The sequence below is a fragment of the Stenotrophomonas sp. SRS1 genome, from assembly GCF_026130205.1.
GTDB classification, from domain to species: Bacteria; Pseudomonadota; Gammaproteobacteria; order Xanthomonadales; family Xanthomonadaceae; genus Stenotrophomonas; species Stenotrophomonas rhizophila_B.
Genome location: NZ_JAINFD010000004.1, coordinates 114,895 through 170,747, shown reverse-complemented (window position 1 = coordinate 170,747; position 55,853 = coordinate 114,895). Strand labels below are relative to the sequence as shown.

Annotated in this window: 51 protein-coding genes (2 of these 51 only partly in view); 16 read left to right on the top strand and 35 right to left on the bottom strand. The window is 67.8% G+C overall.

Annotated elements, in window-relative coordinates; translation table 11 throughout:
- Window positions 1-1,427, bottom strand: the 5' portion of a protein-coding gene (locus K4043_RS15850) for a M56 family metallopeptidase (RefSeq protein ID WP_321160152.1). 394 nt of this gene lie to the left of the window's left edge; only the first 1,427 of its 1,821 coding nucleotides appear in the window; the start codon lies at window positions 1,425-1,427; its stop codon lies beyond the left edge, outside the window.
- Between the two features lie 15 nt (window positions 1,428-1,442).
- On the bottom strand, window positions 1,443-1,829 hold the full coding sequence (locus tag K4043_RS15845) for a BlaI/MecI/CopY family transcriptional regulator (RefSeq protein ID WP_019184134.1): 387 nt from the start codon (window positions 1,827-1,829) through the stop codon (window positions 1,443-1,445).
- Between the two features lie 220 nt (window positions 1,830-2,049).
- Between K4043_RS15845 and K4043_RS15840 the strand changes: the two genes are divergently transcribed.
- On the top strand, window positions 2,050-3,195 hold the full coding sequence (locus K4043_RS15840) for a serine hydrolase domain-containing protein (RefSeq protein WP_265309895.1): 1,146 nt from the start codon (window positions 2,050-2,052) through the stop codon (window positions 3,193-3,195).
- Here K4043_RS15840 and K4043_RS15835 read toward each other — a convergent pair.
- On the bottom strand, window positions 3,152-4,273 hold the full coding sequence (locus K4043_RS15835; protein ID WP_265309894.1) for an SDR family oxidoreductase: 1,122 nt from the start codon (window positions 4,271-4,273) through the stop codon (window positions 3,152-3,154). The genes K4043_RS15840 and K4043_RS15835 overlap by 44 nt on opposite strands.
- A gap of 216 nt (window positions 4,274-4,489) precedes the next feature.
- On the opposite strand from K4043_RS15835, the gene K4043_RS15830 reads away from it, so the two are divergent.
- Window positions 4,490-4,831 carry a hypothetical protein gene (locus tag K4043_RS15830; protein WP_176990279.1) on the top strand — a complete coding sequence of 114 codons (342 nt, stop codon included), beginning with the start codon at window positions 4,490-4,492 and terminating at the stop codon, window positions 4,829-4,831.
- A 9-nt stretch (window positions 4,832-4,840) separates the two neighbouring features.
- Here K4043_RS15830 and K4043_RS15825 read toward each other — a convergent pair whose 3' ends face one another.
- A complete protein-coding gene (locus K4043_RS15825) occupies window positions 4,841-5,905 on the bottom strand; it encodes a DNA topoisomerase IB (protein ID WP_265309893.1) in 1,065 nt (354 codons plus the stop codon).
- A 135-nt stretch (window positions 5,906-6,040) separates the two neighbouring features.
- Between K4043_RS15825 and K4043_RS15820 the strand changes: the two genes are divergently transcribed.
- The 3 genes from K4043_RS15820 to K4043_RS15810 all read left to right on the top strand — a co-directional run bounded on the left by K4043_RS15820 (window position 6,041) and on the right by K4043_RS15810 (window position 12,640).
- Window positions 6,041-6,442, top strand: a complete 402-nt coding sequence (locus K4043_RS15820) for an I78 family peptidase inhibitor (protein WP_123731007.1) — start codon at window positions 6,041-6,043, stop codon at window positions 6,440-6,442.
- A gap of 171 nt (window positions 6,443-6,613) precedes the next feature.
- The gene (gene gltB, locus K4043_RS15815; RefSeq protein WP_265309892.1) at window positions 6,614-11,068 is read left to right on the top strand and encodes a glutamate synthase large subunit; all 4,455 of its coding nucleotides are present in this window, start codon (window positions 6,614-6,616) and stop codon (window positions 11,066-11,068) included.
- A 126-nt stretch (window positions 11,069-11,194) separates the two neighbouring features.
- Window positions 11,195-12,640 (top strand): FAD-dependent oxidoreductase, encoded by a 1,446-nt coding sequence (locus K4043_RS15810; protein WP_123731005.1) that lies wholly within the window; start codon window positions 11,195-11,197, stop codon window positions 12,638-12,640.
- A 26-nt stretch (window positions 12,641-12,666) separates the two neighbouring features.
- On the opposite strand, the gene K4043_RS15805 is transcribed toward K4043_RS15810, so the two are convergent.
- Window positions 12,667-12,963 (bottom strand): hypothetical protein, encoded by a 297-nt coding sequence (locus K4043_RS15805; RefSeq protein WP_265309891.1) that lies wholly within the window; start codon window positions 12,961-12,963, stop codon window positions 12,667-12,669.
- Between the two features lie 173 nt (window positions 12,964-13,136).
- On the opposite strand from K4043_RS15805, the gene K4043_RS15800 reads away from it, so the two are divergent.
- Complete coding sequence (locus tag K4043_RS15800; RefSeq protein WP_123731003.1) at window positions 13,137-14,009, top strand: methylglyoxal synthase; 873 nt, start codon at window positions 13,137-13,139, stop codon at window positions 14,007-14,009.
- A gap of 113 nt (window positions 14,010-14,122) precedes the next feature.
- Here K4043_RS15800 and K4043_RS15795 read toward each other — a convergent pair whose 3' ends face one another.
- Genes K4043_RS15795 through ttcA form a run of 3 tightly spaced genes read right to left on the bottom strand, consistent with a single transcriptional unit; the run spans window position 14,123 to window position 16,833 of the window.
- The gene (locus tag K4043_RS15795; protein ID WP_123731002.1) at window positions 14,123-14,911 is read right to left on the bottom strand and encodes a SprT family zinc-dependent metalloprotease; all 789 of its coding nucleotides are present in this window, start codon (window positions 14,909-14,911) and stop codon (window positions 14,123-14,125) included.
- Between the two features lie 57 nt (window positions 14,912-14,968).
- Entirely contained in the window at window positions 14,969-15,874 is a 906-nt protein-coding gene (locus K4043_RS15790; RefSeq protein WP_265309890.1) for a recombination-associated protein RdgC, read from the bottom strand.
- A gap of 50 nt (window positions 15,875-15,924) precedes the next feature.
- Entirely contained in the window at window positions 15,925-16,833 is a 909-nt protein-coding gene (ttcA, locus tag K4043_RS15785) for a tRNA 2-thiocytidine(32) synthetase TtcA (protein ID WP_241696581.1), read from the bottom strand.
- 97 nt (window positions 16,834-16,930) lie between these two features.
- On the opposite strand from ttcA, the gene K4043_RS15780 reads away from it, so the two are divergent.
- Window positions 16,931-17,134, top strand: a complete 204-nt coding sequence (locus K4043_RS15780; RefSeq protein ID WP_184997329.1) for a YdcH family protein — start codon at window positions 16,931-16,933, stop codon at window positions 17,132-17,134.
- A gap of 69 nt (window positions 17,135-17,203) precedes the next feature.
- On the opposite strand, the gene plsB is transcribed toward K4043_RS15780, so the two are convergent.
- Together plsB and K4043_RS15770 are read right to left on the bottom strand one after the other, a co-directional pair.
- Window positions 17,204-19,918, bottom strand: a complete 2,715-nt coding sequence (plsB, locus tag K4043_RS15775; protein ID WP_123731000.1) for a glycerol-3-phosphate 1-O-acyltransferase PlsB — start codon at window positions 19,916-19,918, stop codon at window positions 17,204-17,206.
- Window positions 19,918-20,886 (bottom strand): hypothetical protein, encoded by a 969-nt coding sequence (locus tag K4043_RS15770; protein ID WP_123730999.1) that lies wholly within the window; start codon window positions 20,884-20,886, stop codon window positions 19,918-19,920. Before K4043_RS15770 ends, plsB begins: the two co-directional genes overlap by 1 nt.
- On the opposite strand from K4043_RS15770, the gene K4043_RS15765 reads away from it, so the two are divergent.
- On the top strand, window positions 20,885-21,010 hold the full coding sequence (locus K4043_RS15765) for a hypothetical protein (RefSeq protein ID WP_260232289.1): 126 nt from the start codon (window positions 20,885-20,887) through the stop codon (window positions 21,008-21,010). The two genes, K4043_RS15770 and K4043_RS15765, sit on opposite strands and share 2 nt — an antisense overlap.
- A 25-nt stretch (window positions 21,011-21,035) precedes the next feature.
- Here the strand turns inward: K4043_RS15765 and pyrF are convergent, their stop codons facing one another.
- Window positions 21,036-21,761 (bottom strand): orotidine-5'-phosphate decarboxylase, encoded by a 726-nt coding sequence (pyrF, locus tag K4043_RS15760; protein ID WP_265309889.1) that lies wholly within the window; start codon window positions 21,759-21,761, stop codon window positions 21,036-21,038.
- Window positions 21,758-22,681, bottom strand: a complete 924-nt coding sequence (locus tag K4043_RS15755) for a 5'-nucleotidase, lipoprotein e(P4) family (protein WP_265309888.1) — start codon at window positions 22,679-22,681, stop codon at window positions 21,758-21,760. The genes pyrF and K4043_RS15755 overlap by 4 nt, the downstream gene beginning before the upstream one ends.
- Before the next feature lie 111 nt (window positions 22,682-22,792).
- Here K4043_RS15755 and K4043_RS15750 point away from each other — a divergent pair, with 111 nt between their 5' ends.
- Window positions 22,793-23,461 carry a DUF480 domain-containing protein gene (locus tag K4043_RS15750; RefSeq protein WP_265309887.1) on the top strand — a complete coding sequence of 223 codons (669 nt, stop codon included), beginning with the start codon at window positions 22,793-22,795 and terminating at the stop codon, window positions 23,459-23,461.
- A gap of 101 nt (window positions 23,462-23,562) precedes the next feature.
- Here the strand turns inward: K4043_RS15750 and K4043_RS15745 are convergent, their stop codons facing one another.
- Together K4043_RS15745 and K4043_RS15740 are read right to left on the bottom strand one after the other, a co-directional pair.
- Window positions 23,563-24,096 carry a GNAT family N-acetyltransferase gene (locus K4043_RS15745; protein WP_265309886.1) on the bottom strand — a complete coding sequence of 178 codons (534 nt, stop codon included), beginning with the start codon at window positions 24,094-24,096 and terminating at the stop codon, window positions 23,563-23,565.
- A 115-nt stretch (window positions 24,097-24,211) separates the two neighbouring features.
- The gene (locus K4043_RS15740) at window positions 24,212-26,188 is read right to left on the bottom strand and encodes a UvrD-helicase domain-containing protein (protein WP_123730995.1); all 1,977 of its coding nucleotides are present in this window, start codon (window positions 26,186-26,188) and stop codon (window positions 24,212-24,214) included.
- 125 nt (window positions 26,189-26,313) lie between these two features.
- Here K4043_RS15740 and K4043_RS15735 point away from each other — a divergent pair, with 125 nt between their 5' ends.
- Together K4043_RS15735 and K4043_RS15730 are read left to right on the top strand one after the other, a co-directional pair.
- Window positions 26,314-27,039 (top strand): hypothetical protein, encoded by a 726-nt coding sequence (locus K4043_RS15735; RefSeq protein WP_265309885.1) that lies wholly within the window; start codon window positions 26,314-26,316, stop codon window positions 27,037-27,039.
- Window positions 27,040-27,077: 38 nt separating this feature from the next.
- Window positions 27,078-27,698, top strand: a complete 621-nt coding sequence (locus K4043_RS15730; RefSeq protein ID WP_123730993.1) for a thymidine kinase — start codon at window positions 27,078-27,080, stop codon at window positions 27,696-27,698.
- Here K4043_RS15730 and K4043_RS15725 read toward each other — a convergent pair whose 3' ends face one another.
- The 5 genes from K4043_RS15725 to K4043_RS15705 form a co-directional block, all read right to left on the bottom strand.
- The gene (locus tag K4043_RS15725) at window positions 27,699-29,300 is read right to left on the bottom strand and encodes a glucan biosynthesis protein D (RefSeq protein WP_265309884.1); all 1,602 of its coding nucleotides are present in this window, start codon (window positions 29,298-29,300) and stop codon (window positions 27,699-27,701) included. It abuts the gene before it with no gap.
- Window positions 29,301-29,392: 92 nt separating this feature from the next.
- On the bottom strand, window positions 29,393-32,224 hold the full coding sequence (locus tag K4043_RS15720) for a serine/threonine-protein kinase (protein WP_265309883.1): 2,832 nt from the start codon (window positions 32,222-32,224) through the stop codon (window positions 29,393-29,395).
- 30 nt (window positions 32,225-32,254) lie between these two features.
- Window positions 32,255-32,818: an ECF-type sigma factor gene (locus tag K4043_RS15715; RefSeq protein ID WP_265309882.1), complete on the bottom strand. Its 564-nt coding sequence runs from the start codon at window positions 32,816-32,818 to the stop codon at window positions 32,255-32,257.
- 65 nt (window positions 32,819-32,883) lie between these two features.
- Window positions 32,884-33,696 (bottom strand): bifunctional DNA-formamidopyrimidine glycosylase/DNA-(apurinic or apyrimidinic site) lyase, encoded by an 813-nt coding sequence (gene mutM, locus K4043_RS15710; protein WP_265309881.1) that lies wholly within the window; start codon window positions 33,694-33,696, stop codon window positions 32,884-32,886.
- 67 nt (window positions 33,697-33,763) lie between these two features.
- Window positions 33,764-34,648, bottom strand: a complete 885-nt coding sequence (locus K4043_RS15705) for a hypothetical protein (RefSeq protein ID WP_265309880.1) — start codon at window positions 34,646-34,648, stop codon at window positions 33,764-33,766.
- A gap of 72 nt (window positions 34,649-34,720) precedes the next feature.
- Between K4043_RS15705 and K4043_RS15700 the strand changes: the two genes are divergently transcribed.
- A complete protein-coding gene (locus tag K4043_RS15700) occupies window positions 34,721-34,894 on the top strand; it encodes a hypothetical protein (RefSeq protein WP_265309879.1) in 174 nt (57 codons plus the stop codon).
- A gap of 50 nt (window positions 34,895-34,944) precedes the next feature.
- Here K4043_RS15700 and K4043_RS15695 read toward each other — a convergent pair whose 3' ends face one another.
- Together K4043_RS15695 and K4043_RS15690 are read right to left on the bottom strand one after the other, a co-directional pair.
- Entirely contained in the window at window positions 34,945-35,322 is a 378-nt protein-coding gene (locus K4043_RS15695; protein WP_123730987.1) for an EF-hand domain-containing protein, read from the bottom strand.
- Between the two features lie 3 nt (window positions 35,323-35,325).
- A complete protein-coding gene (locus tag K4043_RS15690; protein WP_123730986.1) occupies window positions 35,326-36,528 on the bottom strand; it encodes a fatty acid desaturase in 1,203 nt (400 codons plus the stop codon).
- Between the two features lie 150 nt (window positions 36,529-36,678).
- On the opposite strand from K4043_RS15690, the gene K4043_RS15685 reads away from it, so the two are divergent.
- Window positions 36,679-37,509: an ATP-binding cassette domain-containing protein gene (locus tag K4043_RS15685; RefSeq protein WP_123730985.1), complete on the top strand. Its 831-nt coding sequence runs from the start codon at window positions 36,679-36,681 to the stop codon at window positions 37,507-37,509.
- 10 nt (window positions 37,510-37,519) lie between these two features.
- Here K4043_RS15685 and K4043_RS15680 read toward each other — a convergent pair whose 3' ends face one another.
- Together K4043_RS15680 and K4043_RS15675 are read right to left on the bottom strand one after the other, a co-directional pair.
- A complete protein-coding gene (locus K4043_RS15680) occupies window positions 37,520-38,725 on the bottom strand; it encodes a DUF4785 family protein (protein WP_265309878.1) in 1,206 nt (401 codons plus the stop codon).
- A gap of 14 nt (window positions 38,726-38,739) precedes the next feature.
- Complete coding sequence (locus K4043_RS15675; RefSeq protein WP_265309877.1) at window positions 38,740-39,621, bottom strand: hypothetical protein; 882 nt, start codon at window positions 39,619-39,621, stop codon at window positions 38,740-38,742.
- 255 nt (window positions 39,622-39,876) lie between these two features.
- Here K4043_RS15675 and K4043_RS15670 point away from each other — a divergent pair, with 255 nt between their 5' ends.
- Window positions 39,877-40,725, top strand: a complete 849-nt coding sequence (locus tag K4043_RS15670; RefSeq protein ID WP_123730982.1) for a phosphatase PAP2 family protein — start codon at window positions 39,877-39,879, stop codon at window positions 40,723-40,725.
- Between the two features lie 216 nt (window positions 40,726-40,941).
- Here the strand turns inward: K4043_RS15670 and K4043_RS15665 are convergent, their stop codons facing one another.
- Window positions 40,942-43,209, bottom strand: a complete 2,268-nt coding sequence (locus K4043_RS15665; RefSeq protein ID WP_265309876.1) for a TonB-dependent receptor — start codon at window positions 43,207-43,209, stop codon at window positions 40,942-40,944.
- A 160-nt stretch (window positions 43,210-43,369) separates the two neighbouring features.
- On the opposite strand from K4043_RS15665, the gene K4043_RS15660 reads away from it, so the two are divergent.
- Window positions 43,370-44,368 (top strand): patatin-like phospholipase family protein, encoded by a 999-nt coding sequence (locus K4043_RS15660; RefSeq protein ID WP_265309875.1) that lies wholly within the window; start codon window positions 43,370-43,372, stop codon window positions 44,366-44,368.
- Window positions 44,369-44,475: 107 nt separating this feature from the next.
- On the opposite strand, the gene K4043_RS15655 is transcribed toward K4043_RS15660, so the two are convergent.
- Entirely contained in the window at window positions 44,476-44,958 is a 483-nt protein-coding gene (locus tag K4043_RS15655; RefSeq protein WP_123730980.1) for an Lrp/AsnC family transcriptional regulator, read from the bottom strand.
- 127 nt (window positions 44,959-45,085) lie between these two features.
- Here K4043_RS15655 and phhA point away from each other — a divergent pair, with 127 nt between their 5' ends.
- Window positions 45,086-45,982: a phenylalanine 4-monooxygenase gene (gene phhA, locus K4043_RS15650; RefSeq protein ID WP_265310026.1), complete on the top strand. Its 897-nt coding sequence runs from the start codon at window positions 45,086-45,088 to the stop codon at window positions 45,980-45,982.
- Between the two features lie 112 nt (window positions 45,983-46,094).
- Here phhA and K4043_RS15645 read toward each other — a convergent pair whose 3' ends face one another.
- The 10 genes from K4043_RS15645 to K4043_RS15600 all read right to left on the bottom strand — a co-directional run.
- Window positions 46,095-47,198 (bottom strand): GDSL-type esterase/lipase family protein, encoded by a 1,104-nt coding sequence (locus K4043_RS15645; protein ID WP_265309874.1) that lies wholly within the window; start codon window positions 47,196-47,198, stop codon window positions 46,095-46,097.
- Between the two features lie 101 nt (window positions 47,199-47,299).
- Window positions 47,300-48,055, bottom strand: coding sequence for a 2-dehydro-3-deoxy-D-gluconate 5-dehydrogenase KduD (gene kduD / locus K4043_RS15640; RefSeq protein WP_019184096.1), 756 nt, complete (start codon window positions 48,053-48,055; stop codon window positions 47,300-47,302).
- A gap of 66 nt (window positions 48,056-48,121) precedes the next feature.
- Window positions 48,122-48,970: a 5-dehydro-4-deoxy-D-glucuronate isomerase gene (gene kduI, locus K4043_RS15635; protein ID WP_265309873.1), complete on the bottom strand. Its 849-nt coding sequence runs from the start codon at window positions 48,968-48,970 to the stop codon at window positions 48,122-48,124.
- 140 nt (window positions 48,971-49,110) lie between these two features.
- The gene (locus K4043_RS15630) at window positions 49,111-50,169 is read right to left on the bottom strand and encodes a LacI family DNA-binding transcriptional regulator (RefSeq protein WP_123731196.1); all 1,059 of its coding nucleotides are present in this window, start codon (window positions 50,167-50,169) and stop codon (window positions 49,111-49,113) included.
- 43 nt (window positions 50,170-50,212) lie between these two features.
- Window positions 50,213-51,793: a family 43 glycosylhydrolase gene (locus K4043_RS15625; RefSeq protein ID WP_265309872.1), complete on the bottom strand. Its 1,581-nt coding sequence runs from the start codon at window positions 51,791-51,793 to the stop codon at window positions 50,213-50,215.
- Between the two features lie 38 nt (window positions 51,794-51,831).
- The gene (pelA, locus tag K4043_RS15620) at window positions 51,832-52,989 is read right to left on the bottom strand and encodes a pectate lyase (protein ID WP_265309871.1); all 1,158 of its coding nucleotides are present in this window, start codon (window positions 52,987-52,989) and stop codon (window positions 51,832-51,834) included.
- Complete coding sequence (locus tag K4043_RS15615) at window positions 52,962-54,245, bottom strand: TRAP transporter large permease (RefSeq protein WP_123730975.1); 1,284 nt, start codon at window positions 54,243-54,245, stop codon at window positions 52,962-52,964. The genes pelA and K4043_RS15615 overlap by 28 nt, the downstream gene beginning before the upstream one ends.
- Window positions 54,246-54,248: 3 nt before the next feature.
- Entirely contained in the window at window positions 54,249-54,779 is a 531-nt protein-coding gene (locus tag K4043_RS15610) for a TRAP transporter small permease (RefSeq protein WP_019184090.1), read from the bottom strand.
- Window positions 54,780-54,791: 12 nt separating this feature from the next.
- Window positions 54,792-55,796 carry a TRAP transporter substrate-binding protein gene (locus tag K4043_RS15605; protein WP_123730974.1) on the bottom strand — a complete coding sequence of 335 codons (1,005 nt, stop codon included), beginning with the start codon at window positions 55,794-55,796 and terminating at the stop codon, window positions 54,792-54,794.
- A 37-nt stretch (window positions 55,797-55,833) separates the two neighbouring features.
- Window positions 55,834-55,853, bottom strand: the 3' portion of a protein-coding gene (locus K4043_RS15600; protein ID WP_265309870.1) for a 2-keto-4-pentenoate hydratase. Its footprint extends 802 nt past the window's final position; the window shows 20 of its 822 coding nt (coding positions 803-822); the start codon falls outside the window, past its right edge — the gene reads right to left on this strand; its stop codon occupies window positions 55,834-55,836.

Genomic DNA, 55,853 nt, shown 5'->3' with positions numbered 1-55,853 from the left:
GCTTGGCGGTTGCCCAGTTCGGCCTGCGCGGTTCCCAGCGCGGCCACTTCCGTCTGGGCGTGTCCCAGCGCCTTGAGCACGGCGGGATCGCGGATCAGATAGCGGTCCTGGCCGCGGCGCACCCACAGCGCCGGTTGGTTGTTGCCGGCGTCGCGTCGGGCCTGTTTGAGATCGGCGACGGAGGCATCGACGAAATTGCTCTCGCCGCCGATCAGCACGAAGGCCTGCGCGGGTTGACGCGTGATGTTGAGTTGACCGTGGGTCACAAAGCTCACGTCGTCATCCAGGGCCTCGGGCGGTGCCGGTGCGCGCGGTGCAGCAGGGGGCTGCGGGGCGGATACCGGCGGTGGCGCCGGCAGCGGCTCGGGTAGCGAGGCCGGTGGCGTGGGTGGGGTGGGCGCGGTCGGCGCGACCGGTGCCTGGGGTGCGGCCGGCGGCGGCGGCGCAGCCACCAGACGCAACGGCGCAACGCCAATCACCACGAACAGCGCGGTGATCGCCAACGAGGCCACACGCGGCACGCTGCGGGTCTGCTGCAGCGTCAGCAGGCGACGCTTGAGGCTGCGCAGGTTCGGCGAGGCGCTGGCCACGCCGACGGCGGGACGAGGCGCCACACCCAACTGCACCAGCAGGCGACCGTAGTCATGGCGGCAGTGATCATGCCCGGCCACCACCGCACCATCGCAGGCCTCTTCGCGCGCCAACGCATATTCGCGGGCCGCCACGTGGACCAGCGGATGGAAGAAGAACAGATGCTGCGACAGCGCTGGCAGCAACCCCCACCACAGGTCACGGCGCTGCAGATGGATCAGTTCGTGGGTCAGCGCCATGTCCAGATCGTCCGCCGACATCATCGGCAGCTCGCGGGCCGGCAGCAGCAGCACCGGCCGCCACGGGCCGATCAACTGCGGCGACCGGATCTGCGCGGAGAGCTTCAGCTGCGGTGAGCGCCGCAGGCCATGCGCTTCGGCGGCCAACTGCAGCGCCTGCTGCAGGCCGGCGTCGGTGCACTCGGTGGCGCTGCGCACCAGCGCGCGGCTGGCGCGGTAACCGCGCAGGCTGTGCACCAGCATCAGCAGCACACCGGCAGCCCACACGGCCAGCAGCAGCAAGGGCCAGGAGGCTGTGATCGTCGCCGTCTCGACCGCATTGGCGGCGTACGTGACTGGCGCGGCCTGCACGGCAGCGTCGAACGCGGGCAGCGCCATCGCCGGTGCCGTCACTGCCGCCGGGGCCGGCAACACCGCCAGTTCCAGCGGGCTGCTCCAGAGCAGGCCCAGCACGGCCTGCGCGGCCACCAGCCACCACAGCCGGCAACGGGTGGCGGACGGCAGCTGCGGCAGCAGCCGGCACACGCCCCACACCAGCGCCACCAGCACCGCACTCTGCAGGCTGGTCCAGCCCAGCCGCATCACCACTTCACTCATCATCATGTCCATCACTCAGCCCTCCCGCTTGCGTGACTGCAACTGTGCGACCAGCGCTTCCAGCTCGGCCAGTTCCTGATCGCTGACGTCCACCTTGTGCGACATGAACGCCACGAACGGCGAGACCGAGCCCTGCAGTGTCTTCTCCACGAAGCTGGCCACGGCGCCCTGCACCACGCTGTCCTGACCGCTGGTGGTGGCGTAGCGGTAGACGCCGTCCACCTGCTTGCGGCTCAGATAGGACTTGGCGCGCAGGCGCTCCATCATGGTCAGCACGGTCGAGCGTGCCAGCCCGCGCGGCTCCCCGAAGCCGGTGGCGACTTCCCCGACACTGGGGCGGTCCTGTTCCGCGATGTACTGCAGCAGGGCCAGTTCCTGGTCCCCGATGGTCTTGCCGCGCATGGCGCACTCCCTATGACTACACGTGTCGCCACCGTGCCAGTGACTACAGGTGTCGTCAAGTGCCGGAGGATCCATGCCGACGAACGGTAGGCGGGACGCGCCGGCCACGTCGTGCATCTTGAACCTGTGCCTTAAACCTTTTCGCCCCGGCACGCATCCAAGCCTTTGACCTGCGGCATTCCGCCCTGGCATCGCGCCCTCTTCGCCAAGGACCCGCCGCATGCGTCCCACCCATCGCGTGATCATGATCGTTGCCCTGTTGTTTCCTCTGGGCGTGCACGCGCGAGCCGGCAACGTGGAGACCGCCAACCAGCAGACCCGGCAGCTGATCGGCCAGACCATGGAGGCCCTGCGCATTCCCGGCCTGCAGATCGCCGTGGTCAAGGACGGGAAGGTGGTGCTGTCCGAAAGCCGTGGGCTGGCCAATGTCGAGAACCAGTTGCCGGCCACGCGCACGACGCGGTTCCCGCTCAACTCGGCGACGAAGTCCTTTACCGCAGTGGCAATGATGCAACTGGCCGAGGAGGGCAAGATGGATCTTGATGCACCCATGTCGACCTACCTGGCTGATCTGCCCGAGGCATGGCGCAGCGTGCGTGTCCGTCAGTTGCTGGCGCATACGTCGGGGCTGCCTGACATACTGGATGCGCAGGGCCTGCTCGGCGGCGGGACCGAGGCGGCCGCCTGGACCGCCGTGACGCAACGCCCGGTAGACGCTGCTCCCGGCGCGCGCTTTACCTACAACCAGACCAACTACGTGCTGCTGGCACGAATCATCGCCGCACAGTCCGCGATGCCGTACGACCGGTACGTGGCCACGCGCCAGTTGGATGTGGCCGGGATGCCGTCATCCACGTTCGGCGACAGCTACGATCTGATCGCCAACAGCGCCACCATCTACAGCTGGTTTCCGCGCCGCACCGATGCGCCGGACGCCCCGCCACGGCTCTCGCACTGGTTCTACGACATGCCCCCCGGGCTGTGGGCTGGCGGCGGCATGCTGACCACTGCCGACGACGTCGCCAAGTGGCTGGTCGCGTTGACCGGCAACCGCTTGGTCAACGCCGCCAGCACCCACCGGATGTGGACCCCGGAACGACTCAATGACGGCAGCGACGGCGCATGGGGGGCCGGCTGGGCGTTGCTGCAACGTGCACCGCAGCGCCAGGTGGCCGGTATGGGCGGCGCACGCTCAGCGTTCATCGTGTACCCCGACCAGGGACTGGCCATCGTGGTGCTGACCAACCTGGTCGGGGCCAATCCGCAGACCTTCATTCCGCAGATCGCCGCGTTCTATGGTGCCGGCACGCCGGCGCCGTCTGTCAGCCGCGCGGGCCGCCCATCACCGGCAGGATCACGCCACTGATGTAACTGGCGGTGATCGGGGAAGCGAGGAAGACGTAGGCCGGCGACACTTCTTCCGGCTGGGCCGGACGCCCCATGTCGCTGTCCTGGCCGAACTCGGCTACATCCGGCGCCTTCTTGTCGGCCGGATTGAGCGGGGTCCAGACCGGACCCGGCGCAACCGCATTCACCCGGATGCCGCGTGGCAGCAGCTGGCTGGCCAGCGCCTTGGTGAAGGCATGAATCGCGCCTTTGGTCGCCGAGTAGTCCACCAGCGCCTTGCTGCCGAACAGGCCGGTTTCCGACCCCGTGTTGATGATGCTGGCACCTTCGCCCAGGTGTGGCAGCACCGCGCGCGCCATCTGGATGTAGCCGCCGATGTTGGTCTGCAGGGTTTCCTGCAGGTGCTCGTCCTCGAGGTCTTCCAAGCGGTCGCAATGCAGCTGGAAGGCCGCGTTGTTGACCAGGATGTCGACACCGCCAAATGCTTTGACGACCTGTTTGACGGCTTTGCTGCAGAACGCCGGGTCGCGCACGTCGCCCGCGATCACTACGCAGCGGCCGCCTTCCTTCTCGACGTGCTCGCGGGTGATCTTCGCGTCCTTCTTTTCATCCAGATGCAGGACGGCGACATCCGCCCCTTCGCGGGCGAACAGCACGGCCACCGCGCGGCCGATGCCCGAATCTGCGCCGGTGATGATGGCGCGCTTGCCCTTGAGTTTGCCGCTGCCCTGGTAGTCCGGCGCGAGGAAGCGCGGGGCCAGCTGCATCTCGTGTTCGTTGCCGGGTTTGGCCAGCTGCTCGGCCGGCATTTTCTCAGGCTGGCGACGCGTGCCGGCCTGGGTGGCCTTCTTGGTCTTGGACGTGGCGGCCTTTTTCGCCGCACGTGCGTCCTTGGCCTTTTCCTGGTCCTGCAGACGGCGCTGGCGGGCCGCCACGCGCGCAGCGCGCGGATCGGTGGCGGCGGCCTTGCGGGTCGCGGTTTTGACGACCGGGGTACGGGTGCGCGGTTCGGCCGCCGCAGCAGCCGCCTCCGCCGGACGCGGACGCTTGCGGGAGGTGGGGGTCTTGGTGGTCTTACGGGTTTTGGCCGTGGCCATGTTCGACTCCTGTTGCCGGATCAGATGCGTGGATCTCACGCGGGCGCATGTTCGTCTGTTCGTCGCGGCGACGGCCGCCGTGGAAATGCGCAGCCCCACTATGGTCAACCCGGCGGCCAGGGACGGTGAATGGAGCGTGCCCACACCGTGTAGAGATTCATGCGCCGCATACGGCCACCGATGCACCCTGAGCGTAATTCCCATGGAGTGCGTCGCATGCTTCGTTACCTGTCCGCGGCTGTGGCCGTCCTTGCTTTGTCCGCCTGCAGCAGCACCCCTGTCGCGCAGGTCCAGCCGATCGACGGCGTGATTTCCGGCCAGTGCCATGTCGACAAGGTCCGTGGCGCCACCGGGCTGGCCGCGTCGGCGGCCACCGTGGAGCGTGCCCGCGTGGACAGCGACAGCCTCGAGGTCATCGTGCTGCGGGGCCAGCGCCAGGAAAGCGGCCCGACCGCCAGCGGTGCGGTGCCGTCCAGCGCCGGGGCGGAAAGCGGTGGCGAACGGCTCACCATCGAAACCGGCAACACCAACAACATCACCGCGATCTACTGCGGCTGACCGCTGCGCTCATCCCGCGCGGGCGCGCCGGACGGTGCGCCGCGCGGCTTTGAGTACTTTCAGCGTGGCCAGTTCCCACTGGCGCTCGCCGCGCAGGCCGGCGAGGGCCTTCAATGAGCCGGCCCGCCAGCCATCGAAAACGCAAGGATCGATGTAGGCCTTGCGGCACACCGACGGTGTGTTGCCCAGCAGGTTGGCGACTTCGCATACCACCTGTTTCTGCAATGCCGCCAGCGCGCGCTCACTGGAGGGCTCGGGCAATTCGGTCGCGGCAAGCTGACGGATCGCCTCCAGCGTGCCGCCCCAGGTGCGGAAGTCCTTGGCGCTGAAGTCCTCGCCCATCGCATCGTGCAGATAGTCGTTGACCATGCCCGAGTCCACCGGTTGCACCGCGCCATCGTCATCGCGGTACTGGAACAGCGCCTGGCCGGGCAGCTGCTGGCAGCCCCGGATCAGCTTGACCAGTTCGCGGTCATCCACATCCACCTCATGCGCCTGCCCGGACTTGCCCCGGAAGCGCATCTGCGCCCGGCCGCCCTTGACCAGCGCGAGGTGTCGGTTGCGTAGCGTGGTCAGCCCGTAAGAGCGGTTGTCACGTGCATAGACTTCATTGCCAACGCGCACCAGCGTCTGTGCCAGCAGCGCCACCACGATCGCCAGCACCTTGTCGCGCGGGAAGCCGGGCAGCTTCAGATCGCGGCGCAGGCGTCGGCGCAGCGTGGGCAGGGCGGTACCAAAGGCAATGATGCGATCGAACTTGCCATCGCCCCTCACCCGCGCCCAATCAGCGTGGTAGCGGTACTGCTTGCGCCCGCGCGCATCCCGGCCAGTGGCCTGCAGATGGCCGTTGGGCAGTGCGCAGATCCACACATCGGTGTACGCCGGGGGGATCGCCAGCGCGCGGATCCGGGCCAGGGTGGCAGCATCGCGGACCGCCGCACCATCGGCATCCCGGTAGGCAAAGCCCTTGCCGGCCTTGCGGCGGGCAATGCCCGGCAGTTCATCGCTGACATAGCGCAGGCCGGCCTGGCGGGCGGCGGCGACTTCGGGGGTGGCGGTGCGGCTCGGGCTCATGAAGGCGGCGCGTATCAGGGGAACGCAGTGTCGCCGGTGCCGGTGCGGCACCGCGTCAATAACGCAACACAAACACCTCACACCGCGCTTGGCGATATCCTCCAACGTTTACTGGCTCGCTTTTCAGGAGTATCGATGTCGCCTCTGTCGTCCCGCCGCCTGCGGCGCTCTTTCGGGCTGATCGCCCTGTTCCCCGCCCTGCTGGTCCTCGGTGCGTGCAGCGCCCCGCCCATGGACGAGCAGGAAGCGGTCGCCACCAACGCACAGAAGGCGGCCGAAGCCGCCGCCGCGCCCACCGATGAAGCTGGCAAGGCGCTGGAAGCGCCACCGGTCGGCAACTGCGATGCCACCCAGGTGCAGAGCCTGGTCGGCCAGCCCTACACCGAGCAGATCGGCAGCCAGGCCCAGCAGGATGCCGGCGCCACCACCTTGCGCGTGCTCAAGCCGAATGACATGACCACGATGGATTTCGTGGGTGAGCGGTTGAACATCGAAGTGGACGGCAAGAACGTGGTCGCCAGCGTCCGCTGCGGCTGAACAGGGGGCGGGAAAACACTGGAAACATAGGGGTTTGGTTGCGCCTGCAACCGTGTATTGCGGCGTTGCAACAACTGTGATCTAGTCGGGTCATCCGGTGCCTCGACCCGCGCTGCAAGGACTGAGCGGGGACGAGTGTCGCCGCTCACCTGACATCGCATCGAGGCACAGATGGCCCCCCGCAACCGCCAAGGGCTTTACGACCCGCAAGATGAGCGAGATGCCTGTGGTTTCGGCATGGTCGCCCAGCTCGACGACCAGCCGTCACGGCTGCTGGTCGACACGGCTATCGCCGCACTCTCGCGCATGACCCACCGCGGTGGCGTCGCCGCCGACGGCGTTACCGGCGACGGCTGCGGCCTGTTGCTGCGCCGCCCCGACGTGTTCCTCAAGGCGCTTGCCGCCGAGGCGGGCCTCACACTTGGCGCGCGCTTTGCTGCCGGCGTGGTGTTCCTGCCGCACGACACCGCTGCCGCACAGGCCTGCCGCGACACGCTGGAACAACAGCTGCGCGACGCCGGCTGCCAGCCGATCGGCTGGCGCGTGGTGCCGACCGATCCCAGCGTGTGCGGCCAGCTCGCACGCGACACCCTGCCGCACATCGAGCAGGTGTTCGTCGACGCCGGCGCCGCGCAGGACGAGGCCGCCTTCACCCTGGCCCTGTTCCTGGCCCGCCGCCGCAGCGAACAGCAGCTGCGCGAGCACGCCGATTACTACGTCACCACGCTCAGCCCGAATGCGATCAGCTACAAGGGCATGGTGCTGCCGGACAAGCTGAGCCGCTTCTACGTGGATCTGCAGCGCAACGATCTGGCCTCCAGCGCGATCGTGTTCCATCAGCGCTTCTCCACCAACACGCTGCCGCGCTGGCCGCTGGCGCATCCGTTCCGGATGCTCGCCCACAACGGCGAGATCAACACCATCGAGGGCAACCGCCGCTGGGCGCAGGCGCGCAGCAAGGTGTGGAAGACCCCGCGCTTCGACATCGGCGAGTTCAACCCGGTGATCTCCATGCATGGCTCGGACTCGCAGAGCCTGGACAACATGCTCGAGCTGATGGTCAGCGCCGGCATGGACCTGATCCAGGCGCTGCGCATCCTGGTGCCGCCGGCGACCCAGTCGCTGGAGTTCAAGGATCCGGACCTGGCCGCGTTCTACGAGTTCTACGGCCTCAACAGCGAGCCGTGGGACGGCCCGGCCGGGATCGTGGCCTGCGATGGGCGCTATGCCGCCTGCACGCTGGACCGCAACGGCCTGCGCCCGGCACGTTGGATGCTGACCTCCGACCGCCACTTCCTGGTCGCCTCCGAAGCCGGTGTGTGGGAAGTGCCGGCCGAGCGCGTGGTGCGCAAGGGCAAGCTCGGCCCGGGCGAGATGATGGCCATCGACCTCAAGCGTGGCGACCTGCTCGATTCGGACGCCATCGACCGCATCAACCGCGGCCGCGCGCCGTACAAGCAGTGGCTGCAGCAGGGTGTGACCTACCTGCAGACCGAGCTGATCGATCCGTCGCTGGTGGAAGAACCGTTCGACGAGCGCACCCTGCGCAGCTATCACAAGCTGTTCCAGCTCAGCACCGAGGAAGTGGAGCAGATCCTGCGCCCGCTGGCCGAGACCGAGCAGGAAGCCACCGGTTCGATGGGCGATGACACCCCGATGGCGGTGCTGAGCCAGCACAGCCGGCCGCTCTACGATTACTTCCGCCAGGCGTTCGCGCAGGTCACCAACCCGCCGATCGATCCGCTGCGCGAAGACTGCGTCATGTCGCTGTCCACCCAGCTCGGCAAGGAGACCAACATCTTCCATGCCGGTGCGGAGACGGTGAACCACGTCATCCTCAACTCGCCGGTGCTCAGCCAGCGCAAGCTGCGCCAGCTGATCAAGATGGAGCAGTACGCCGACAAGAACCGGCTGATCGATCTGTCCTACAGCCTGGACGAAGGCCTGAAGGCCGGCATCGAGCGCATCTGCGCCGAGGCTGAAGCGGCCGCGCGCGAAGGCATCGTCATGCTGCTGCTGAGCGACCGTTACCCGGTCGCCGACCGGCCGATGGTGCATGCGCTGCTGGCCACCAGTGCGGTGCATCACCACCTCTCCAACGCCGGGCTGCGCTGCGACGTCAACCTGATCCTGGAAACCGGCACCGCGCGCGATCCGCACCACATGGCCTGCCTGCTCGGCTTCGGTGCCACCGCGGTGTACCCGTACCTGGCCTACCAGACCCTGTTCGATCTGGGCCGGCGCGGCATCCTGCAGCTGAGCAAGGGCGGCGAGCAGTCGCAGATCGGCCGCCGCTACCGCAAGGGCATCTACAAGGGCCTGTCCAAGATCATCTCCAAGATGGGCATCTGTACCGTGGCCAGTTACCGCGGCGCGCAGCTGTTCGAGATCGTCGGGCTGGATGACGAGGTGGTCGACCTGTGCTTCCCCGACACCGCCTCGCGCGTGGCCGGCGTCGGCTTCGCGCGTCTGGACGACGAGGCACGCGAACTCACCGTGCGCGCCTGGAACGACCTGCTGCGGCCGGATGTGGGTGGCGTGCTGAAGTACGTGCACGGCGGCGAGTACCACATGTACAACCCGGACGTGGTCATGACCCTGCAGCGCGCCGCGCGCAGTGGTGATGCCGCGGACTGGCAGCGCTACTGCGAGGCCGTGCACGGCCGCCCGGTCTCGGCGCTGCGCGACCTGCTGCAGCTCAAGGCTGCGCCTACGCCGACCCCGCTGGACGAGGTGGCCCCGGCCGAAGACCTGTTCCGCCGCTTCGATACCGCGGCGATCAGCCTCGGTGCGCTGTCGCCCGAAGCGCACGAAGCGCTGGCCATCGCCATGAACCGGCTTGGCGGGCGCAGCAACTCCGGCGAAGGCGGCGAAGACCCGGTGCGCTATGGCACCGAGAAGCGCAGCAAGATCAAGCAGGTCGCCTCGGGCCGCTTCGGTGTCACCGCCGAATACCTGGTCAATGCCGAAGTGCTGCAGATCAAGGTCGCGCAGGGCGCCAAGCCCGGCGAAGGCGGCCAGCTGCCCGGGCACAAGGTCAACGAACTGATCGCGCGGCTGCGCTATGCCAAGCCGGGCATCGGCCTGATCTCGCCGCCGCCGCACCATGACATCTACTCCATCGAAGATCTGGCCCAGCTGATCTACGACCTCAAGCAGGTCAACCCGACCGCATTGGTCTCGGTGAAGCTGGTCAGCCATGCCGGTGTCGGCACCATCGCCGCGGGCGTGGTGAAGGCCGGTGCCGATCTGATCACCGTGTCCGGCCATGACGGCGGCACCGGTGCCAGCCCGGTCAGCTCGATCCGCTATGCGGGCGTGCCGTGGGAGCTGGGCGTGGCCGAATCGCACCAGGCGCTGGTGGCCAACGACCTGCGCGGGCGCACCCTGCTGCAGACCGATGGCGGCCTGAAGACCGGCCTGGATGTGATCAAGGCCGCACTGCTGGGTGCGGACAGCTTCGGCTTCGGCACCGCGCCGATGATCGTGCTGGGCTGCAAGTACCTGCGCATCTGCCACCTCAACAACTGCGCCACCGGCGTGGCCACCCAGGACGAGCGCCTGCGCGCGCAGTACTTCACCGGCCTGCCCGAGCGCGTGGAGAATTTCTTCCGGCTGCTGGCCGAGGAAGTGCGTGGCTGGCTGTCCTACCTGGGCGTGCGCTCGCTGGACGAGATCGTCGGCCGCACCGACCTGCTGCAGCAGCTGGAGGTCTCCCCGCGCCCGGGCGTCAAGGTGGATCTGTCGCGCCTGCTCAACCCGGCCGAGTACGCCGGCAGCCACTGCGCCGCGCAGCGTCTGTATGAATCGCCGGACAGCCTGGCCACGCAGATGGACGGCCTGCTGGCCCCGGCGATCGCCGGCAAGCTCGGCGGCGAACACCGCTTCCTGATCCACAACACCGACCGCTCGATCGGTACCCGCCTGTCCGGCGAGATCGCGCGCACGCACGGCAACCAGGGCATGGCCGATGCACCGCTGACCCTGCGCTTCCGTGGCACGGCCGGGCAGAGCTTCGGCGCGTTCAACGTGGGCGGCCTGCAGCTGGAGGTCGAGGGCGAGGCCAACGACTACGTCGGCAAGGGCATGGCCGGCGGCCGGCTGGTGGTGCGCCCGCCGCGTGGCGCGCGCTTCGAGGCGCGCAACACCGCGATCATCGGCAACACCTGCCTGTACGGCGCCACCGGTGGCGAACTGTTCGCCGCGGGGCGTGCCGGCGAGCGCTTCGGCGTGCGCAACTCCGGCGCGCTGGCGGTGATCGAAGGCGCCGGTGATCACTGCTGCGAATACATGACAGACGGCATCGTGCTGGTGCTGGGCAAGGTCGGGCTCAACTTCGGCGCAGGGTTCACCGGCGGCCTGGCCTACGTGCTGGATATCGACCGTGATTTCGTGGACCGCTACAACCACGAACTGATCGACATCCACCGCATCTCGGCCGAGGGCTTCGAGAACCATCGCCAGCACCTGCATACGCTGATCAGCCGCCACCGCGAACTCACCGGCAGCATCTGGGCGCAGCAGATCCTCGATGAGTTCCGCGATTACGTCGGCAAGTTCTGGCTGGTCAAACCCAAGGCCGCCAGCATCGAATCGCTGACCGACTCACTGCGCCGCGCTGCGTAAGCGCGGAGAAGCGCCGGTAACGACCGGCGCCTCGTGTTCCCACCGTTGTAGTGCCGGCCGTTGGCCGGCAACCTCACATTGTAGTGCCGGCCGTTGGCCGGCAACTCACCACCGCAGGGCCCACCCATGAGCCGCAAGCAAGCTTTCCAGTTCCTCGATCTGCCCCGGACGATGCCGCAGCGCATCCCGGTCGAACTGCGCACCTCCGGCGACTGGGGCGAGCTGTACGGCAAGTTCGGCAAGGAAGACGCGCAGTTCCAGGCCGGGCGCTGCCTGGACTGCGGCAATCCGTACTGCAGCTGGAAGTGCCCGGTGCACAACGCGATCCCGCAGTGGTTGCAGCTGGTGCAGGAAAACCGCATCCACGAAGCGGCCACGCTGTGCCATTCGACCAACCCGCTGCCGGAAGTATGCGGTCGGGTGTGCCCGCAGGATCGGCTGTGCGAAGGCAGCTGCACGCTGGAAGAGTTCGGGGCGGTCACGATCGGTGCGGTGGAGAAGTACATCGTGGACACCGCGCTGGCCACCGGCTGGCGCCCGGATATGAGTGCAGTGGAAGCCACCGGCAAGCGCGTGGCGGTGATCGGCGCCGGCCCGGCCGGGCTGTCTTGCGCCGACAAGCTGGCGCATGCCGGCATCCAGGCCGTGGTGTATGACCGTTACGAACAGATCGGCGGGCTGCTGCAGTTCGGCATCCCCAGTTTCAAGCTGGACAAATCGGTGATCAGCCGCCGCCGCAACGTGCTTGAAGGCATGGGCGTGCAGTTCCGCCTCGGCGTGGAGATCGGCCGCGATGTGAGCATCGATGACCTGCTGGCCGAGTACGACGCGGTGTTCGTCGGCACCGGCGCGTACCGCTACACCGATGGTGGCCTGCTTGGCCAGGACCTCAAGGGCGTGCTGCCGGCACTGCCGTTCCTGGTGCAGAACAGCCGCATCGTCAGTGGCAGCGATGCCCACGGCCGGCCGATCGCCGGCTGGGAAGACCAGATCGCCCTGCCCGACCTGGAGGGCAAGCGCGTGGTGGTGCTGGGCGGTGGCGATACCGGCATGGACTGCGTGCGCAGCGCGATCCGGCTCGGCGCGGCCAAGGTGACCTGCGCCTACCGCCGTGACGAAGCCAACATGCCGGGCTCGGCGCGCGAAGTGGCCAACGCCCGCGAGGAAGGCGTGCGCTTCCTGTTCAACCGCCAGCCTTTGTCGATCGAAGCCGGCGCGGATGATGAAGTGATCGGGGTGATGGTGGTCGAGACGACCCTGTCCGATCCGGATGCCCAGGGCCGCCGGAACGCGGTAGCGATCGAAGGCAGTGAGTCGCTGCTGGAAGCGGACGTGGTGATCATCGCCTTCGGCTTCTCGCCGACGGCGCCGGCCTGGCTGACCGAACAGGGTGTGGAGGCCGGCAACAACGGCCGCATCGTGGCCGGTGGCAGTGGCCGCCTGCCGTTCCAGACCGCCCACCCACGCCTGTTTGCCGGTGGCGATGCGGTGCGCGGTGCGGATCTGGTGGTAACCGCCGTGGCCGAGGGCCGCGATGCGGCCGGCAGCATCGTGCAGCTGCTTTCGGCGTAACGGCGTGCCCTACCGAAGCGCGCCGCTCACGCGGCGCGCGCTGCCGCAGGTACCGGCGTGTGACGCACGCCGGCCCGCTCGATCTCCAGCGCCATCAGCAGCTCGATGTTGTCGAGCTGGTCGCGGATGCGGCGGTTGCTGACCACATCATCGTGGCCGCGCCCGATATGCGCATCCAGCATGCGCGCGAGCCCGGCCAGCAGGACCTCGGCATCGGCCTGCGGGGCGTCGCGGAGCACAGCGGCCAGCGCGCGGATGCGACTGCCCTGATCCGCGACAACGGGCTGGGATGAGGCGGCAACGGAAGAAAGGGAGAGGGTCATGGCAGGGGTTTCCTGATTGACGGACGACCTCCACTGTCGGATATGGCCCCTGCCGACACCATGCAACAAGTACGAAAATGCGTGAAGGCGCGTGCGCCGCATCACGTTTCGCAGCTTGCATCGGTGCAACCTGAACGGCTTACACTGGCGACGACTCCTTTTGGACTGCCCCCATGCGCATCGGCCTGGCCGCGAACCGCCTGCATCACCACGACAAGCACGCCGCGCTGTTCCGCTGGCTGCGCGCCAGTGACACCGGCCTGCGCGAACTGGGCGTCGAACTGCATGCAGTCGGGCGCACCTTCGATGCGATCCAGCGGCTGGGCTTCCTTCAGGATTTCGCGCCGCTGCGGCGCTACCCGAACGGCCGCGAGGGCGGCCTGATGAAGCTGGTGGCCGAGGTGGTCGGGATGGGCACGCCGGAGCGCACGCTGGACGGCGCAATCTACCTGATGGACCCGGTCGATCCTTCCTCGGTTTTTCCGGAAGCGACCGCGCTCAAGCGCCAGTGCGTGATCCACGGCAAGCCCTTCATCTCCACCGTCGCCACCGCGCGCGACTGGGTCGAGGTGGAGCGCCTGCATGCCGGCCTGGCACCGGACCCGGGTGCCGATGACCTGCATGCCTTTGAGCAGCACACGCTGGCCCTGATCGCGCATGACGCGATGAAGCCGGCGATGCTGGCCTTCGCCGATGAACACTTCGCGGTGCTGTCGCGCTTCCGCAGCCGGGTCGGCACCGGCACCACCGGCCAGCGCCTCAACGAACTGGCCTGGAGCCGCGGCTGGCCGCAGGGCGAGGAATGGGTGACGCGCTACCAGAGCGGCCCGATGGGCGGCGATGCGCAGATCGCCGACCGCGTGCTGGAAGGCCATTGCCAGCGCGCGATCTTCTTCGAAGACCCGCACGTCGCCCGCCAGCACGAAGCCGACATCCAGCTGCTGGAGCGCGCGGTCACCACCGTGACCGATCAGGCCGTGTGCATCACCGCGCCGCGAGTGGCGGCGCGCTGGGCGCAGGCGGCCGCGGTGCGGGTGTGCAACTGAGAAACACCGCATCGGTAGTGCCGGCCGCTGGCCGGCAATCGCGCGCGGGTCGGGTTCATGGGGAGCCGGCCAACGGCCGGCACTACCGGTGGCGGGCGTGGCAGCAGCCGGCGTTACCCCGCCGGGGTCAGCAGCTGCCGCAGCATCGCCTTGAGCCGCCGCCCCTCGAGCTGGAAATAGTCCCGCTCGGCATGCCACGCCGGGAAGCGCTTTTCCACCTCCGCCCAGAACGCCGGCGAGTGATTGGCCTGGATCAGATGGCAGAGCTCGTGCACCAGCACGTACTCGAACGCCGAAGGCCGCCCCAACACCAGGGCCAGATCCAGCGCCATGCTGCCATCGGGGGCCAGCGAGCCCCATTGCGAGGACATCACCTTCAGCCGCAGCCGCGCCGGTGCACGCGGCAGGCCGGGCAGGTAACGCGGCAGCCACTGGCCGACATCGGCACGGGTCTGTGCTTCGTAGAATTCGCGAAGGGTGCGGCGCAGCGTGGCATCGGTCCCGCGCGTGGGCCAGTGCAGGCAGGCGCCCTGCTCGTCCACGTGCATGTGCGCGTAGCGACCGGTTTCCCAGCGCAGCGGCAGCAGCTCACCGCGCAGCGGGAGCACGCCCGGCTCGCCGATCACCAGCGGTGGCGGCAGGTTGGTGGCCTGGTAGCTGCGCAGTTGCTCGGACAACCAGCCGCGATGCTGGTCGAGAAAACGCTCGCCCATCACCAGGCTGGCGCGCGGTGGCAGGGTCAGGCGTACGCCGCGCTCATCGACGCTGAGCTTGATCCGGCGCGCACGCGGATCGCGCACGCGCAGGACATCGATCTCGGCATCCTCCAGGCGCAGCCGTACCGTATCGCGCTGCAGCGTGCTGACAGCCGGCGAAATCAGGCGGCGGAGGAATCCGGACATGGGTACAGCATAGCGCCGGCCGTGACCGGCGCATGACTGGGGACTGATCGGAACCGATCAGTCCGCCTTGCTCAGCTTGAAGGCCTCTTCCAGCAGCAGGAACAGGCGGCGCACTTCGCCGCTCTGCAGGGCGAAACGGGCGTCCAGTTCGGCGTGGCGGCCGTCATCGTCGGCGTGCTCGAGCTGGTCCAGTGCGCCATCCAGGAACTTCAGCTTGCGCACGATCAGGTCGTCGCCCAGCACGAAGGACAGGTTGTCCTCGAAGACCAGCGCCAGCTTGGTCACCTGCTTGCCGGCGTCCAGGTGCTTGTCGATCTCGTCGCAGCGCAGTTCCTGGTGCTGGCACTTGACCACCGCACCGCCCTCGGCCGGGTCCTTCATCTCGCACTCTTCGCCCAGGCTCAGCCCGGTCGGCAGGGTTTCGCCGGCGATCCAGCCGGTGAGGATCGAGCGCGGCGCCACTTCGGCGTTCAACGGCATCGCCGGGAAGCTGCCGAGCAGGCCGCGGATGTCGGACATCATGTTCTCGCCCTTCTTGCTGCTCGAGCAGTCCACGGCGACGTACCCGTGGGTCAGGTCGATCAGCGCGTCGGTACGCGAGCTCTTCACGAAGGCGCGCGGCATCAGTTCGTGCAGCAGATCGTCCTTCATGCGCTTGCGCTCGCGGCCGCCGGGCTTGCGGCCTTCCTTCTCTTCGATTTCCTCGAGCTTGCGCGCGAGCAGATCGTTGACCACCGCGCCCGGCAGGATCTTGTCCTCACCGCCGACGGTCAGCCACAGCGCATCGCCGACGCGGTGCGAGAACACGGCCTTTTCTTCACGGCCGAACGGCGAGATGAAGCCGCGCGAATTCATTTCAAGCGGACCGACCGGCTTGAGCAGCACCTGCGGCAGCAGGGTGTCTACGTCGGAGAAATCGGTGGCGGTCGGGAAGCGGAACAGCGTCAGGTTGCGAAAGAACATGGACGTCCAGAGTAAGAGCGTGAAAGGGAGGGCGGGCGCACCAGCGTGGCTCAGGCCGGGCCGGGGGCGTCACCGGGGTCGTGGGCAGTGCCGGCCCAGGCCGGCGGATCGGGCAGCGGGGCCGCCGCAGCGCGCCCCAGTGCCATGAAATCAAACAGGGCCGGATCGGCCAGCTGCGAGGGATGGATGTTGCCCAGCGCGCGGGCGATCTGGTCGATGCGGCCGGGCTGGTCGCGTTCCCACTGCTGCAGCATCTGCTCCACCTGGCGGCGTTGCAGGGTGTCCTGGCTGCCACACAGCGTGCAGGGAATGATCGGGAACGCACGCGCCTGCGCGTAGGCGCTGATGTCCGCTTCACTCACATACGCCAGCGGGCGGATCACGATGTGCTGGCCGTCGTCGCTACGCAGCTTGGGCGGCATCGCCGAGAGCTTGGCGTGGTGGAACAGATTGAGGAAGAACGTGGCCACACTGTCGTCGCGGTGGTGGCCCAGCGCGATCTTGGTGAAGCCGTGTTCGGCCGCATGCCGGTACAGCGCGCCACGGCGCAGACGCGAGCACAGCGAACACATCGTGCGGCCTTCCGGAATCACCCGGCTGACCACCGAATAGGTGTCCTGCTCGATGATCTGGAACGGCACACCGATCGAGGCCAGGTACGTCGGCAGCACGTGCTCGGGAAAGCCCGGCTGCTTCTGGTCCAGGTTCACCGCGACCAGCTCGAACGGTACCGGCGCTTTTTTCTGCAGCTGCAACAGGATGTCGAGCAGGGTGTAGCTGTCCTTGCCACCGGACAGGCACACCATCACTTTGTCGCCGGCCTCGATCATGCCGAAGTCGGCGATGGCCTGGCCGACCTGGCGGCGCAGCTGCCGCGCCAGCCGGTCCTGCACACCGCCGGGCGCGCGCGGATCGCGGGCGCGCGGGACAGGATCGGGCAGGCGGATGACAGCGCTCATGGCGGTCATTCTACCGGCTCGCACCGGCGACCACGGCCCCCGGGAAGTGAGTGCGTTCACTCCCGGCGGTCATCGGGGATGTGTATGCTCGGAGCTTGTGGAAACCATGACACCCACCGATATCAGTGCCCGCCTTGCCGTCCTTCGGCAGGAGCATCGTGCGCTGGATGATCAGATCCTGCGCATGGCCGCCAACGGCGACGATGAGCTGGAAGCCAAGCGCCTGAAGCGGCGCAAGCTGCAGTTGAAGGACTGCATCGCCAAGCTGGAAGACATGCTGATTCCGGACGAGCCGGCCTGAGCCAGCCACGCATGGCGTGGCTCTACGCGTAGCGAGGGACGGTGCGTTGGGATTGACGACGTGCCGTCGTCAATCCGTGCTGACCGGCTCTTCCGGCTTCGCCGCTTCCGGGCTGACACGCTCGATGGTGTGGCGCAGTTCGCGGCCGAGGATGAATTTCGCATCCTTCGCCCACGCGTCCAGGCGCGCATCGAACAGCAGCTTGCTGTTTTCATCCGGCCACACCAGGCGCAGCTCGCGCAGCTTCTGGATGAAGCCGCGGAACAGGGTGCGGTCGAAGAACTCCGGGGCGGCCGGCGCATAGAGCAGGCTCAGGCGCTGCGCAGCCTGCTGGCACAGGCTTTCCAGCTCGGCCGCACCCAATGTGCCGGGGCCGTTCTTCACCAGCACCGAGATGGCGATGTAATAGCGCTCGAACGCCTGCTGCAACGAATGGCCGATCGCACGCAGGCGGAAGACTTCGTCGGTCTGCCCGGTGTTGCGCGCCAGGATGCCGCCGTCGTCATCGTTGATGTTCTGCAGCAGCCCTTCGCGCACGAACACGTTGATGGTCTGCTCGATGCGCTGGGCGAACTCGTCTTCGGTCCACGGCAGGAACAGCTCGGCCTGCAGGAACGGATACACCGTGCGGCCCAGCTGGACCAGCCCGGTGCGGCTCATGCGGCGGTTGTTCTGGAAGCAGCAGGCCACCCACGACGAGGCCGTGAACAGGTGGATGACGTTGTTGCGGAAGTAGCTCAGCAGCACCGCGGTGTCGCCACTGACGCTGAGCACGTCACCCAGCGGGTGCTTGATGCGGGTGAGGACGTTGATTTCCTCGGCGTGGGCGATGATCCGCTCCGGCGAGTGCGGGGTCACCGTCACCCGGTCCGAGTACGGCATCTCCACCAGCAGGGTCTTGCACAGTTCGATCTGCGCGATCAGGTCCGCCTCGCCCATCGCATGCTTGGGCGTGGACAGCAGCGCCAGTGCGAGCAGGTTGATCGGATTGACATCGGCCGCACCGTTGATATGCACCTGGATGCGTTCGGCCAGGTGATCCACCGTGCCGGACAACCACGAGGGCTTCTCGTCTTCGCCGACCGGTTGGCCGTTCCAGTCCGGCGCACGCTGGGCGAGCACGTCGTTGAGCGCGATCGGCTCGCCGAAGTTCACCACGACCTGGCCGTAGTTCTGCTTGAGCACCTTCGGGATCGACCACAGCAGCGACCAGATCGATTCCTTTTCCTTCGGCCGGCCGGACAGTTCGTCCAGATAGCTGCCGCCCTCCATCAGCTTTTCATAGCCGATGTAGACCGGCTGGAACAGCACCGGCTTGCGCGGCTGGCGCAGGAAGGCGCGCAGGGTCATCGAGATCATGCCGCCCTTGGGCTGCAGCAGCCGGCCGGTGCGCGAGCGGCCGCCTTCGACGAAGTACTCGATCGAGTAGCCGCCGGCGACCAGCTGCGCCACGTATTCGCTGAGCACCGCCGAGTACAGCGCGTTGCCACGGATCGAGCGGCGGATGAAGAACGCACCGCCCTTGCGCAGCAGCGTGCCGACCACCGGCAGGTTGAGATTGATGCCGGCCACGATGTGCGGCGGCACGATGCCGCGGTCGTACAGCAGGTAGGACAGCAGCAGGTAATCCATGTGGCTGCGGTGGCTGGGCACGTAGACCACTTCATGCCCGGGCGCGGCCGCCTTGAACTTGTCCAGGTGGTGGACCAGCACGCCGGCATAGATGCGGTTCCAGACATGGCTGAGCATGAAGCTGGCCGAGCGCACCACGGGACTGGAGTAGTCCGCGGCGATTTCCCACGCGTAGGCGTGGGCTTTTTTCCAGGCATCGGCCGGCTTGGAGTTGTCGCGCTTGGCCTGCGAGGCAATCGCTTCGCGCACGGTGTCCGCGTCGAGCACCTTGTCCACCAGCAGGCGGCGGGTCGACAGATCCGGCCCGATCACCGATTCGCGGATACGGCGGAAATGGGTGCGCAGCACGCGCTGCAGCTTGCGCACGGTGCGCTCGGGGTCCAGCCCCTCATCGACCGTGGTGCGCAGCGAGATTGGCGGGGCGAAGCGCACGATCGTGCTGCGGCCGTTGAGCAGCACCGCCAGCAGGCGACGGAAACGACCCACCAGGGCCCAGTTTTCCGAGAACAGCACCGCGAACCAGCCGCTCTGCTTGTCCGGCGCGCGGCCGACAAAGATCGACACCGGCACCAGGTGCACGTCCAGCTCGCCACGGGCGCGGTGCGCCTGCAGGACCTTGGCCAGCGAGTCCGAGTGGGTCTTGGCGCCACGCTGCTCGGGGATCAGCGAGTTGCTGCTGCTCCGGCGCGACAGGGCCAGGTAGGCGCGCTTGCGCCCGGTCGGATCGCCGGCGATCGGCACCAGCGGCGAGGGCAGGCCGGCTTCGCGGCAGGCCTTGTCCAGGATCAGCGCGTTGGACAGACCGTAGTCCTCCAGCACGTAGACCACCGGGCGGCCATCGTTGTACTGGCCGGGGTGTTCGGGTTCGATCTTCAGCGACAGCCACGGCTCGACCAGGCGGCCGAGCAGGCGCGCCCACCACGGCGGGCGGCCACTGGGCGGACGGGTGCCGGGCACGATCGCGGACGGCACGACGGTGGCAGGCTCCGCATCGACGGCAACGGCCTCCACGGGCGCGCCAGCGGCCGGCGGAACCGGGGCGGCAGCACCGTCGGACGGCACGGTAGCGGGCGACGAGGACATGGCGTCCGGCGTCTTGGGCGGCTCTTCGCCGGGGAAAGGCAGGGGATTCTGGTTCGGCATCGGCTTCATTATGGCTTAGGCGGTGCAGAAGCACCGTCCTTGACCGTCGCAGCCGCCTCGGTTTCGGCGGCCTGGCGGGCGTCATGTTCAGCTTGCGCGGCGTCGGCGGCCTGCAGCAGCGCATCGGTGTCTTCCAGCGTGCGGGTCACGTACCAGTGACCGTCGCGCCGTGTCATCCGCACCTGCGCTTCGATCTGCTCGCCGGCCAGCGTGTACTGGATGCGCACGACCGCGTCGTCGCCCAGTTCGGAGGTCAGCTCGCCGCGCAGCTCGGTCAAGGCGCCGTCCAGCGACAGCCCGTAACTGGCCAAGGCCGTCTTGAAGGCTTTGATGAAGGGCCCGAGCCGGCGCAGACTCTCTTCCATGCCCGCGGCCTGCAGTTCGGCATCCGTGGACAGCCCCGCAGTGCGTGCGGTCGCGGTGAGCAGGGTGATGGTCGTCTTCGCCCGCTGCTTGTCCGTCAGTGGCGCCGCGGCGGCCCAGCGGCTGAGCGCGTTCACCACCTGGGTGTAGTGGGCGCGCTCGCTGTCGCTGTACTCGCTCTGGTTGCGCAGGTACTGCTCGCCGAACAACCCCATCGAGTGGGCCGCCTGGCGGACCTGGGTGGCCTGACCGGCGATCTGGGTATCGAACGAACGCTGCAGCCGCTGTGGCGCATCCGGCCGCGACAGTGCGGCCAGCATCGGCAGCAACTGCCCATCCAGCGGCAGCTCGGTCAGCGGCCAACGGCTGTGGCCCTGGCTCCAGGCGCCCTGCAGACGGGCGTACTGGGCCGGCGGCACCGCTGCCTTCGCATAGCCGACCAGATCATTGTCGGCGACCCGCTGGGCCAGCTGCTGCAGGGCCGCGACCGGCTCGGACGCCGGTGCATCCGGATCGATCTGCTTGTCTTTGCAGGCGCTGAGCAGCACCAACCCGCACAGGGCCAGCGCCAACGCCTGCCCTCGGTACTGCCACGGCTTCAACGACATGGACATGAATTCGGACTCCCCGGACCGGTCCGCATCTTGCGGCCTGTTCGGTGACAGCGGCAAGCCGGCAGACCTGCCGACCCTGCGCTCGGTGCGCAAGCCCTTGAATGTACAGAAAATCCGCGTGTGACAGAGCATCCCGCCCCGTCGCCGCCTCAGCGCGCGGCGAGCGCCTGGGCGATCTCGGTCTGGATGGCGCGCGCAGCGGCCTGCGGATCGCTGGCCAAGCGGATCGGACGACCGACCACGATCGCATCGGCGCCGTCGGCAAAGGCCTGGGCCACGCCCACGGTGCGCTTCTGGTCATCCCCGACCGGCCCGCCGGGGCGGATGCCCGGGCAGACGATCGAGAAGCCGGCGCCGGTGGCGGCGCGGATCGGCCCAGCCTCCTGGCCGGAGGCAATGACGCCATCGATGCCGGCGGCCTGGGCGGCCAGCGCGCGTTCGACCACCACCTCGACCGGCTCGCGGTCGATGCCCATCTGGGCCAGGTCGCTGCGCCCCATCGAGGTCAGCACGGTCACCGCCAGCAGGCGCATGTCGCTGCCGTTGGCGGCCGCGCAGGCCTCCATCATCGCCGGGTGCCAGCCATGGATGGTGGCGTAGCTCACCGGCCATTGCGACAGCCGCTTGATCACCGCCGCAGCGGTGGCCGGGATGTCGAAGAACTTGAGATCGACGAACACCCGCTTGTCGCGTGCGGCCAGCGCCTCGAGCACCTCGAAGTACTCGCCGGAGGCCAGCAGTTCCATGCCGATCTTGTAGAACGACACGGCATCGCCGAGGCGATCGACCCAGGCCAGCGCGTCGGCGCGGCCCGGCACGTCGAGCGCGAAGATCAGGCGCTCCTCGTCCCGCAGCGGCAGCGGCGCGCGGCTCACGGCGCGTAGTCCAGCGCGGCACGCTTGGCATCGTGGCGGGCTTGGCGCGACTGGCTGTAATCGTTGTTGAACTGCGCCGGTTCGAAGCCGCCGTAGGTCGGGTTGGGCAGCATCCACCAGCGTTCACCGAACCAGTCGTGGTACTGCTGCAGCAGCGCGTCACGGCCCTCATTGGTGTTGGCGGTGACTTCCACGAAGTCGCCCAGCTGGTCACCGAACTGCATCAGCACGCGGTATTGCTGGCCGGCCAGGCGGCGGCGGCAGTTCTTCTCGCTGCCAGCCTGCTCGCAGCCTTCCACCACGGTGCCCAGGCCGAGGAACACGCTGTCATCGGCCACCGGCAGGCCCTGCTCGCGCAGGTTGGCCAGGGTGGCGTCCTTGAGATGCACGGCGCGGTTGGAGATGTACAGCAGGGTCACACCCTTGGCATTGGCGGCCTTGGCGAAATCGACCACGCCCGGAATCGCCTTGGCCTTCTTTTCGGCCACCCACTGGTCCCAGCTCAGCTCGTCATATTCCTTGCCATCGCGCACCAGGCGCGCCTGGTAGGGCGAGTTGTCCAGCACAGTCTCGTCGACGTCCAGCACCACGGCCGGCTTCAGGCCCTTGGCGGCATTGCCGCGCTCCTCAGGCACCAGCGCGTCCCAGTTGGCTTCCTTCAGCGCCTTGTCCAGGTGATCGGCCGCCGCGCGGTAGGTCTGCTCGGTGATCGCCCGATACTCCTGCGAACGCTGGATCCACAGCACCGCATTGAGGTTGTCGTTGGCGGCCACGGCGGCATCGCCGCTGGCGGCCGGGGCGCTCGCCGCGGCAGCGGTGGCCGGCGGGGCGGCATCGGCCGGGGTTTCAGTGCGCTTGCAGGCACTGAGCGCCAGCACGGCGCAGGCAAGCACGGACAGGGAAACAGCACTACGACGCATGGCATTCACCGGCAACAGATTCGCGCCAGTTTACCGGCTTGTCCCGCGGCATTCATGCCGCAGGCAGGGCTCGGCTATGCTGCACGCCCCTGAAACACCCCGGAGCGCCCCATGACCGACGACACCCAGACCCCTGCCCTGCCCGTGCTCAGCGCGGCCCAGGCCCGCGCGTTGGGCTGCCTGATCGAGAAGGAGGCGACCACCCCGGACGCCTACCCGCTGACGGTCAACGCCGCCCAGGTGGCCGCCAACCAGAAGACCGCCCGCGAGCCGGTCATGGCCCTGTCGGCCGGCGATGTGCACCACGCGCTGCGCCAGCTGGAGACCCTGGGCCTGGCGCGCCAGCAGTACTCCTCGCGCGCGGAGCGCTACGAGCACCGCGCCGGTGCCGCGCTGGACCTGACCCGCCAGCAGCTGGCGATCCTGGGCCTGTTGCTGCTGCGCGGCCCGCAGACCCTCAATGAGCTGCTGACCCGCGGCGAGCGCCTGGTCCGCTTCCAGGACGTGGACGAACTGCGCCACCACCTGGAGCGCATGATCCAGCGCGAGATGGCGGTCCAGCTGCCACGCGCCAGTGGCCAGCGCGAAGACCGCTACATGCACCTGCTGGGTGGCCCGGTGGACGTGCAGGCATTGGCCGAGCAGTACAGGTCTGCACCGAGCGGCGCTGGCGGCGGCGGTGCCAATCCGGCACTGGAGTCCCGCGTGCAGCAGCTGGAGGCGACGGTGGCCGAGCTGCAGGAACAGCTGGCGGCGTTGCGCGCGCAGTTGGGGGGCTGAACTGCAGCCACGCATGGCGTGGTTCCACCGGGTGGAATGGCGTGGTTCCACCGGGTCGGATGGCGTGGTTCCACCGGGTCAGACGGCCGGTCGCTACCGGGTCAGACGGCTGGCGCGCCCGGGGTGGCGAACAGCAGCACGACATCGCCGCCATGCGGTGGTGGCAGCAGCAGATCGCCGCGATCCTCCATGCCCAGTTTGCGCAGCAGCGCGGCGGAGCGCACGTTGTCCGGCGAGACGATGCCGTACAGATCGGCATGGCCGAGCACATCGCGCGCGTAGTGCATCACCCCGCGCGCGGCCTCGAACGCGTAGCCGTGGCCTTCGTACTGCGACAGCAGTGCATAGCCGATATCCGGTGCCGGCAGCCCGGCGCGGCGCACCAGGCCGGCGTTGCCCAGCCATGCACCATCTTCGCGACGGATGACGGCGTACATGCCGAAGCCGTTGAGCGTGTAGCTACCCAGCACGCGCTCGGCGGTGTAGTCGCGCGCCTGCGCCAGGGTGCGTACGCCGCGGTCGGCGATGTTGCGGATGAAGCCCGGCTCGTTGAGCAGGGCCAGCATGTCGGCGGCGTCATGGTCGGGATCGATCAGGCGCAGGTGCAGGCGGTCGGTCTGGATCACGGCGGACATGCGGGTACCGGTGAAGGGTGATAGGCCGATTGTGCCGTAGAGCCACCCATGGGTGGCTGCTCCGTGTGCCAGATCGCAGAGCAGCCACCCATGGGGTGGCTCTACCCGGCGATGCTCAGTCGAACAGCGCCTGGATCGCGGCCAGACCCGCGCTGGCACGCTCTTTCTTGCGCGCCGCATCGGCGACGGGATCGGCACCATCGCGCTGCATTTCCTCGGCGGGTATCTCATCGAAGAAACGGCTGGGCTTGAGCCGCACGTGCTCGCCGAACTTGCGGGTGAGCTTGCTGTAGCTCATCCACAGCTGCACCTTGGCGCGGGTGATGCCCACGTACAGCAGGCGCCGCTCTTCCTGCAGGTTGCCTTCGTCGAGACTGACCTGGTGCGGCAGCACGCCGTCCTCGCAGCCGATGATGAACACGTACGGGAATTCCAGGCCCTTGGAGGCGTGCATGGTCATCATCCGCACCTGGTTGCCGCCGTCGTCCTTGTCATTGCGCGAGAGCAACGCCAGCTGCGCGGCCAGATCCGCCGTGGAGGCGCCCCGCGGGCCGCCTTCGAACCACTGCGCCAGTTCTTCCAGGTTGCCCAGGCGGCGCTGGTAGACGGACTCTTCCTTGCACGCGCTGCGCAGGTCCGAGACCAGCCCGGAGTCCTTCACCAGCTTGCGCACCAGATCGCCGGAGCTGAGCTTGGGCATCTCCGCGCGCAGGTCGCGCAGGATGTCGGTGAAGCGGCTCAGCCCATTGGCCGCGCGCGGCGGCAGCTGCGAGAGCGCGCCGATCGCCTCGGCGGCATGCGCCATCGGCAGGTCTTTTTCAGACGCCAGCTCGGCCAGCTTGGCCAGCGTGCCGGCGCCCACTTCGCGCTTGGGCGACTGCACCGCGCGCATGAAGGCCGTATCGTCGTCCGGGTTCACCAGCAGGCGCAGCCAGGACAGCGTGTCCTTGACCTCCTGCCGTTCCAGGAACGCGGTGCCGCCGGTGATGTGATACGGCGCGCGCACCAGCTGCAGCGCTTTTTCCAGCGGCCGCGACTGGAAATTGCCGCGGAACAGGATGCAGAAATCGCTCCACGGAATCTTCTTGGAGGTCGCCAGGTAGGAGATTTCCGCCGCGACCTTTTCCGCTTCGTGCTCGCTGTTGCGGCACTCCCACACCCGGATGCGCTCGCCGTCGGCCTGGTCGCTCCACAGCTTCTTCAGGTGCTCGTGCGGGTTGTTGGCGATCAGCGCATTGGCCGCGCGCAGCACGCGGTTGGAGCAGCGGTAGTTCTGCTCCAGTTTGATGATTTCCAGCGCCGGATAGTCGCGCGCCATCTGCTGCAGGTTTTCCGGGTTCGCACCGCGCCAGGCGTAGATCGACTGATCGTCATCGCCCACGCAGGTGAAGTTGCCCTTGCTGCCGGCCAGCTGCTTGAGCAGGCGGTACTGCGCATCGTTGGTGTCCTGGCATTCGTCGACCAGCAGGTAGCCGATGCGCTCGCGCCAGGCGATGGCGATCTCCGGATTCTCTTCCAGCACCTGCACCGGCAGCCGGATCAGATCATCGAAATCCACCGCGTTGAACGCGGTCAGGCGCAGCTGGTAGCGCTCGTAGACGCTGGCCGCTTCCTTCTCGCGGGTGCTGCGCGCCGCGGCCATCGCCTGCTCGGGCGACAGGCCGGCATTCTTCGCACGCGAGATCAGGTTCTTCACGTCCTCGATGTCGTCCGGCTTGGCCCCGTACATCAGGTCCTTGACCTGCGCGGTCGAATCGTCGGCATCAAAGATCGAGAAGCCGCGCTTGAGCCCGACAGCGGCATGTTCGATCTGCAGGAACTTCAGCCCCAGGGCGTGGAAGGTACAGATGGTCACTTCATCGGCATCGTCGCCGCGCAGGCGCTTGGCCACGCGCTCGCGCATTTCCTTGGCCGATTTGTTGGTGAAGGTGATCGCCGCAATCCGCCGCGCCGGGTAGCGCTTGCTGGCGATCAGCTGACCGATCTTCTCCACGATCACGCGCGTCTTGCCGCTGCCTGCGCCCGCAAGCACCAGCAGTGGACCTTCGCAGTGCATCACTGCCGCATGTTGGGGAGGATTGAGACCGTGCATGCCATCTCCAGGGGAGGGGCATTGTACCGGCCTTGATCGGCCTGCATCGACGCGCAGCCGCGTGGATTGACGCCTTCACACGGGTGGGTTATCCAGAGCACCTGCCCACGCAAAGGACGCGAAGGATGACCCGATTCAGCAACTGCAGGTGGGCATGGGCGGTGATCACCAGCCTGGCGGCGCTGCCCGCATCGGCCCAGCCGGCCGACGTCATGGACGTGCGCGCACAGGAGATCGTGCATACCTCGGCCTTCCTGGCCAGCCACCCGGATCTGCGCTACCGCGCGCTCGCCCAACAGGCGGTGTCACGCGGCCGCCTGGAGGAAGCGCGCACCTACTTCCGCCGCAGCGCCCGTTATGCCGACAAACTCTCCCAGGCCGCGCTCGCGGAGATGTGGTGGGAGGGCCAGGGTGGCGAGCAGGATCGGGCGCTGGGCTATGCCTGGATGGACCTGGCCGCTGAGCGCGGGACGGCCTTCCTGCTGGCACTGCGCGAACGCTACTGGGCCGCGCTGGATCCGGCCGAGCAACGACGTGCCCAGCGTGAAGGTCCGGCGCTGTACGCCGAGTATGGGGATCCCGCGGCCCAGCCACGGCTGGAACGTGAACTGCGCACCGCGCTGCGCCAGGTCACCGGCAGCCGCACCGGCCGGGTGGGCGGCGGGATGGAGATGGAGGTCCGCGTGGCGGGAGGGATGCGCCGGAAAGTAGATCCGGATGTCTTCTATCGGGATGAATTCTGGACGCCCGCCGCGTACTGGCAGCGACAGGCGCGCGAACTGGACCAGGCCGGGCGCAGCGAGGGGAAAATCAACGTCGGCCTGCCGACCACCGTGCCGACCAACGATTGACCGCCATGCCCAGGCTGCTGAGCGGATAAAATCCCGGGATGGCCAAGCTCTATTTCTACTATTCGGCGATGAACGCCGGCAAGACCACGACCCTGCTGCAGTCGGCGCACAACTACCGCGAGCGGGGCATGCGCGTGGCCATCCTGACCCCACGGCTGGACGATCGCGCCGGGCGCGGCGTGGTCGCCTCGCGGATCGGCCTGAAGGCCGACGGGATCGCGTTCCAGCAGGACACCGACCTGCAGCAGCTGATCGCCGACGACATCGACACGCACGGCCCATTGGGCTGCGTGCTGGTCGATGAAGCGCAGTTCCTGACCCGCAGCCAGGTCTGGCAGCTCAGCGAGGTGGTCGATCAGATGCGCATTCCGGTGCTCTGCTACGGCCTGCGCACGGATTTCCGCGGCGAGCTGTTTGAAGGCAGCCAGTACCTGCTGGCCTGGGCCGACGAGATGCAGGAGATCAAGACGATCTGCCACAGCGGCAAGAAAGCCACGATGACCGTGCGCGTGGACGAGCACGGCCACGCGGTGCAGGACGGCCCGCAGGTGGAGATCGGCGGCAACGAGCGCTACGTGTCGGTGAGCCGCGCGGAGTTCAAGAAGATCACGCGCGGTGAGGGCCGCATCGACCCGATGCAGGCCCCATTGCCGCTGTGATCAGTACAACGTGCGCTCCGGCGCGCCCTTCGGCGGCGGGCTGTACTGGTACAGCCAGGTTTCGGTGAGGGTCTTGCCACCGCTGCGCAGGTACAGGCGGATGTCGATCTGCTCGGTGGCGTCATCCGGCGGCACCAGATCGAACATGGCCCGGTAGCCCTTGATCTCGCGCAGCGGACGCGCCGAGACGATCTCGGTACGGCCGCGGCTGACCTGGACCACGGCGTCCACCTCGCCCTTGTCGATCAACGCGGCCAGTTCGCCGCCTTCGAAATCGACCGCGAAGCGCCAGGAGAAATACTCGCGCTTCTTGCCGATCACCCCGCCCAGGCCGGTACGGCTGGCCACGCAGTGCGCCAGCGGCGTACGTGCCGGCGGCTCGGCGCCCCAGTACAGGCGGTAGCCGAGCAGCAGCTCCTGGCCGGGCTGCGGCTTGGCCTCGGGGTTCCAGAACGCCACGATGTTGTCGAAGGTCTCATCCACGGTCGGGATTTCGACCAGCTGTACCGAACCCTTGCCCCACTGCCCCTTCGGTTCCACCCACAGGCACGGGCGCTTCTCGTAGAAAACGCCGTCGTCCTGGTAGTGATCGAAGTTGCGGTCGCGCTGGAGCAGGCCGAAGCCGCGCGGGTTGTTGTCCACGAACATGTTGAAGCGCAGGTTGTGCGGGTTGCACAGCGGGCGCCAGATCCATTCACCGGCACCCGTCCACATCGACAGGCCATCGGTATCGTGGATCTCCGGGCGCCAGTCCCAGGCCATGCGGCGGTCGTTCTCGCCCACCTGGTACATGCTGGTGCACGGGGCGATGCCGAGGCGCTCGATGGCCTTGCGCGGGTACAGCGCGCAGTCGATGTCCATCAGCAGCACATCGCCGTTGGTGATCGCGAAGCGGTAGGCGCCGGTGGTGCTGGGCGAATCCAGCAGGGCGTACACCACCAGCGTGTTGGAGTCGGCCGCCGGCTGCTCCAGGTAATAGGCGATGAAATCCGGGAATTCTTCGGGCTTGCCCATGCCGGTATCGATCGCCAGGCCGCGCGCGGATTGGCCGTACTGGCCTTCCTTGCCGACCGCGCGGAAATAGCTGGCACCCAGGAAGGCGGCGAAGTCGCGGTCGGTGTCCTTGCGCGTGTTGAGCCGGAAGCCGGCGAAGCCCAGATCGGCCGGCAGATGACTGCCCTTCAGGCCGCTCTTGCCGTAGTCGAACGCCGCGCCGTCGTAGGCCAGTTCCTGCGCCTTGCCATCGGTCACGTCGAACATCCGCACCGGTGAGTGGAAGTACAGGCCAAGGTGGAAGAACTTGGCCTGGTAGCGGCCGGGCTGGTCCGCCCACAGCGCGTGATCCTGGCGGTACTGGATCGACTGGTACTGGTCCCAGCTCAGCGCTTCGACCGGGCCAGGCAAGGTCCGCTTGTGGCTCTGGTAAGCGGCCTGGGACAGCGCGCGGGCCTGCCCTTTCAGCGAGGCGAAATCGAACGGCTGCGGCGCGCCCAGCCGGCGCAGGCCGACCTGGTTGCCCTGCGCGGCGCAGGCCGGCAGTGCGGGCAGGCCGAAGGCGGCCAGGGCCACGGAAGCATTGCGGAGGAAGTCGCGTCGTTGCATGCAGGCAGCGATGGCAAGGGAGGGCCGGCCATCATAGGCACGCTGACGTTAATTCGCCGAGGTGAATACGGGGCGGCGTTCAGCCAGCGCGCTCAGGGCACTGCGGCCACCTGCGCCGAGCCACAGCTCTCACGCGCCTGCCCGATCTCCTGTCGCAGCCTCCCGCCCTGCGGCCACTGCGCCTGCAGTTCCTGCTGGAGCTGGCCCAGCGCGGCGCGCGCCCGCGCTGGCGCAGTGCCGCAGTCCAGTTCCGCCATGGCCGCACGCGCGCGCCAGCGCAGCACCCGGCTGTCCAGATCGGCCGCATCGCCTACCAGCAGCGGCGCCAGCGCCCGCCGCGCCTCCACGGTCTGGCCCATGCGGCCCAGGTTTCGGGCCCAGGCCAGCTGCAGCGCGCGGTGCAGACCCGCACTGGCAGGCCCGGCCCGGTCCACCCGCCGCATCAGCGCAGCCAGTTGCTCCCCGGCCTGATGGGGGTCGCCGTGGGCACTGACCAGCTCGGCCATGCGCCGATCAGCCTGCTGCACGGCCGCATCGTCATCACCACGCTGCGCGGCCTGCCATTGCCGGCCCTCATGCAACGCACCCAGCGCCGCCTGCCAGCGGCCCGCGTGTGCCAACGCTTCGCCCTGGTCGTACAGCCCCTGCGGCAGCAGCCCCACGCAATCGGGCTGCCGCCAGATCGCCACGGCGCGGGCGAAGTCATCGATGGCCGTCGCGCTGTCGCCGCGCGCCAGCGCCAGCCGCCCCAACGCATGCCAGGTCAATCCGGTATCACGGTGCTGCTCGCCCAAGGCCTGCCGGGTCAGCTGATGGACCTGCTGGAGTTGGACCTGCGCCTGCGCCAGTTCGCCGCGCTGCATCGCCAGCAGCGCGCGCAGGCGGCGGATCGACAGGGTTTCCGGGTGATCGGGCCCATACAGCCCCACGGCATCATGGGCGGCAAGCTGCAGAGCCTGCTCGGCCGCCTCCAGATCGCCCTGCGCAGCCAGGGTCTCGCCCATGTGCCGACGCAGCGCGATCAACTGGGGGTAGCGCACCGTGTCACCGGCCTGCAGCAGCTGCAGCGCTTGCCGGTAACCGGCCAGGGCAGCAGGCGCGCGGCCATCGTCACCGTCCAGTGCGGCAAGGTCGGCGAGGCTCTCCGAGGTGCCGGGGGTGTCGCGCAGCACATCGCGGCGCAGCACCAGGGCCTGCTCGAACGCCCCGCGCGCCTCATCGCGGTAGCCCAACAGCTGTTGGCACCGCCCCAACTGGGTGCGGTACTCGGCCACGGCCGCCGGCAGCCTCAGGCGGTACTCGGCGGCCAGCGACTGCATCGGTGTCAGGTGGGTCACGCAGTCGCGAGAGCGGCCGAGCATGCGCAGCGCACGGCCGCGCTGGGTCACCGCGTCCAGCTGCAGGGTGGGCGGCACCTCGCCGGCCTCCTCCAGCAGCGCGCGCTGGCGGTCCAGCGTCTGCAGGGCCAGCTGGTAGTCGCCCATACCGATCCGCAACCGGCCGATCACGCCTTCCAGCTCGGCCAACGACAGCGGTTGATCGCGCAGTTCGGCCTCACCGCGTTGCTGACCGGTGGCCAGCAACTGGCGCAGATCGAAGCTGCCGTGGCGCACGCCGGCGGCGCGGTCGAACAGGCCCACGGTGAAATCCTGCATGGCCTGCGCACGCGCGACCTCGCGCCGGGCCTGCTGCATCTGCCACAGCGCGGTGAGCGCCAGCGCGAGCAGGGCCAGCACGGCCACGCTGCCCAGCGCCACGCCCCAGCGATGCCGGCCCAGGTATTTGCGCAGCCGGTAGCCCACGTGCTGCGGGCGGGCATGGATCGGGCGGCCTTCGAGGAAGCGGCGCAGGTCCTGCGCCATCGCTTCCACCGAGGCGTAACGCTGCGCCGGCTCCTTCTGCAGGGCCTTGAGCAGGATGGTGTCCAGATCGCCGCGCAGGCGACGCGACAGGCGCCTCGCCGCCCCGGCCTGCTCCCCACCGGCAGCGGCCACGCGGGCCATCACCGCCGAGGCGCGCGGCGCCTGCACCTCCAGGATCGAGCGCTCCCACTCGGCATCGCTGTGCCGGCGCAGGCGATACGGCTTCTGCCCGGTGATCACCTCGAACAGCACCACGCCCAGCGAGTACACATCGGTCAGCGTGGAGACCGGCTCGCCGCGCACCTGCTCCGGCGCCGCGTAGTGCAGGGTGAACGCGCGTGCTTCCGTGGGCGGGTGCGCGGGCGGCTTGCCGTGGTCATCGTCGAGCAGCTTGGCGATGCCGAAATCCAGCAGCTTCACCTCGCCCTCCGCCGTCACCAGGATGTTGGACGGCTTCAGATCGCGGTGCACGATCAGGTTGGCGTGGGCGTGGCTGACCACCGCGCAGACCTGCAGCATCAGTTGCAGGCGGCGCTCCAGCGGGAGTGCCAAGCGCTGGCAGTGCTCGGTGATCGGCTCGCCTTCGACATACGCCAGCGCCAGGTAGGGCTGGCCGTCCAGGTCCACGCCGGCGTCCAGCAACTGGGCCAGGTTCGGGTGCTGCAGCCGCGCCAGAATTTCGCGTTCGCGGCTGAAGCGCTGGCGCAGGCCGGGATCGGCGTAGCCACTGCGCAACAGCTTCAGGGCGACCTGGCGTTCGTACAGGCCATCGGCCCGCTCGGCCAGCCACACCTCACCCATCCCGCCTTCGCCGAGCGCCCGCAACAGCCGGTAGGGACCGACCCGGGTGCCTGCCCGGCTGTCTTCCGGCGGCGCGGTCCACAGGGGCTGCGCCAGGAATTCATGGCTGTCCCGCTCATGGGCGAGCAGGCGCTCCACATCCTCGGCCAGCCCCGGATCGTCGGCGCGCAGGCGCAGCAGCCGCTGCTCTCGCGCCGGTTCGGGCAGTTCCAGCAATTGATCCAGCAGGCAGGACAACTGCCGCCAGCGTGACGCCTCCATCGGTCCTCTCCCCGGACGATGCGTGGCTTTTCAGGGCTCCCCGACCGAAGCCAGCAGGAACATGCGCGCCTTCTGCCAGTCGCGGCGGATGCTGCGCTCCGAGCGTTGGCATAGATCGGCGATCTCCTGCTCGGACAGGCCGGCGAAGTAACGCAGTTCCACCACCTTGGCCAGGTGTGCATCCACCGCATGCAGCCGGGCCAGCGCCACATCCAGCGCCAGCAGGTCTTCATCCAGGCGTACGCCGCTGCTGCTGTTCTCCGGCAGCTCCACCCGCTTGAGATCACCGCCGCGTTTGCGCGCCAGCCGGTTGCGTGCGTAATCGACCACCACGCTGCGCATCGCCGAGGCGGCGTAGGCGAAGAAGTGGGCGCGATCCTCGAAGCGGGCCGCACCCCGGGAGCCGAGCAGCTTCAGGTAGGACTCGTGCACCAGCGAGGTGGCATCCAGGGTGCGCCCCTGCTGCCCGGCCAGCTGCCGGCGGGCCATGCTGTGCAGCTCGTGATAGAGCAGGGTCAGGACCCGGTCGAGCGCGGCGCGGTCGCCCGCCCGGGCCGAATCCAGCCACACGGTGATATCCGGTCCTTCGTCCATCGCACACCCCCGCCGGTGACGTTGGGCGGACTATACCGCCGGGCAGGCGACAGGCGCGCGACGATTCAGCGCTGGCAGTGCCCGCACCAGACGCTGGCGCGCTGGCCGATGGTGGCGTGGCGGAGCAGCCGACCACACTGGCGGCAGGGCTCGCCTTCACGCCCGTAGACCAGCAGCTCTTGCTCGAAATAGCCCGGCGCCCCGTCCGGGTTGATGAAATCGCGCAGGGTGGTGCCGCCGCGGGTGATGGCGTAGGCCAGGATCTGTTTCACCGCATCGGCCAGGCGCTGGTAGCGCGCGCGGGAGATCTTGCCGGCCTCGCGCAGCGGGTTGATCCCGGCCATGAACAGGCTTTCGGCGGCGTAGATATTGCCCACGCCCACCACGATGCCCTGGTCCATCAGGAAGGTCTTCACCGAGGCACTGCGGCCACGGCTGCGGGCGAACAGGTAGTCGCCATCGAAGGCCTCATCCAGCGGCTCGGGCCCTAGCGCTGCCAGCAGCTCATGGGTCTCCCCGGCCGGCTGCCAGAGCAGGCTGCCGAAGCGGCGCGGGTCGTTGAAGCGCAGCAGGCGGCCGTTGTCCAGGCTGATGTCCACGTGGTCGTGCGCACGTACCGGGGTGTCGCCGGGCAGCACCCGCAGGCTGCCGGACATGCCCAGGTGCAGCAGTGCGCTGCCTATGGCGGTATCAAGCAGCAGGTACTTGGCGCGGCGGCGCACGCCCTGGATGGCCTGCCCGGGGAGCAGCGTGCTGATCTCGTCGGGAATAGGCCAGCGCAGGTCGGGGCGACGCAGGATCACGCCGTGGACACTGCGGCCTTCCAGGTGCGGGGAAAGGCCGCGGCGGGTGGTTTCGACTTCGGGGAGCTCGGGCATGGGGAGGATTCTAGCGCCGGGCTGCGGCGGGCCGACTACGACCCACCGCAACACGGTGCGCTTCCCTTCAGGCCTGCGCGCCTTCCTGCGCCGCGGCGTTGCCAGCTTCAGCCGGTACAGCGATATCCGTCGGCGCGTCCACCGTCACCGGGTGCTTGTCCGGGAACAACGTGGGCAGTGTGGCGACAAACTGGACCAGGCAATCGTCGGCATAGCGTTGGACGGTCTGCTTCACCATTGCGTAGTCATCAGCCTGCCAGGCCTCCAGCGGGGCGGCGACCGGCTCGGCAATGTTGCACTGGGCACCTTCGCCGCCGGTAAGGCGCATGGTGGGCAGCTTGCGCCGGTACGGGAAGCCCAGGCTCAGCGATTGACGCAGTTCATACAGGGTCTGCGAATCATCCAGTTCCTGGTAGACCAGGATGAAGTCGCCCAGCGTGGCCTGCACCGTCTTCTCCTCGCGGGGCACAGCGCCGGGATGCGCCTTGAAGTAGTCGTCCAGGCGGGTGCGCACCTGCGCCTGCATTGTTCCGAACGCGGGATGCACGACACTGTCGATGCGGGTGCCTTTCAACTGTCCTTTGCCGAAGGAGCTGCCGGCGATCCTGCCAGACAGCAGCGACAGCGCGACCTGCGCGCCGGCCACCTTGGCCGTGGTGGAGCGCTGCACCAGGCGCAGGGACTTGGCGCCGATGGGTTGGCCGCTGGAGTCGGTCTGCAGCTGCGCGGTGATGGGGATCAGATGCTCCCATGCCGGTGCTGCAGGGGCGACAGCGGCATCGTCTGTGGCGCTTGCATCAGCGGCCACGGCAATCGCATCGGAGGGAAGTTCGCTGTCGTCCACGGCAAGCTCGGGGGGATCGACGGATACCGGCTCGCTGGCCATGGTCTGCATGCTGATGACGATGCCGCCGAGCAGCATCGCGGTGAGGAGGGTGTACTGGGTTTTCATGGTGTCGTTCCTGGGTCGTCCTTGGCGATACCCGTGGACGCCCATCGGTGCAACGGCCCGGCAACCACGTCCATGTTTTTCCTGCTGCGATCCATCGCAGTCAACATGCCGAGCCTGCAGAACACGCTGATCGACCGGCGCGCCGGGATCATCCTGTCTTCTGCCTGTTTTCAGGCAGTCGTGCGCGTACCGGCATGTTCGCCGGCGGGCGATCTTATATCAGCGGCAGCACGCCTTGAAAATTGAGCATCTGCTGCAGGCGCACGCGCATGGCAAATTCACACGCGTGGCAGCCGTTACCGCGGCGGCGCAGCCAGCTCGCGCGCACTCAAATAGCCGTCGCGATTGGCATCCTGCTTGTGGAACCGCTGGATCAGCGTCTGCCGCTGCTGCTCCCGCGTGATCGGCGGGCCTTTGCCACCGGGCAGCTCATCGGCGCTGAGCACCCCATCGCCGTTGCGGTCCATGCGATCGAAGGCGTACAGCAGCCACTGCACGTACTCCTCCACGCTGACCCGGCCGTCGCCGTCGGTGTCCATGCGCTGCAGGTAGCTGCCGGTATCAGTGACCTGGGCCTGTGCCGTCGCGCCCAGCACGCCAACGGCCAGGCCCAGACACGCAAAACGCCGCACAAGGCGGCGTTTCGCGGAGACGTTCCCGATCGGGAAGCGCATCGATCAGTGCGCCGTCAGTGCGTAGCCCTTCAGGCGCGCGGCGTAGTTCTGCAGCGCGGCGATGCCACTGGCTTCGGCTTCGTGGCACCAGGCCTGCAGCAGCTTCAAGCGCTCGGCGGCGTCATTGCCGCGCGCTTCCAGCAGGGCCGCCAGACGGGCGCGGTGTTCCACCAGCACGCGGATCCGCGGGCGCTGTTCGACCCACGTGCTGAGCTGGGCGCGGCAATCCGGCTTGAGCCAGCGGCCGTCGTTGACCAGGCCGCGGCGCATGCGGCGCGGCAGCAGCTTGCGCAGTTTGGCGCCCGCCATCGCGGCCTCTTCGCGCAGGGCCGGCACGAATACGTTGCGCTGGTAGTCGGTCATCGCCTGGAACCGGTGCGACAGCAGGGCCTTGAGGGTTTCCGCATCCGGCACGGCAATGTTCGGGCGCACGTCCATGCTCGGCGCCACGCGCAGCACCTTGGCCAGACGCACCGCCTGCAGGCCGCGGATCACCGCCCAGCCGATATCGAACTCCCAGCGGCGCATGGAGAAGCGCGCCGAGCTCGGGAAGGCATGGTGGTTGTTGTGCAGCTCTTCACCGCCCACCCAGAACGCCCACGGCGTCAGATTGGTGGAGGTGTCGGCCGATTCGAAGTTGCGGTAGCCCCACCAGTGGCCCAGGCCATTGATGACGCCGGCCGCCCAGAACGGGATCCAGGCCATCTGGATGGCCCACAGGGCCACGCCGGGCAGGCCGAACAGCACGCTGTTGATGACCAGCAGCGCGACCGGGCCGAGATTGGCGTGCGGGGTGTACAGGTGGCGCTCGATCCAGTCATCCGGAGCGCCGCGGCCGTACTGCTCGATATCCGCGCGCATCGCGCGGGCCTCGCGGTACAGCTCCACGCCCCGCCAGAACACCATGCCGATGCCCTTGGTCACCGGGCTGTGCGGGTCTTCATCGGTTTCCACCTTGGCGTGGTGCTTGCGATGGATCGCCACCCACTCCTTGGTGATCATGGAGGTGGTCAGCCAGGTCCAGAACCGGAAGAAATGCGCGATCACCGGGTGGAAATCCACCCCCCGGTGCGCCTGGCTGCGGTGCAGATACAGGGTCACGGCGAAGATGGTCAGCTGGGTGAACACCAGCAGCACCAGGCCCATGCCCCACCAGCCGAGGCCGACGACACCGCCGGTCAGGAAGTTGAGGAGCGTATCGAACATCGCAGGACTCCGGGCCGCAGTCGGCCGTCAAGGAAACAGGGATACCTCCAGACATGATGGGGCCAGACGTTGCAAACTTCATCCCTTCGATGCCATTTTTGCGCAGTCATTCAGTTCTCCCCTTACCTTCGTGAGCATGCCCCCGCATTCATGACAGTCGCAGCCTCGCCGGCGGTGCCGGCCTCCCCCGTCCCCCTGATCGAGCTCGACCGCGCCTGCGTCATCCGCGGCCAGGTCCGGGTCCTGCACGATCTCAGCCTGCGCATCGAACAGGGCCAGCACACCGCCCTGCTCGGCCCCAATGGCTGCGGCAAGTCGTCCTTCATCAAGCTGATCACCCGCGAGCTGTACCCCCTGGCGCACGGTGATGGCACGGTGGCGGTGCGCGTGCTCGGCCAGAACCGCTGGCAGGTGGACCGGCTGCGTTCGCAGCTGGGCATCGTCACCGGGGACCTGAGCAGCAACCTCTCGGACATGCCCGGGCTGACCGTGGAAGAGGCCGTGCTGACCGGCTTCTTCGCCAGCTTCGTGGTGCCGGCCTTCCGCGAGGTGAGCCCGGAGATGCGCGAACGCGCGCGTGAAACCCTGGCGATGACCGGTGCCCTGCCCCTGCTGCAGCGCGGCTATGCCGAACTCTCGGCCGGCGAAACCCGGCGCGTGCTGATCGCCCGGGCGCTGGTGAACCGGCCGCAGGCCCTGCTGCTGGATGAACCCTCCACCGGGCTGGACCTGATCGCCCGCGAGCAGCTGATCGCCACCATGCGCGAGCTCGCCCGCCAGGGCATCACCCTGGTGCTGGTGACCCACCACATCGAGGAGATCATTCCCGAGATCGAGCGGGTAGTGATGCTGCGCGGCGGCAAGATCCTCGCCGATGGCCCGCGTGCGGAGCTGCTGCGCGATGCACCGTTGTCCGAGCTGTTCGGCGGCCCGATCCACGTGGTGGATCAGGCCGGCCGGTTGAGCGCGTTCGCGGGTTAGGTCACGCAGCCTAGAACCGCACCGCCACCGCACGTGATTCGATCGGTGCCATCCGGCTCTGGTCCTGCAACTGCAGGTCACGCACTTCGAACGGAGCGGCATAGCCACGCGGCAGCGCCACGCTGGCGAACGGCAGGCGCAGCTCACCCGCCCCTGCCGTCGCGAACCACGCCGCACTGTGTGCCTGCGCTACTGGCCGCAGCGTCCCGTCGGGGCCGGTGGCATACAGCGTGCCGCGCGCCTCGTAGCGGCCGGGCGCACCGATCTGCAACGGCAGGCGTATCTCGCGGCGGCCGGCATCTGCCTCGACCTGGCCTTGGAAGCGTGCCGTCGGCTGCGCCACCGCGAACGCCACCTTGGCATCGCGTTGCACCCCGTCGGCACTGACGAAGGCCTGCAGTTCCCACAGCCCCTGCGCCGTGCCGATGTCCTGCGGCACGGTCACCTGTGCACGCAGACCGTCTTTGCCAGCGACCAGCGGCACCGGCCAGCTGCGGCCATCGGGCGCGACCAGCAGGGCCTCGCCCATGGCCGGCAGCGGCCGCGCGCTGGCACGGCCAAGCTGCGCCGCTGTAGCGCCGCCGTCGTTGACCAGGCGCGCGCTCAGCGTGAGCGCGCCACCGGCCAACACCCGTTCGCTGCTCGCCTGCAGCTGCAGCGCGATCGGGCTGTTGGGTTCGAGCACCTGCACCACATAGCGGCCCTGGGCCTGTGTGCTCTGCAGGCGGTAATTTCCCACCGCCGACGTGGTGCCCGTGCGGACCATGGCCGTGCCCGGGCCAACCGCCATGCCGGCCGCGCGCAGTTGCTGGTCATCGACCCCCTTGGCCACCGCCAGCGCGCCGGCCGGGTCACGCACCTGCCATTGGGTGGTATCCAGCGCACGCGCGCCCTGCACCGGACTGAGCTGGATCACCGCGTCGGGTGCGGTCAGCGGCAACACCAGGCCCTGCTGCAGTGCCGGTCCGTCCACCATCTCCCAGTAGCTGCGGCTGCTGGCCATGAAGGCCGGCGCAAGGGTCAGCGCCTGGGTCGGATCCAGCGCCCAGGCAAAGCTCAACGGCGCCTGCTCCACCGGCCCGGCCGGCAAGCGCGCACGCTCCACCGCGCGTGGCACCTGGTCGCTGGCGCGGGCGGCCAGCAGCGGCTGTGCCGCCTGCAGTGGCAGGGCTGCCAGGGCGGCGAGCAGGGCCACCGCGATCGTCGTCTTTCGCATCATCGGGGGGCTCCTCACAGGGTCAGGTCGTTGCGCAGGATCGTGCCCAGGCCGAAGCACTCGCGTCGGCTCTGGTTGTGGCTGAGCGGCTCGGCGCCCTGGGTGCGCTGCGTGTCGGTGAACCAGGTGGTGCCGGCGGCCTTCTGGCTGCTGCACTCCAGGAAGCCGTCCGAGCAGCTGTTCAACCAGTTCTGGGTGAACTCCAGGCCCACGTTCTGCGTATAGCCACCGCAGTAGCTGTTGCTGTCCCACACCGCCGATTCCACATCCGAGCCGACCACCGCGCGGAACGGCCTGGGCAATGCAGGCCGGCCGGCCGTGCCGTACAGGTTCTGCGCGTTGTAGGTGGCCATGTGGCCCACCTGCTGCTGGCGTACGGCGTCGCTCTTGTAGCCCAGCAGCCAGCCCACCGAGGTTTCGAACACGTTGCCGTTGAGCACCGCATCGGCCAGCGGCGTGCCGGCCGAGGACGGTGCCAGTGCGGTGACCTTGCTGACCGTCTGGATGATCTTCGGATAGCGGCTGTCATAGGTGGGGTTGGAGAGGATCCAGCGCACCACGTTGCCGCCGTTGGAATGGGTGATAACCACCAGCTTGGTGATGCCACGGGTGTTGATGAAGCTGGTCAGCTGCCCCGCCAGACAGCCGGCGGCTTCGGGCTTCCACATGTACTGCTCGAAATCGCAGTTGATGACGGTGTAGTTGCTGCTGTTGGGCAAGCCCTGGCGCACCGTATCGATGATGCCCGGCTGCCAGTAGTCCGCGCGCGCATCGGTCTGTTTGCCGGTGCCATGCACGAACGCCACCCCCACTACATCGGCCGCGTGCACACTCGCGCACGCCAGCATCAGACCCAGGGCGAGACCACCACCCCACCTTCCCGCGTTGCTTCGCATCCGCTGTCTCCTTGCAGGTGATCCCCCTGATGACCGGCGCTGCCGCGTTGCCATGGGGTCCATCTATCCATGGAGATATGACGAACGATGGCGCCTACGATGACGCTATGTCGTGCGACCCACGAAATCCGTGAACCAGTCGCGGGTTTCCGTCATCCGGGGCACGGCCATGCCGGATCTGGCCGGATGACGAGCGGCCGCTGTCGTTGCCGGAGGAAGCTGCGATCATGCGGCTCCCCTCTTCGAGACCTGCCGATGTCGTCGTTCCTGCGCTCCGCTGCCGTTCGCCCGATGCTGGTGACCGCCCTGCTCGCCGCCCTCGCCGGCTGTTCGTCAACGACCGCACCGCGCACCACGGCGGTGGAAGCCTCGGTCACCACCAAGGCGGTCGGCTACCTGCAGAGCACGGCCGTGCCGGACAGCCTGGCACTGGTACCGGCGCCGCCGGCCGCCGGCTCGGCCGGCGTCGCGCTGGACGAACAGGTCAGCCGTGAAGCCCGTGCCCTGCGCGGCAGCCCCCGCTTCGAGCAGGCCCACCGCGACGCCGAACTCGCCTTCCCGGCCGGCGCCAACCAGTTCTCGTGCGCGATCGATGTCGAGGTGGATGCGGTGAAGACGCCAGCCCTGTACCGCCTGCTCGAACGCAGCCGGATCGATGCCAGCGCGGCCACCCGCACGGCGAAGAAGCACTATCAGCGCGCGCGGCCGTTCATGGTCAATGGTGAGCCCACTTGTTCGCCGGAAGACGAGCAGGACCTGCGCGGCAACGGCTCATATCCGTCCGGCCACACCTCGATCGGTTGGGCCTGGGCCCTGATCCTCTCGGAGATCGCCCCGGACCGCGCCGATGCGATCCAGGCACGCGGCCGCAACTACGGCGAGAGCCGCCTGGTCTGCAACGTGCATTGGCAGAGCGACATCCTGGAAGGCCGTTTCATGGGTGCGGCCGCCGTGGCACGCCTGCATGACAACGCCGCGTTCAACAGCGACCTGCTGGCGGCGCGCAAGGAAATCGCGGCGGCGCGCAGGGCGGGTCTGCATTCGGCACGGGATTGTGCGGCTGAAGAAGCGGTGTTGAAGGTGCGGCCGGCGAGCGCGTTGTAAGACAGCGCGTGTCGGTGGAGTTGCGTTGCTGGTAGTGCCGGCCGCTGGCCGGCTCTCCGCGATCTCGATCAGGACGGTGCAGAGCCGGCCAGCGGCCGGCACTACCCTGCAGCGGCAACGTTGGATGACTTGAACGGAAAACGGCGCGGATTTCTCCGCGCCGTTTTCGTTTTCCAAGATACCCACCCACGGTGGGCACTTACCGCATGACGTGCATCAGAACTTCGCGGTGAACTCCAGACCGAACGTGCGCGGCTCGTTGAGGAAGCCGGTCAGGTTGTTGAAGTCGATCGCGCCGACCACGCGGACCTGGTCGGTCAGGTTGCGGCCGTACACCGCGACGTCGTACTGGCCGTAATCCCAGTTGTAGCCCAGGCGCAGGCCCCCTTCCAGCGAGGAGCGGCTGCGGAACTCCGGCGACTCGTACAGGAAGAAGTTCACTTCGCTGCGGTAGGCCCAGTCGGTGTAGACGTAGAACTCGCTGGCATCGTTGACCGGGAAGCCGGCGCGCAACGTCAGGTTGTGGATCCACTTCGGCGCCTGCGGCAGCGGGTTGCCGTTGACCAGCGCGTAGGTGCCGCCATCGATGACCGTGGTCGGGTCGGTGATGGTGCAGCCGCCGCCACAGATCGCCACTGCCAGATCCTTGTCCTTGATCTCGGTGTCGTTGTAACTGCTGCCCAGGGTCAGCAGGACGTGGTCGGTCAGGTAGGCTTCGAAGTCGAGCTCGGCACCTTGGCCAAGGGTCTTGTCGGCATTGAGCAGGGTCGCGGTGTTGTTGCTGCCGCCCACGGCGATCAGCTGCTGGCCGTCGACGTTGTAACGGAACACGTTGAAGCCCAGGCGTGCGCGGCGGTCAAACAGGTCGGCCTTGATGCCGGCCTCGTAGGAGATCACCTTCTCCGAATCCGCCTGCGAGACGCCGCCGAAGGCCAGGCGGCCCTGGATCGACGGCGCGCGGAAGCCCTTGGCCACGCGGGCATACGCGTTGAGGTTGTCGGTGATCTGGTAGACGCCGCTCAGGTCCCAGCTGACGTCGTTGACGTCGGTCTTGGCGATGTACGGGCCGCTGACCGGGGTGCCGAACGGCACGGCCTGCAGCACGCTGGCGCTGAAGTCCTTCTTGTCCTGCGTGTAGCGCACGCCACCGCGCAGCTTGAAGCGCTCGGTCACGTCGAAATCGCCGGAGGCGAACGCGGCCCACGCCTTGTTGCGCTGCTGCTGCACGGCGTGACCGGTCTGCGGATTGCCCGGGGTCAGCGAGTCGTAGTTGAAGCTGTCGATGGTGACGTCTTCATCGAAGTAGAACACGCCGGCCTGCCAGTCGAAGCGGCCCCACTCATTGGATTCCACGCGGAATTCCTGGGTCCACTGGCGGTGGTGCGGCAGGCCATCGGCCGATTCAGAGGCGAACGGGATGTTGCCCGGGCCGTAGTTGCCGGCACCCAGGAAGCTGGCACCGTAACCGCCGTCGATGTCGCCATGGTTCAGCGATTCGGCGGTCTCGTAACCGGTGATCGAGTGCAGCGTCACGCGGCCCAGATCCCACTTCAGGCGCGCGCTGCCGCCCCAGGTTTCCAGGTCGGAGAAGTTCTGGCCATCGGTGGAGACTTCATCGCGGTCGAAGTTCTCGACCAGCTGGTTGGTGCCCGGCTTGAGGATGTTGGCGCGGAACAGGCGCGCGGTGCCGTTGAGCTTGCGCTTGTGCAGGTTGAACAGCGCTTCGACGTCATCGCCTTCGTACAGGAACTGCACGCGGGCGGCGGCTTCGTCATACCCCTCGAAGCCCTGCGCCGGGGCGCCCTGGCGGGTGTTGGTGACCCAGTCGTCGCGGCGCTGGTACAGCGCGGAGACGCGTGCCGACCAGCGGTCGGTCAGCGGGCCGCCGTAGGCGCCCTGCGTGTTCCAGGTGTTGTAGCTGCCGTAGGCGACCTTGATGTAACCGTCGGCATCCTGCGAGGGACGCGCCGAATCGAACTTCACCACGCCCGCTGGGGTGTTGCGGCCGAACAGCGTGCCCTGCGGGCCACGCAGCACTTCCACACCGGCCAGGTCGAACAGCGGGAAGCCCTTCAGCAGCGGGCTTTCCTGCACCACATCGTCATACACCAGCGAGACCGGCTGCGAGGCATTGAGGTCGAAATCGGTGTTGCCCAGGCCGCGGATGTAGAAACGCGGGAAGGCACGACCGTAGGACGATTCAATGTTCAGGCTCGGCACACGCGCCGACAGGAAGCGGATGTCATCGCCAGCCGAACCGAGCACGTCGAGCTTCTCACCCTGGATGGCCGAGATCGACACCGGCACGTCCTTGGCGTTTTCGACGCGGCGTTGCGCCGTGACCTGCAGCGTATCGAGGGCCACCGGATCCTTGGTGGCGGGGGCGTCCTGGGCTGCGGCCGTCAATGGCAGCAGGGCGGCGAGGGCGACAACGAGCGGGTGCACGGACGGGAAACGGCCGTGGGCAGTGCGGTTCGGGAACATGGCGTTTAGGCTGTGTTGGGAGGGGTGGTGGACCGGCGCTACCAGACAATTGTTGCAGTACAGCAACAGAGCCGCAAACAACCGCTATTCATTACGCCTGCCGGCCTGCCCCCGCTTCGGTATGCTGGCGGCCCTCGATGCCCATTCAGTTGCCACGCCGATGACTTCACTGCGCCGTACCCGCCTGACGCTGTCCGTTGCCCTGCTCGGCCTGCTGGCCGGCTGCGGCGGTGATCCCGTGCGCCCGACCCCGCCGCCGGCGGCGATCCCGGTGACCCCGGCCAAGCCGGTCAAGATCGGCATCGCGCTCGGCGGCGGCGCGGCCAAGGGCTTCGCCCATATCGGTGTGATCAAGATGCTGGAGGCCAACGGCTTCGAGCCGGTGGTGGTGTCCGGCACCAGTGCCGGCAGTGTGGTCGGCGCGCTGTATGCCAGCGGCATGGACGCGTTCCAGATGCAGTCCAAGGCGGTAGCCCTGGATGAAGCCAGCATCCGCGACGTGCGGCTGTTCTCCGGCGGTCTGGTGCAGGGCCAGAAGCTGCAGGATTACGTCAACGCACAGGTCGACAACCGCCCGGCCGAGAAGCTGAGCAAGCCGTTCGCTGCGGTCGCCACCCAGCTGGAGACCGGCGAGCGCACCGTGTTCGTGCGCGGCAATGTCGGCCAGGCGGTGCGCGCCTCCAGCAGCATCCCCGGTGTGTTCGAGCCGGTGAAGATCGGCAAGTACAACTACATCGACGGCGGCGTGGTCAGCCCGGTGCCGGTGGATGCGGCGCGCCAGCTCGGCGCGGACATCGTGATCGCCGTGGACATCTCCAGCAAGGCCAGCGGCAAGGCACCGACCGGCATGCTCGGCATCGTCAACCAGTCGATCTCGATCATGGGCCAGCGCCTGGGCGAGCAGGAACTGGCGCGCGCGGACGTGATCATCCGGCCGAAGGTGCTGGACATCGGCGCCGCCGATTTCGGCCAGCGCAACAACGCGATCCTGGAAGGCGAGAAGGCCGCGATGGCGGCGATGCCGCAGATCCGCGCCAAGGTCCAGCAGCTGCAGAAGGCGCGTGCCGCCGCGCTGGCCCCGCCGCCGCCCACGCCCAAGTGCGATGAGCCTTCGCGCGTGGGCCGGCTGATGGGGCGCAAGGAAAAGTGCGAGGGCTGAAGCCCCGCCACCGGTAGAGCCGACCGTTGGTCGGCTGCTCCTGGCTCTGGTCTCCACGAAGCCGACCAACGGTCGGCTCTACCGCGCGATCGCGAATGCGATCCGCGTCATTCCAGCTGCGACAGCGGCAGCGCGCGGAAGTCCTTCACCGTGCGCAGCACGAAGCTGGAATTGACGTCGGCCACGCCGGCGGCATTGAGCAGCTTGTCGAGCAGGAAGCTGGAGAAATGCTCCAGGTCGCGCACGTAGATGTGCAGCAGATAATCCATGTCGCCGGTGAGCGCATGGCAGGCCACCACCTCATCCCAGATCAGCACGCTGTCGGCGAACACGCCGATGGCGTGCTGGTCATGCTTCTCCAGCTGCACCCGGACGAAGGCCTGCAGGCCCAGGCCGATCTGGCGCGGCTCCAGGCGGGCGCCATACCCGGCGATCACGCCCTCGCTTTCCAGCCGCTGCACGCGCCGCAGGCAGGCCGACGGGGACAGATTCACCCGTGCAGCCAATTCGGCGTTGGTCGCACGGCCGTGTTGCTGGATTTCGGCCAACAAGCGCAGATCCGTGCGGTCGAACTGGGCAATTCCGGTCATTGCTGCCCCGCAACATGAGGTGGACGCAATGATCTTGCGCCAGAAGGCCGTATCCGCGCAACTTTGCAAACCTCTTGCGCGCGCCCTGCCCTAGCATCGACGGATGACTTCCCAGGAGACCACCACGATGGAAACCGCCACCGCCCCCCGCCGCGTCGAACACCAGCAGACCGACAAGGGATACGTGCCGGTCTATACCACCGCCATCGTGGAACAGCCCTGGGACAGCTACAGCGCCGACGACCACGCCACCTGGAGCACGCTGTACCAGCGCCAGCGCGCGCTGCTGGAAGGCCGGGCCAGCAAGGAGTTCCTGGACGCGCAGGACGAGATGGGCATGAGCGCGCACATGATCCCGCGCTTCGACCAGCTCAACGAGGTGCTGGGCGCCGCGACCGGCTGGACCCTGGTCGGGGTGGAAGGCCTGCTCCCGGAACTGGATTTCTTTGATCACCTGGCCAACCGGCGCTTCCCGGTGACGTGGTGGATCCGCCGCCCGGACCAGATCGACTACATCGCCGAACCGGACATGTTCCATGACCTGTTCGGGCACGTGCCATTGCTCATGAACCCGGTGTTCGCCGACTACATGGCCGCCTACGGCCGCGGCGGCGTCAAGGCGCATGCGATCGGCCCGGAAGCGCTGCAGCACCTGACCCGCCTGTACTGGTACACAGTGGAGTTCGGCCTGATCAACACCGATGAAGGCCTGCGCATCTACGGTGCCGGCATCGTCTCCTCCAAAGGCGAATCGCTGTACTCGCTGGAGTCGGCGGCGCCGAACCGGATCGGCTTCGATCTGGAGCGGATCATGCGCACCCGCTACCGCATCGACACCTTCCAGAAAACCTACTTCGTCATCGACAGCTTCGAGCAGTTGATGGAGGCGACCGCGCCGGACTTCACCCCGATCTATGCCGGGCTGGAGGCGAAGGACCCTCTGCCGGCCGGTGACGTGCAGGACGGTGACCGCGTGTTCCAGAAGGGCACGGGCGAAGGCTGGGAAGACGGCGGCGACGTGTAACGTCGTGACGCAATTCACCGGGGCTGTTGAAGTTTAGACACCTATCCTTCAAAAGTCTCGGGAGCTTTTGAAGGTTGGCAATGGGTGGAGCCGGGTCATGCGCTGCTGCCTTTCATCGCGGATACGCCAGCAGCACGACCAGATCCATCTCCCCCACCTGCTGCAGCGCATGCGAACTGCCCGTTCGCGTCAGCAGCGCATCCCCCGCCGCCACGTCGTACTGCTTCCCATCCAGCACGTAGCTGCCCTGCCCGCTGACGATGTAGTAGATCTCGTCTTTGTGCTGGGGGTGCAGGCCGATGCCGGCCCCCTTGTGCAGCACGCGCTTGCGAAGCACGAACGGCAGGTCGGTGTCTTCGCCGAAAAACGGATACGCCGTGGTCGGCCCCGCTCCACCATGCGGGCCGGGCTGGGTCACCGCGATGTCGCGCTCGTGCACCACGCGCGAGGGCCTGGCGGCGTCGCCGCCCTGCCCTGCACTGCGCACCTCGCAGTCGATATCGCGCTTCAGCGCCGACGTGAGTCCGGGCTGCAACGCCACCCAGTCGCGCATCACCAGGCACGCCACCGCCGTCGCACCGGCCACGCTGAAGTGCGTGCCATCGGCCTTGTTCTGCTCGGGCACGAACATGAAATACGGCTTGGCGCCCTGTTCGCCCAGCCCGCGGATCCAGCGCGTGGAACTGTCGTTGAGATCAATCAGCGCGACCTGCTCGCGCGTGGCCAGCGCTTTCACCGCCTGGGTGTACACACCGTGCGTATCCAGCAGCGAACCGAAGTCATACAGCAGCCGCGCCACCGGGGTGATCAGCACCGGCGTGGCGCCCTTGTCGCGGGCCAGCTGCACGTAGCGCATCAGGAACTGCGGGTACGCCGTGGCGGGATCGGTATAGCGGGTGGGGTCTTCGAACTTGGCGTCGTTGTGACCAAACTGGATCAGCAGCACGTCCCCGCGCTGGAGCTCGGCGGCGATCGCATCCAGGCGCTTCTCATCGATGAAGCTGCGCGTGCTGCGGCCGCCCTTGGCGTGGTTGCGGACCTCCCACACAGCGGGATCGAGATAGCTCTGCAGGGCCTGGCCCCAGCCGGCCTGTGGCGCGCGCTCCGGGCCGTACTCGGCGGCGGTGGAATCCCCGGCAATGAAGATGCGGTGCGGGGCGCACAGCGCGCTGGGGGCCGCGAGCAGCAGCGACAGGGACAGCAGCAAACGCAGCATGGTCATGCTCCTGGGTGGAGAGCTGCCGGCCAGCGGCCGGCACTACCGGAGCCCACGATCTGCAGCGCAGATCGTGGGCACGCCAGCGCGTAGCGATGGTGTTACCGGGCGAGCCAGCCGCCATCAACCGGCAGGACCGCGCCGTTGACGTAGTCCGAGGCGCTGGAGGCCAGGAACACGGCGGTGCCGCCGAGATCTTCCGGGGTGCCCCAGCGTGCAGCCGGGATGCGATCGAGGATGGACTTGTTGCGGTCCTCATCGGCGCGCAGCGCGGCGGTGTTGTCGGTCGCCATGTAGCCCGGGGCGATCGCGTTGACGTTGATGCCCTTGCTGGCCCATTCGTTGGCGAGCAGGCGGGTGATGCCGGCGATGCCGCTCTTGCTGGCCGTGTACGACGGCACGCGGATACCGCCCTGGAAGGACAGCATCGAAGCGATGTTGATGATCTTGCCGCGGCCCTGGGCGATGAAATGCTTGCCGGCGGCCTGCGAGATGAAGAACGCGGACTTGATGTTGACGTTCATCACGTCGTCCCAGTCCTGCTCGCTGAACTCCACGGCATCGGCGCGGCGGATCAGGCCGGCGTTGTTGACCAGGATATCCAGGCCGCCCAGGCCTTCGATGGTTTCGCGGATGACGCGCTCGACCGGCTCGATGCTGATCAGGTTCGCTTCGATCGCCAGGCAGCGGCGGCCCAGCGCGGTGATCTTGGCGATGGTCTCGGTGGGCGGCGCGATGCCGGCCACGGCGACGTCGGCACCGGCCTGCGCCAATGCGACCGCGATGCCCTGGCCCAGGCCGGTGTTGCCACCGGTGACGAGGGCGACCTTGCCTTCCAGACTGAACGGATTAGCCATTGCGTATGTAGTCCTTGTCCAATGCGTAACAGACGCCGCCGGCGCGATGCCGGCGGCGCGTCGGGGTCACTTGAGCTGGCAGATGTCCAGCACGTGCATGTCGGTGTAATCCAGGTTCTCGCCGCCCATCGCCCAGATGAAGGCGTAGTTGCTGGTGCCGGCGCCCATGTGGATGGACCACGGCGGCGACACGACGGCTTCGTTGTTCTGGATGACGATGTGGCGCTGCGCCTCGGGCTCGCCCATGAAGTGGTACACGCGGTCGTTCTGGCCCAGATCGAAGTAGAAATAGACTTCGCTGCGGCGGTCGTGCAGGTGCGGCGGCATGGTGTTCCACACGCTGCCCGGCTTGAGCACGGTCAGGCCCAGCAGCAGCTGCGAGGACTGGCAGGTGGCCGGCACGATGTACTGGTAGATGGTGCGCTCGTTGCTGGTTTCCAGCGCGCCACGGTCCAGGGCCACGGCGTCCTTGATCGACAGCGCCTTGGTCTCGAAGCGCGCATGCGCCGGGGTCGAGGCGAGGTAGAACTGCGCCGGGTTGGCGGCGTCATCGGAGGCGAACACCACGTCTTCGCTGCCCATGGCCACGTACAGGCCATCCTTGGGCCCGAGCTTGAACACGGTGCCATCGACCGTGACGGTGCCGCTGCCGGCGCCGACGTTGATCACGCCCAGTTCGCGGCGTTCCAGGAAGGCATGGCCGGCGGCCGAGGCCGGTTCGGTCTGCTTGGGCAGCGAGACCGGGCCGTTGACCGGGGCCGCACCGCCGAGCACGAAGCGCTCGTAGTGGGTGTACTTCAGGGTCACCGCATCGGCATTGAACAGACCGTCGAGCAGGTACAGATCGCGCAGGTCGTCATTGCTGGCGCCCTTGATGGCGTCGGGATGGGTGGCGTAATGGGTCTTGCAGTACATGGCGTCTCCAGAGCAGGGGTGGGGCGATGCGTCGGCCCCGGCACGATTTCAGGTGATTGTAGCCAGTTGGTAAACCGGTGTCATTTTGCAGCGCACGATAGGTCGGGGCGGGCCCCGGCGGGCAGAATCTCCCGCAGATATCAATCCTCGGGCGGCTGGCAGGAGTCGCGCACGATCAGGTGCGGGCGCACGCTGGCGTGCTGCATCACGGCCTGACCATCGGGCTGGATCAGCATGGCCGCAGCAGTGCGGCCGGTGTCGCGGGTGTGGCGACGCACCGAGGTCAGCGACGGCCACAGGCGCGAGGCCAGCGGGCTGTCGTCGTAGCCGATGATCGAGAGCTGGCGCGGGATGTTGATGCCCGCGCGCAGCGCGACCTTGTAGATACCGGCGGCCATTTCATCGTTGCCGGTGAAGATGGCGGTCGGGCGCTGCTTGCCCAGCAGCAGTTTCTCGGCCGCGGCCACACCGGATTCAAAGGTGTACCCGGCCTCCACGATGCGTGCCGGCGGCAGCTCGATGCCTCGCTTGGCGAGGGCATCGATGAAGCCGGCGGTGCGTTCGTGCGCCGAGCGGTAGGCACTCGGGCCGGTGACCAGGGCGATATCGCGGTGGCCCAGCGAGAGCAGGTAATCGGCCGCCTCGGCGGCACCGTCGCGGTCGTGGGTGACCACCATCTGCGAGGTTTCGTCCAGCGGCAGCGAGGCGATCCGGGTGAAGCGGCAGCCGATCTCATCGAGCATGTCCACCAGCGCCTGGTCTTCGGAGGCACGTGGCACCAGGATCACGCCGTGCAGCTTCTGCTGCTGCACGAAGCGGCGCACGCCATCGATGTAGCCGGGGCTGCGCGAATCGCAGGGGTGCACGACCAGCTCGAAGCTGGAGCCGCGCAGCGCATCCAGCGCGCCGTACTGCATGTCCACGATGTACTGCGCGGTCGGGTTGTCGTAGACCATGCCGATCAGGAACGAGCGCCGGAACGCCAGCCCGCGGGCCAGCGGGTCCGGCGTGTAACCGACCTCGCGCATCAGTGCTTCAACCTTCTCGCGCGTGTCCTTACGCACCAGCGGCGAGTTGTTGATGATGCGCGAGACGGTCTTCTTCGATACCCCGGACAGACGCGCGATGTCGTTGATCGTGGCGGCCTTGCCTTTGGTCAATCCGTGCGGCGACGGATCGGTTTTGCTGCGCAATGACATGTCGTTCAAACCGGGGATGAGTCAGGGGATTCTAGCGGGGAGCTCAATCGAGGGCGCGGTAGCGGAAGTTCCGGAACTGGACCTTGCCGTCGCCGGCAGCATAGATCGCCGGCTTCAGGGCCAGGAACTTGCCCGCCACATTGTGATGGTAGCCGGAGACTTCCATCTGAACCGGGTACTTCTGCCAGGTTTTGCCATCGGTGCTGGAGTGGATGGTGACGATATGGCGGTTGTTGGTGACCCGCAGCCACAGCTTGCCACCGGTGGCACTGGGGGCCAGCCGGGTGGGGCGCTCCTCGCCGTAGCGGTGCATGATGAACTTATCGCCGTTGCTGCCCACGCCCACGTACAGGCGGTCGCTGTAGAAGAGCAGGGCACCGCCGACCGCGCCGGGCGCGATCTCCATCTCGACCTCGAACTGGTAAGCCTTGTCGCCGGCAATGGCGGTCAGCGGCGAGCTGTCGCGCGGGGTTTCGCCCTTGCCCTGCAGCACCAGGCCCTTGCCGGTGAACTGCAGGCGCTTGTACTCGTCCTGGGCCGGGTTGAAGAACGACCACTGCGCACCGAGCGTGCTGCCGCGGAAATCGTCGGACAAGGCCATGCCGTGCTGGCCGACCGAGGTCCCCGACGGCTTGGCGAGCGGCTGGCCGAGGTCGCCTCCCTTGGCCACGAACCAGCCATCGGCGGTCCATTCGATCGGCTCCAGCAGCGCCTGGCGGCCCAGCGTCCAGTACCCGTTCTCGTAGCCGTGATACATCATCCACCAGCGCCCGTCGGTGCCTTCAATGACCGTGGCATGGCCGCGCGACCACCACGGCTCGGCGGCCGACTGGGTGCGCATGATCGGGTTGTTCGGGGCGTTCACCCACGGGCCGTGGATCGAGCGCGAGCGCGCGGTGATCACCATGTGCCCGGTCGGCGGGCCGGCGGTGCCACCCACAGCAGTGGTCATGTAGTACCAGCCATCGCGGAAGTTGATCTTCGGGCCTTCCTGCGCATAGGCCTCCACATCCCAGCTTTCCGGGTACTTCCAGCCGTCGTAGACGTGCTTGGGCGTGCCGACCACGCTCAGGCCGTCATCGGCCAGCTGCACGTAGTCGCCGCCGCTGAGGAACAGATAGCGCTTGCCGTCTTCGCCCACCGCATGACCCGGGTCGATGTAGCCGCCCAGACCGATGTCGATCGGCTCGCTCCACGGGCCCTTTATGCTGTCGGCCCAGACCACGAAGTTGCTGCGGGTCTCGCCGGTGCGGGCCGGAAAATAGATGTAATAGCGGCTGCCGTGCTTGACGATGTCCGGCGCCCAGATCGCACCCACGTTCTTGGTGATCGCGTGGCCCAGCGGCTGCCAGTTGACCAGATCGCGCGAGTGCCAGATCGGCAGGCCGGGGTAGGCATCGAACGAAGACAGGGTGAGGTAGTAGTCCTGCCCATCCTTGAGCACCGACGGGTCAGGGCGATCACCGGCGAACACCGGGTTGAGGAAGGTGCCATTGCCCAGATCGGCCTGGCGCTGGTTCTCGATCCCGCGCGTCCAGTGGGTGGCCGGCTCGGCGGCGTGGCCGGTGCCGGCCAGCAGCAGGCAGGCGGTGGCGAAGCTCGCCAGGGTCTTCCTCAGGTGCATCGTCTTTCTCCCTTGAACGTATCGTGGGCCGGCCGCGCTCAACGCGCCCCGGTCCCGGCAAGACGCTGTTGCCAGCGTGGGTACTCGGTGGTGATCAGGGCCTGCGGCCAGGTGCCGTACCAGTGATAGCCGGTGCGGCGCTCGCGCGGGATGTCGTTGAACGTGGCCACGCGCTCTCCCTCACGGTTGGCCAGCAGCACCGAACTGTCGCGCAGGTCGTGGAAGCGGCCCCAGAGCAGCGGCGCGCCTGCATCAGCGACCAGGCGGCGATCGACCGTGGTGCGGTGGAACGCGAACTGTTCCGGGGTCGTCTCGAAGGTTTCCAGCCGCCACCCGGTCAACGCGTGAGCCTGGAACCACGCCATCGCGGCGTTGACCGAGGCGACCACCTCCGGCGCGGGATCCGGGATCGACATCAGGTAGCGGACCACGCCGACACTCTCGTCGGTGACCAGCGCCGGCAGTTCGAATTTTCGTCCCTGCGCGGGCAGCAGGGTGGTGCGGTCGTACTGCCCGGCCCAGATCGTCGGCACGCCGTCCTGGCGCACCTGCAGGCGCAGCAGGCAGGCATCGCCGGCAGCGACGGCGGCGTCCACACGGGCACGTTGATCGGCAGTGATGAACCCGAACGCCGGTTCGCGCTGGATGCGCCGCAGCGTGGTCAGCACGCCGCTGGTGACGTCGTCAGCGAACGTGATGTGGCCGTGGTACGAGGTGCGCGAGGGCACCGAGTGCGGCCAGCCGCCACAGCGGGAGATCTGCTCGGCGAGGATGAAGTCCAGGCCACGCACGGCCGCGTCGCGGTAGCGGGCATCGCCGCTGCGCGCGAAGGCGTCGGCCAGGTAGCTGACCTGGGTGTAGATGTTGCGGTTGTCGAAGCTGCCGCCGGGGGTGGCCTGGTCGGCCAGCACCTGTGCCCTGGCGGCATCGTCGAGGATCCGCTGCGGATCCTGGTTGACCGCCCAGCCACCGCCATGGCGTTGCAGTGCGACCAGGTTGTCGGCGATCTGCCGGTACTGATCGGGGGCATAGCGCGGGTAGTCCGTGCCGTGCCCGCTCTGCCAATGGTTGATGCCGTCCTGGAAGCCGCGCAGCGGGATGTCCTGGCCCTGCGCCATGACGGCGCAGGGCAGGGCGATCCACAGCAGGGCCGCCAACCGCCGCACGCTTACGCGCGCAGCAGGGCGGGCAGCCACAGCGACATTTCCGGGAAGAAGGTGACGATCAACAGCACGCCCAGCGCGGCGAACCAGAACGGCCAGATCGAGCGCATGCTCTCACCGACGCTGATCTTGCCGATCGCGGTACCGATGAACAGCACCGAGCCCACCGGCGGCGTCACCAGGCCCAGGCCACCGGTCAGCACCAACACCAGGCCGAAGTGGATCGGATCGATGCCGTAGGCCTTGGCCACCGGCAGGAAGATCGGCGTACAGATCAGGATCATCGGCGCCAGGTCCATGAAGGTGCCCAGCAGCAACAGCATGATCACGATCATCAACAGCACCATGAACTGGCTGTGCGCGAACGACTGCAGGAAGTTGACCGCAGCCGACGGCACTTCCAGATACGCCAGCAGCCAGCCGAACACGGCCGCCGTGGCGATCACGAACAGGATCACGCCGGTGCTGCGCGCGGCATGGGTGACCGTGCCGAGGAACTCGCGCCAATCGAGCTGGCGGTACAGCACGGTGGTCACCAGCAGCGCGTAGACCACGGCGATCGCCGCGCTCTCCACCGCGGTGAAGATGCCGGCACGGATACCGATGAAGATCAGCGCGACCAGGCCCAGGCCAGGCAGCGCCGAGACCAGGCGCAGCAGCACCGCACGCCAGCCCGGGAAAATCTCCACGCCGTAACCGCGGCGGCGTGCCACGAGATAACCGGTGATCATCAGGACGACGGTCATCAGCAGCGCCGGCACGATACCGGCCGCGAACAGATCGGCGATCGACAGCCCACCACCGGCCGCGGCCGAGAACAGGATCAGGTTGTGCGACGGCGGCACCAGCAGCGCGACCAGCGCGGCGGTGATGCTGACGTTGACCGCGAAGTCACGGTCGTAACCGCGCTTGACCATCTGCGGGATCATCGTGCCACCGACCGCCGAGACGTCGGCGATGGCCGAACCGGACACACCGCCGAAGAACAGGGAGGACAGGATCGAGACCTGGCCCAGGCCACCGCGCATGCGACCGACCAGCGACGAGGCGAGCGAGATCAGACGCTCGGAGATGCCGCCGCGCATCATGATTTCGCCGGCGAAGATGAACAAGGGAATGGCGATCAGTGAAGCCGAGCCGGTACCGGCGGAAATCTGCTGGACCAGCACCAGCGTCGGCAGATCCAGGTACCACAGCGTGGCCAGGGCGGCGGCGGCCAGCGCGAACGCAACCGGCACACCGAGCAGCAACAGCACCGCGAACACGGTGAAAAGAATGGTAATACCCATGACTCAGCGATCTCCCTCGGCAACGGCATCGGCCGGCCTTACAGCCAGCGCCATCTGGTTCACGGCGAAGATCGCCATCAAGGCGCCACCGATCGACAGGGGCAGGTAGTTGATGCTCTGCGGCAGGTTGGCGCCGGCGGCCTTGATATCCAGGCCGTCCATCAGCAGCACGGCCGCCCACCAGGCGATGACCACGCCCAGCACGGCCACCACCAGCGCGGCGAACACATCGACGGCGCGGCGCAGGCCCGGGCCCATGTGCGCGGCCAGCAGGAAGAAGCCAAAGTGGCGGCGGGTATGCACACCGGTGGCCGCACCCAGGCTCATCGCCGTGGCCAGCAGCAGCAGCGTGACCGGCTCGGTCCAGCTGGGCGAATCATTGATCACATAGCGGGCGAACACCTGCCAGCCCTGCACCACCACCAGGCCCAGCAGGGCGATGACGGCAATGTAGATCGCCACATCGGCGATGACGTTGAGCAGGCGCTGCGGCGCGGTGGGGGTGATGACGGTTTCGGAAGTCGAGTCGGACATCGCGTCGGGGCCTCAGGCGAAGTCGCGGATGCGACGGGTGAGGGCGGCCAGCTCCGGCTGCTGCAGGTAACGCTGCAGGAGCGGATCGGCGGCCTTGCGGAAGGCCGGCATGTCGACCTCGTTGAATTTGATGCCGAAGTCGGCCACGGCCTGGCGGGCGGTGTTTTCCGAGGCATCCCACTGCTCGCGCATCACCTGCACCGATTCACGCGCGGTCTCGATCACCAGGGTGCGGTCGGCCGGACTCAGCGCATCGAAGCTCTGGCGCGACATCAGCAGCACGTCCGGCGCGTAGGAGTGATCGCTTTGCGACCAGTAGTGCGCGGCCTCGAAATGACGGCTGGAGTGGAAGCTGCGCATGTTGTTTTCCGCACCGTCGATCATGTGCGTTTCCATGCCAGAGAAGGTGTCACCCAGCGACATCGGGGTCGGGTTGGCGCCGAGCAGGCGCATCAGCTGGATGAAGATGTCCGAGGAGGCCACGCGCAGCTTGAGGCCGTGCAGGTCCTTGGGCTCCACGATCGGGTGCTTGGTGTTGTAGAAGCAGCGCGCGCCGGAATCGTAGATGGCCAGGCCGACCAGATCGCGCGTTTCAAAGCCCTGCAGGACCGTATCGGCGACGCCGCCATCGAGCGCGCGGCGCATGTGCGCCACCGACTCGAACACATACGGCAGGCACAGGCCCTGGGTCAGCGGAAACGCGTTGTTGAGCGCGCCGGAGTAGACGCGGGTGATATCGATGGCGCCGAAGCGGGCCATGTCGATCGCTTCGGACTCGCGGCCGAGCTGGCCGGAGTGGTACTGGCGCAGGCGCAGCCGGCCGCCGGTCTTCTCTTCCAGGGTCTGCCCGATCCACTTCACCGCGGTCACGGTGGGGTAATCGGCGACGTGGACGTCGGTGGCGGTCAACAGCTGCGCGCCTGCCGGTGCGGCGTTGGATGACCGCGAACAGGCCGTCAGCGCGGGCGCGGCAAGCGCGCCCAGACTGGTGGCCAGGAAATTTCTACGAGTGAACATCTGCGCCCTCCCAAGCGTGTTCGCCATGTCCGCGCGGTCAACCGGCGGCGATGGCCT

Bases quoted from the DNA above. Each gene is read 5' to 3' on its own strand.
- K4043_RS15845 (WP_019184134.1), bottom strand. From the start codon at position 1,829: ATGCGCGGCAAGACCATCGGGGACCAGGAACTGGCCCTGCTGCAGTAC.
- K4043_RS15840 (WP_265309895.1), top strand. From the start codon at position 2,050: ATGCGTCCCACCCATCGCGTGATCATGATCGTTGCCCTGTTGTTTCCT.
- K4043_RS15835 (WP_265309894.1), bottom strand. From the start codon at position 4,273: ATGGCCACGGCCAAAACCCGTAAGACCACCAAGACCCCCACCTCCCGC.
- K4043_RS15830 (WP_176990279.1), top strand. From the start codon at position 4,490: ATGCTTCGTTACCTGTCCGCGGCTGTGGCCGTCCTTGCTTTGTCCGCC.
- K4043_RS15825 (WP_265309893.1), bottom strand. From the start codon at position 5,905: ATGAGCCCGAGCCGCACCGCCACCCCCGAAGTCGCCGCCGCCCGCCAG.
- K4043_RS15820 (WP_123731007.1), top strand. From the start codon at position 6,041: ATGTCGCCTCTGTCGTCCCGCCGCCTGCGGCGCTCTTTCGGGCTGATC.
- gltB (WP_265309892.1), top strand. From the start codon at position 6,614: ATGGCCCCCCGCAACCGCCAAGGGCTTTACGACCCGCAAGATGAGCGA.
- K4043_RS15810 (WP_123731005.1), top strand. From the start codon at position 11,195: ATGAGCCGCAAGCAAGCTTTCCAGTTCCTCGATCTGCCCCGGACGATG.
- K4043_RS15805 (WP_265309891.1), bottom strand. From the start codon at position 12,963: ATGACCCTCTCCCTTTCTTCCGTTGCCGCCTCATCCCAGCCCGTTGTC.
- K4043_RS15800 (WP_123731003.1), top strand. From the start codon at position 13,137: ATGCGCATCGGCCTGGCCGCGAACCGCCTGCATCACCACGACAAGCAC.
- K4043_RS15795 (WP_123731002.1), bottom strand. From the start codon at position 14,911: ATGTCCGGATTCCTCCGCCGCCTGATTTCGCCGGCTGTCAGCACGCTG.
- K4043_RS15790 (WP_265309890.1), bottom strand. From the start codon at position 15,874: ATGTTCTTTCGCAACCTGACGCTGTTCCGCTTCCCGACCGCCACCGAT.
- ttcA (WP_241696581.1), bottom strand. From the start codon at position 16,833: ATGAGCGCTGTCATCCGCCTGCCCGATCCTGTCCCGCGCGCCCGCGAT.
- plsB (WP_123731000.1), bottom strand. From the start codon at position 19,918: ATGAAGCCGATGCCGAACCAGAATCCCCTGCCTTTCCCCGGCGAAGAG.
- K4043_RS15765 (WP_260232289.1), top strand. From the start codon at position 20,885: ATGAATTCGGACTCCCCGGACCGGTCCGCATCTTGCGGCCTGTTCGGT.
- K4043_RS15770 (WP_123730999.1), bottom strand. From the start codon at position 20,886: ATGTCCATGTCGTTGAAGCCGTGGCAGTACCGAGGGCAGGCGTTGGCG.
- K4043_RS15755 (WP_265309888.1), bottom strand. From the start codon at position 22,681: ATGCGTCGTAGTGCTGTTTCCCTGTCCGTGCTTGCCTGCGCCGTGCTG.
- K4043_RS15750 (WP_265309887.1), top strand. From the start codon at position 22,793: ATGACCGACGACACCCAGACCCCTGCCCTGCCCGTGCTCAGCGCGGCC.
- K4043_RS15745 (WP_265309886.1), bottom strand. From the start codon at position 24,096: ATGTCCGCCGTGATCCAGACCGACCGCCTGCACCTGCGCCTGATCGAT.
- K4043_RS15740 (WP_123730995.1), bottom strand. From the start codon at position 26,188: ATGCACGGTCTCAATCCTCCCCAACATGCGGCAGTGATGCACTGCGAA.
- K4043_RS15735 (WP_265309885.1), top strand. From the start codon at position 26,314: ATGACCCGATTCAGCAACTGCAGGTGGGCATGGGCGGTGATCACCAGC.
- K4043_RS15730 (WP_123730993.1), top strand. From the start codon at position 27,078: ATGGCCAAGCTCTATTTCTACTATTCGGCGATGAACGCCGGCAAGACC.
- K4043_RS15725 (WP_265309884.1), bottom strand. From the start codon at position 29,300: ATGCAACGACGCGACTTCCTCCGCAATGCTTCCGTGGCCCTGGCCGCC.
- K4043_RS15720 (WP_265309883.1), bottom strand. From the start codon at position 32,224: ATGGAGGCGTCACGCTGGCGGCAGTTGTCCTGCCTGCTGGATCAATTG.
- K4043_RS15715 (WP_265309882.1), bottom strand. From the start codon at position 32,818: ATGGACGAAGGACCGGATATCACCGTGTGGCTGGATTCGGCCCGGGCG.
- mutM (WP_265309881.1), bottom strand. From the start codon at position 33,696: ATGCCCGAGCTCCCCGAAGTCGAAACCACCCGCCGCGGCCTTTCCCCG.
- K4043_RS15705 (WP_265309880.1), bottom strand. From the start codon at position 34,648: ATGAAAACCCAGTACACCCTCCTCACCGCGATGCTGCTCGGCGGCATC.
- K4043_RS15700 (WP_265309879.1), top strand. From the start codon at position 34,721: ATGTTTTTCCTGCTGCGATCCATCGCAGTCAACATGCCGAGCCTGCAG.
- K4043_RS15695 (WP_123730987.1), bottom strand. From the start codon at position 35,322: ATGCGCTTCCCGATCGGGAACGTCTCCGCGAAACGCCGCCTTGTGCGG.
- K4043_RS15690 (WP_123730986.1), bottom strand. From the start codon at position 36,528: ATGTTCGATACGCTCCTCAACTTCCTGACCGGCGGTGTCGTCGGCCTC.
- K4043_RS15685 (WP_123730985.1), top strand. From the start codon at position 36,679: ATGACAGTCGCAGCCTCGCCGGCGGTGCCGGCCTCCCCCGTCCCCCTG.
- K4043_RS15680 (WP_265309878.1), bottom strand. From the start codon at position 38,725: ATGCGAAAGACGACGATCGCGGTGGCCCTGCTCGCCGCCCTGGCAGCC.
- K4043_RS15675 (WP_265309877.1), bottom strand. From the start codon at position 39,621: ATGCGAAGCAACGCGGGAAGGTGGGGTGGTGGTCTCGCCCTGGGTCTG.
- K4043_RS15670 (WP_123730982.1), top strand. From the start codon at position 39,877: ATGTCGTCGTTCCTGCGCTCCGCTGCCGTTCGCCCGATGCTGGTGACC.
- K4043_RS15665 (WP_265309876.1), bottom strand. From the start codon at position 43,209: ATGTTCCCGAACCGCACTGCCCACGGCCGTTTCCCGTCCGTGCACCCG.
- K4043_RS15660 (WP_265309875.1), top strand. From the start codon at position 43,370: ATGACTTCACTGCGCCGTACCCGCCTGACGCTGTCCGTTGCCCTGCTC.
- K4043_RS15655 (WP_123730980.1), bottom strand. From the start codon at position 44,958: ATGACCGGAATTGCCCAGTTCGACCGCACGGATCTGCGCTTGTTGGCC.
- phhA (WP_265310026.1), top strand. From the start codon at position 45,086: ATGGAAACCGCCACCGCCCCCCGCCGCGTCGAACACCAGCAGACCGAC.
- K4043_RS15645 (WP_265309874.1), bottom strand. From the start codon at position 47,198: ATGCTGCGTTTGCTGCTGTCCCTGTCGCTGCTGCTCGCGGCCCCCAGC.
- kduD (WP_019184096.1), bottom strand. From the start codon at position 48,055: ATGGCTAATCCGTTCAGTCTGGAAGGCAAGGTCGCCCTCGTCACCGGT.
- kduI (WP_265309873.1), bottom strand. From the start codon at position 48,970: ATGTACTGCAAGACCCATTACGCCACCCATCCCGACGCCATCAAGGGC.
- K4043_RS15630 (WP_123731196.1), bottom strand. From the start codon at position 50,169: ATGTCATTGCGCAGCAAAACCGATCCGTCGCCGCACGGATTGACCAAA.
- K4043_RS15625 (WP_265309872.1), bottom strand. From the start codon at position 51,793: ATGCACCTGAGGAAGACCCTGGCGAGCTTCGCCACCGCCTGCCTGCTG.
- K4043_RS15615 (WP_123730975.1), bottom strand. From the start codon at position 54,245: ATGGGTATTACCATTCTTTTCACCGTGTTCGCGGTGCTGTTGCTGCTC.
- K4043_RS15610 (WP_019184090.1), bottom strand. From the start codon at position 54,779: ATGTCCGACTCGACTTCCGAAACCGTCATCACCCCCACCGCGCCGCAG.
- K4043_RS15605 (WP_123730974.1), bottom strand. From the start codon at position 55,796: ATGTTCACTCGTAGAAATTTCCTGGCCACCAGTCTGGGCGCGCTTGCC.